General features: G+C 36.8%; 54 protein-coding genes (1 of these 54 only partly in view). 16 read left to right on the forward strand and 38 right to left on the reverse strand.

Annotated elements, in window-relative coordinates; all coding sequences use genetic code 11:
• The 3 genes from LUA91_RS14960 to LUA91_RS14970 form a co-directional block, all read left to right on the forward strand.
• Window positions 1-628, forward strand: partial view of a PQQ-dependent sugar dehydrogenase gene (locus LUA91_RS14960; RefSeq protein ID WP_231426884.1) — the 3' portion only. Its footprint begins 605 nt before the window's first position; the window shows 628 of its 1,233 coding nt (coding positions 606-1,233); its start codon lies beyond the left edge, outside the window; the stop codon is at window positions 626-628.
• Between the two features lie 234 nt (window positions 629-862).
• Window positions 863-1,036: a hypothetical protein gene (locus LUA91_RS14965; protein ID WP_231426885.1), complete on the forward strand. Its 174-nt coding sequence runs from the start codon at window positions 863-865 to the stop codon at window positions 1,034-1,036.
• Between the two features lie 270 nt (window positions 1,037-1,306).
• Complete coding sequence (locus LUA91_RS14970) at window positions 1,307-1,537, forward strand: hypothetical protein (protein WP_231426886.1); 231 nt, start codon at window positions 1,307-1,309, stop codon at window positions 1,535-1,537.
• 79 nt (window positions 1,538-1,616) lie between these two features.
• Here LUA91_RS14970 and LUA91_RS14975 read toward each other — a convergent pair whose 3' ends face one another.
• From LUA91_RS14975 to LUA91_RS15060, 18 genes are all read right to left on the reverse strand, one after another.
• Entirely contained in the window at window positions 1,617-2,735 is a 1,119-nt protein-coding gene (locus LUA91_RS14975) for a PQQ-binding-like beta-propeller repeat protein (protein ID WP_231426887.1), read from the reverse strand.
• Window positions 2,729-3,442: a hypothetical protein gene (locus LUA91_RS14980; protein ID WP_231426888.1), complete on the reverse strand. Its 714-nt coding sequence runs from the start codon at window positions 3,440-3,442 to the stop codon at window positions 2,729-2,731. The genes LUA91_RS14975 and LUA91_RS14980 overlap by 7 nt, the downstream gene beginning before the upstream one ends.
• Window positions 3,443-3,661: 219 nt before the next feature.
• Complete coding sequence (locus tag LUA91_RS14985; RefSeq protein WP_231426889.1) at window positions 3,662-4,204, reverse strand: hypothetical protein; 543 nt, start codon at window positions 4,202-4,204, stop codon at window positions 3,662-3,664.
• A 260-nt stretch (window positions 4,205-4,464) separates the two neighbouring features.
• Window positions 4,465-5,586, reverse strand: coding sequence for a VanW family protein (locus LUA91_RS14990; protein ID WP_231426890.1), 1,122 nt, complete (start codon window positions 5,584-5,586; stop codon window positions 4,465-4,467).
• Window positions 5,587-5,594: 8 nt separating this feature from the next.
• On the reverse strand, window positions 5,595-6,065 hold the full coding sequence (locus tag LUA91_RS14995; protein ID WP_231426892.1) for a hypothetical protein: 471 nt from the start codon (window positions 6,063-6,065) through the stop codon (window positions 5,595-5,597).
• A gap of 11 nt (window positions 6,066-6,076) precedes the next feature.
• Window positions 6,077-6,646, reverse strand: a complete 570-nt coding sequence (locus tag LUA91_RS15000) for a hypothetical protein (RefSeq protein ID WP_231426894.1) — start codon at window positions 6,644-6,646, stop codon at window positions 6,077-6,079.
• 164 nt (window positions 6,647-6,810) lie between these two features.
• Window positions 6,811-7,098 (reverse strand): hypothetical protein, encoded by a 288-nt coding sequence (locus LUA91_RS15005; protein WP_231426895.1) that lies wholly within the window; start codon window positions 7,096-7,098, stop codon window positions 6,811-6,813.
• Complete coding sequence (locus tag LUA91_RS15010) at window positions 7,085-7,693, reverse strand: hypothetical protein (protein ID WP_231426896.1); 609 nt, start codon at window positions 7,691-7,693, stop codon at window positions 7,085-7,087. The genes LUA91_RS15005 and LUA91_RS15010 overlap by 14 nt, the downstream gene beginning before the upstream one ends.
• A gap of 301 nt (window positions 7,694-7,994) precedes the next feature.
• Window positions 7,995-9,005, reverse strand: coding sequence for a hypothetical protein (locus tag LUA91_RS15015; RefSeq protein WP_231426897.1), 1,011 nt, complete (start codon window positions 9,003-9,005; stop codon window positions 7,995-7,997).
• A 180-nt stretch (window positions 9,006-9,185) separates the two neighbouring features.
• Window positions 9,186-10,181, reverse strand: a complete 996-nt coding sequence (locus LUA91_RS15020) for a hypothetical protein (protein WP_231426898.1) — start codon at window positions 10,179-10,181, stop codon at window positions 9,186-9,188.
• A gap of 268 nt (window positions 10,182-10,449) precedes the next feature.
• Window positions 10,450-11,127, reverse strand: coding sequence for a hypothetical protein (locus tag LUA91_RS15025; protein ID WP_231426899.1), 678 nt, complete (start codon window positions 11,125-11,127; stop codon window positions 10,450-10,452).
• Between the two features lie 275 nt (window positions 11,128-11,402).
• A complete protein-coding gene (locus LUA91_RS15030) occupies window positions 11,403-12,035 on the reverse strand; it encodes a hypothetical protein (protein WP_231426900.1) in 633 nt (210 codons plus the stop codon).
• Window positions 12,036-12,258: 223 nt separating this feature from the next.
• A complete protein-coding gene (locus LUA91_RS15035; RefSeq protein WP_231426901.1) occupies window positions 12,259-12,900 on the reverse strand; it encodes a hypothetical protein in 642 nt (213 codons plus the stop codon).
• A 6-nt stretch (window positions 12,901-12,906) separates the two neighbouring features.
• Window positions 12,907-13,485, reverse strand: coding sequence for a hypothetical protein (locus tag LUA91_RS15040; protein ID WP_231426903.1), 579 nt, complete (start codon window positions 13,483-13,485; stop codon window positions 12,907-12,909).
• Window positions 13,475-13,810: a hypothetical protein gene (locus LUA91_RS15045; protein WP_231426905.1), complete on the reverse strand. Its 336-nt coding sequence runs from the start codon at window positions 13,808-13,810 to the stop codon at window positions 13,475-13,477. Before LUA91_RS15045 ends, LUA91_RS15040 begins: the two co-directional genes overlap by 11 nt.
• A gap of 72 nt (window positions 13,811-13,882) precedes the next feature.
• On the reverse strand, window positions 13,883-14,641 hold the full coding sequence (locus tag LUA91_RS15050; protein WP_231426906.1) for an energy transducer TonB: 759 nt from the start codon (window positions 14,639-14,641) through the stop codon (window positions 13,883-13,885).
• A 44-nt stretch (window positions 14,642-14,685) separates the two neighbouring features.
• Entirely contained in the window at window positions 14,686-15,294 is a 609-nt protein-coding gene (locus LUA91_RS15055; RefSeq protein WP_231426907.1) for a hypothetical protein, read from the reverse strand.
• A 36-nt stretch (window positions 15,295-15,330) separates the two neighbouring features.
• Window positions 15,331-15,852, reverse strand: a complete 522-nt coding sequence (locus LUA91_RS15060; protein ID WP_231426908.1) for a hypothetical protein — start codon at window positions 15,850-15,852, stop codon at window positions 15,331-15,333.
• A gap of 459 nt (window positions 15,853-16,311) precedes the next feature.
• Here LUA91_RS15060 and LUA91_RS15065 point away from each other — a divergent pair, with 459 nt between their 5' ends.
• Both LUA91_RS15065 and LUA91_RS15070 read left to right on the forward strand, forming a co-directional pair.
• Window positions 16,312-17,121 (forward strand): SPOR domain-containing protein, encoded by an 810-nt coding sequence (locus tag LUA91_RS15065; protein ID WP_231426909.1) that lies wholly within the window; start codon window positions 16,312-16,314, stop codon window positions 17,119-17,121.
• A gap of 133 nt (window positions 17,122-17,254) precedes the next feature.
• Complete coding sequence (locus LUA91_RS15070; protein ID WP_231426910.1) at window positions 17,255-17,629, forward strand: hypothetical protein; 375 nt, start codon at window positions 17,255-17,257, stop codon at window positions 17,627-17,629.
• Between the two features lie 8 nt (window positions 17,630-17,637).
• Here the strand turns inward: LUA91_RS15070 and LUA91_RS15075 are convergent, their stop codons facing one another.
• Entirely contained in the window at window positions 17,638-19,272 is a 1,635-nt protein-coding gene (locus LUA91_RS15075; RefSeq protein WP_231426911.1) for an ABC-F family ATP-binding cassette domain-containing protein, read from the reverse strand.
• A gap of 188 nt (window positions 19,273-19,460) precedes the next feature.
• Between LUA91_RS15075 and LUA91_RS15080 the strand changes: the two genes are divergently transcribed.
• Window positions 19,461-19,736: a hypothetical protein gene (locus LUA91_RS15080; RefSeq protein WP_231426912.1), complete on the forward strand. Its 276-nt coding sequence runs from the start codon at window positions 19,461-19,463 to the stop codon at window positions 19,734-19,736.
• Between the two features lie 28 nt (window positions 19,737-19,764).
• On the forward strand, window positions 19,765-21,351 hold the full coding sequence (locus LUA91_RS15085; protein WP_231426913.1) for a glycosyltransferase family 39 protein: 1,587 nt from the start codon (window positions 19,765-19,767) through the stop codon (window positions 21,349-21,351).
• 127 nt (window positions 21,352-21,478) lie between these two features.
• Here the strand turns inward: LUA91_RS15085 and LUA91_RS15090 are convergent, their stop codons facing one another.
• From LUA91_RS15090 to LUA91_RS15130, 9 genes are all read right to left on the reverse strand, one after another.
• Window positions 21,479-22,336, reverse strand: a complete 858-nt coding sequence (locus tag LUA91_RS15090; protein WP_231426915.1) for an ROK family protein — start codon at window positions 22,334-22,336, stop codon at window positions 21,479-21,481.
• 7 nt (window positions 22,337-22,343) lie between these two features.
• Window positions 22,344-23,525 (reverse strand): glycoside hydrolase family 76 protein, encoded by a 1,182-nt coding sequence (locus LUA91_RS15095; protein WP_231426917.1) that lies wholly within the window; start codon window positions 23,523-23,525, stop codon window positions 22,344-22,346.
• 13 nt (window positions 23,526-23,538) lie between these two features.
• A complete protein-coding gene (locus LUA91_RS15100) occupies window positions 23,539-25,893 on the reverse strand; it encodes a GH92 family glycosyl hydrolase (RefSeq protein ID WP_231426919.1) in 2,355 nt (784 codons plus the stop codon).
• A gap of 22 nt (window positions 25,894-25,915) precedes the next feature.
• The gene (locus tag LUA91_RS15105) at window positions 25,916-27,121 is read right to left on the reverse strand and encodes a glycoside hydrolase family 76 protein (protein WP_231426921.1); all 1,206 of its coding nucleotides are present in this window, start codon (window positions 27,119-27,121) and stop codon (window positions 25,916-25,918) included.
• A 51-nt stretch (window positions 27,122-27,172) separates the two neighbouring features.
• Window positions 27,173-28,300 (reverse strand): SusE domain-containing protein, encoded by a 1,128-nt coding sequence (locus LUA91_RS15110; RefSeq protein WP_231426922.1) that lies wholly within the window; start codon window positions 28,298-28,300, stop codon window positions 27,173-27,175.
• 11 nt (window positions 28,301-28,311) lie between these two features.
• Window positions 28,312-29,934, reverse strand: a complete 1,623-nt coding sequence (locus LUA91_RS15115) for a RagB/SusD family nutrient uptake outer membrane protein (RefSeq protein WP_231426923.1) — start codon at window positions 29,932-29,934, stop codon at window positions 28,312-28,314.
• Between the two features lie 23 nt (window positions 29,935-29,957).
• Window positions 29,958-33,110: a TonB-dependent receptor gene (locus LUA91_RS15120; protein WP_231426924.1), complete on the reverse strand. Its 3,153-nt coding sequence runs from the start codon at window positions 33,108-33,110 to the stop codon at window positions 29,958-29,960.
• A 73-nt stretch (window positions 33,111-33,183) separates the two neighbouring features.
• Window positions 33,184-34,605 carry a sugar porter family MFS transporter gene (locus LUA91_RS15125; protein WP_231426925.1) on the reverse strand — a complete coding sequence of 474 codons (1,422 nt, stop codon included), beginning with the start codon at window positions 34,603-34,605 and terminating at the stop codon, window positions 33,184-33,186.
• A 5-nt stretch (window positions 34,606-34,610) separates the two neighbouring features.
• Window positions 34,611-36,386: a class I mannose-6-phosphate isomerase gene (locus LUA91_RS15130; protein ID WP_231426926.1), complete on the reverse strand. Its 1,776-nt coding sequence runs from the start codon at window positions 36,384-36,386 to the stop codon at window positions 34,611-34,613.
• Window positions 36,387-36,815: 429 nt separating this feature from the next.
• Between LUA91_RS15130 and LUA91_RS15135 the strand changes: the two genes are divergently transcribed.
• The 4 genes from LUA91_RS15135 (at window position 36,816) to LUA91_RS15150 (ending at window position 41,569) form a co-directional block, all read left to right on the forward strand.
• Window positions 36,816-37,550, forward strand: coding sequence for a GntR family transcriptional regulator (locus tag LUA91_RS15135; RefSeq protein ID WP_231426927.1), 735 nt, complete (start codon window positions 36,816-36,818; stop codon window positions 37,548-37,550).
• A gap of 236 nt (window positions 37,551-37,786) precedes the next feature.
• Window positions 37,787-38,302 (forward strand): (2Fe-2S)-binding protein, encoded by a 516-nt coding sequence (locus LUA91_RS15140; protein ID WP_370633647.1) that lies wholly within the window; start codon window positions 37,787-37,789, stop codon window positions 38,300-38,302.
• Window positions 38,295-39,314 carry a xanthine dehydrogenase family protein subunit M gene (locus tag LUA91_RS15145; protein ID WP_231426929.1) on the forward strand — a complete coding sequence of 340 codons (1,020 nt, stop codon included), beginning with the start codon at window positions 38,295-38,297 and terminating at the stop codon, window positions 39,312-39,314. Before LUA91_RS15140 ends, LUA91_RS15145 begins: the two co-directional genes overlap by 8 nt.
• Before the next feature lie 17 nt (window positions 39,315-39,331).
• Window positions 39,332-41,569 (forward strand): xanthine dehydrogenase family protein molybdopterin-binding subunit, encoded by a 2,238-nt coding sequence (locus LUA91_RS15150; RefSeq protein ID WP_231426931.1) that lies wholly within the window; start codon window positions 39,332-39,334, stop codon window positions 41,567-41,569.
• Between the two features lie 343 nt (window positions 41,570-41,912).
• Here LUA91_RS15150 and LUA91_RS15155 read toward each other — a convergent pair whose 3' ends face one another.
• Entirely contained in the window at window positions 41,913-42,203 is a 291-nt protein-coding gene (locus LUA91_RS15155) for a DUF3253 domain-containing protein (protein ID WP_231426933.1), read from the reverse strand.
• A gap of 236 nt (window positions 42,204-42,439) precedes the next feature.
• On the opposite strand from LUA91_RS15155, the gene LUA91_RS15160 reads away from it, so the two are divergent.
• A complete protein-coding gene (locus tag LUA91_RS15160) occupies window positions 42,440-42,793 on the forward strand; it encodes a response regulator (protein ID WP_231426935.1) in 354 nt (117 codons plus the stop codon).
• Between the two features lie 317 nt (window positions 42,794-43,110).
• On the opposite strand, the gene LUA91_RS20790 is transcribed toward LUA91_RS15160, so the two are convergent.
• The gene (locus LUA91_RS20790) at window positions 43,111-43,230 is read right to left on the reverse strand and encodes a lipoprotein (protein ID WP_370633646.1); all 120 of its coding nucleotides are present in this window, start codon (window positions 43,228-43,230) and stop codon (window positions 43,111-43,113) included.
• A 190-nt stretch (window positions 43,231-43,420) separates the two neighbouring features.
• On the opposite strand from LUA91_RS20790, the gene LUA91_RS15165 reads away from it, so the two are divergent.
• On the forward strand, window positions 43,421-43,690 hold the full coding sequence (locus tag LUA91_RS15165) for a hypothetical protein (RefSeq protein WP_231426936.1): 270 nt from the start codon (window positions 43,421-43,423) through the stop codon (window positions 43,688-43,690).
• Between the two features lie 12 nt (window positions 43,691-43,702).
• Here the strand turns inward: LUA91_RS15165 and LUA91_RS15170 are convergent, their stop codons facing one another.
• From LUA91_RS15170 to LUA91_RS15185, 4 genes are all read right to left on the reverse strand, one after another.
• Entirely contained in the window at window positions 43,703-45,658 is a 1,956-nt protein-coding gene (locus LUA91_RS15170) for a glycoside hydrolase family 97 protein (protein ID WP_231426937.1), read from the reverse strand.
• A gap of 243 nt (window positions 45,659-45,901) precedes the next feature.
• Window positions 45,902-46,633 carry a DUF92 domain-containing protein gene (locus tag LUA91_RS15175; protein WP_231426938.1) on the reverse strand — a complete coding sequence of 244 codons (732 nt, stop codon included), beginning with the start codon at window positions 46,631-46,633 and terminating at the stop codon, window positions 45,902-45,904.
• Between the two features lie 418 nt (window positions 46,634-47,051).
• The gene (locus LUA91_RS15180; RefSeq protein ID WP_231426939.1) at window positions 47,052-47,294 is read right to left on the reverse strand and encodes a cold shock domain-containing protein; all 243 of its coding nucleotides are present in this window, start codon (window positions 47,292-47,294) and stop codon (window positions 47,052-47,054) included.
• Window positions 47,295-47,471: 177 nt separating this feature from the next.
• On the reverse strand, window positions 47,472-48,161 hold the full coding sequence (locus LUA91_RS15185; RefSeq protein WP_231426940.1) for a DUF2490 domain-containing protein: 690 nt from the start codon (window positions 48,159-48,161) through the stop codon (window positions 47,472-47,474).
• A gap of 113 nt (window positions 48,162-48,274) precedes the next feature.
• Between LUA91_RS15185 and LUA91_RS15190 the strand changes: the two genes are divergently transcribed.
• On the forward strand, window positions 48,275-49,474 hold the full coding sequence (locus tag LUA91_RS15190; protein WP_231426941.1) for a sorbosone dehydrogenase family protein: 1,200 nt from the start codon (window positions 48,275-48,277) through the stop codon (window positions 49,472-49,474).
• Between the two features lie 2 nt (window positions 49,475-49,476).
• Window positions 49,477-50,451 carry a gluconolaconase gene (locus LUA91_RS15195; protein ID WP_231426942.1) on the forward strand — a complete coding sequence of 325 codons (975 nt, stop codon included), beginning with the start codon at window positions 49,477-49,479 and terminating at the stop codon, window positions 50,449-50,451.
• A 125-nt stretch (window positions 50,452-50,576) separates the two neighbouring features.
• On the opposite strand, the gene LUA91_RS15200 is transcribed toward LUA91_RS15195, so the two are convergent.
• From LUA91_RS15200 to mnmE, 4 genes are all read right to left on the reverse strand, one after another.
• Window positions 50,577-50,963 carry a hypothetical protein gene (locus LUA91_RS15200; RefSeq protein ID WP_231426944.1) on the reverse strand — a complete coding sequence of 129 codons (387 nt, stop codon included), beginning with the start codon at window positions 50,961-50,963 and terminating at the stop codon, window positions 50,577-50,579.
• 278 nt (window positions 50,964-51,241) lie between these two features.
• A complete protein-coding gene (locus tag LUA91_RS15205; RefSeq protein WP_231426946.1) occupies window positions 51,242-51,544 on the reverse strand; it encodes a hypothetical protein in 303 nt (100 codons plus the stop codon).
• A 77-nt stretch (window positions 51,545-51,621) separates the two neighbouring features.
• Window positions 51,622-51,873 carry a hypothetical protein gene (locus tag LUA91_RS15210; RefSeq protein WP_231426952.1) on the reverse strand — a complete coding sequence of 84 codons (252 nt, stop codon included), beginning with the start codon at window positions 51,871-51,873 and terminating at the stop codon, window positions 51,622-51,624.
• Between the two features lie 445 nt (window positions 51,874-52,318).
• Window positions 52,319-53,677 (reverse strand): tRNA uridine-5-carboxymethylaminomethyl(34) synthesis GTPase MnmE, encoded by a 1,359-nt coding sequence (mnmE, locus tag LUA91_RS15215; RefSeq protein WP_231426953.1) that lies wholly within the window; start codon window positions 53,675-53,677, stop codon window positions 52,319-52,321.
• A gap of 582 nt (window positions 53,678-54,259) precedes the next feature.
• Here mnmE and LUA91_RS15220 point away from each other — a divergent pair.
• On the forward strand, window positions 54,260-54,668 hold a 409-nt coding region (locus tag LUA91_RS15220), incomplete at its 3' end, for a transposase (RefSeq protein ID WP_231426954.1).

Here is a 54,668-nt window from a genome sequence, read left to right on the forward strand (position 1 = left end):
TAGTACTGGTGAGCGTTCTGATCTTGCAACAAGACCACTTGCGCAATCAGTAACATCTGGACTAGGGAAAATTATCCGCATTAATACAAATGGTCAACCTGCTGCCGGAAACCCAACATTTTCAGCAGCCGGAGCATTACCAGAACTTTATAGTATCGGACATCGCAATCCTCAAGGTTTAGCCCTGCACCCAACTAGTGGAGAAATTTGGCAAAGCGAACATGGTCCTCGTGGGGGCGATGAAATTAATCGTTTACAAGCAGGCCGAAATTATGGCTGGCCAACTATCACTTACGGAATAGAATATAGTGGATCAGCAATTGGCGCACCAATACAGCAACAAAATGGATTGGAACAACCTGCTTATTATTGGGATCCTGTAATATCTCCGAGTGGGATGGTTTTCTATACTGGTAATCGAATTGCTGAATGGCAAAACAATTTGTTTATTGCAACTTTAAGCGGTACACATATAGTTAGATTGGTTGTAGAAAACAATCGTGTAATTGGAGAAGAACGCTTATTAACAAGCGAAAACCAAAGATTTAGAGATATTACCCAAGGAACAGATAATATGCTCTATGCAATAACAGATGGTGGAAGGTTATATCGTATCGACCGATCGTAAATATCCACTTAATGATATGAATTTATTTGGCGCAATAACATTAAAATTATTGCGCCATTTCTTTTTATGATTACTCCAAACTATATTTAATCCTCTTACATATCAAAGAAAGCTAAACATATTGCTAAAAAACGCTAAATCATTGAATAATAATCAAATATGTAAACTTTTATTTTGCCAAATCAGCAAATTTCCCTATATTGAGATCATTAATAGCAACTAAATCAGATTATTATGAAAAATTTCCTGTTTTTCTTAGTTTCTTGTCTGATATCTGCTACTGCACTATTACTTTCTGGAAAAATTGCCGATATCGAATTAGGGATAAGCACCGTAATTTGTGTTTGGATTATTTTTGCTTGGAGCATCATTAATAAAGTTAGCCAAGGCAGCGATAGCCAAAGTTGAAATTAAAAATGATGATAAGAACGCTTAGCATGTTTCAATTTTGAAGTAAGTATTTACTTGCTTTCGGCTTTGCTATATTCGTGATCTTATATCAATCATCTACAGAAAATTTTCTGGATAGAAATAATTAGATATCAATTGATATTTTAGTTAAGAATCAGTTTTTCAATTCCTTAGATATTCAAATGTTTAAAACAACATTTATGTGGATAAAATCTCCCAAACAAATATGGATCGTCTTTTATTTATCTCTTATCTAAAACGAATTATATGCAAAAGACAATTACTCCAACTAACGATCTTCAACAATTTATAGACAAATTCCAGCCAAGTAAATTTAAATTATTAAACAGAGGTATTGAAATAAGAGGCAATAACGATGTTTATAGAAGTATTACTGCGGCGAAGGAATTGATTGAAAGAATGAAACTTAGACTAACAGTTCTGCATTCTGCCGAAATGGCCATGTATGGTGGTTTTGAAGTGGTGCATGCAGCATAAATTTTATATCCTCAAAACCTTTAAAAAAGTTTTGAGGATATATTAACAATAAAAGGAAAAGCATACTAAACTAAACTCACTACTCTGCAAACATATACGTATTATCAACCCGATGCTCTGGGTCAATATTTATGCCTTTATAAAAAACGGTTTCTGTTTTTAAGTCTGCATCAATGCTGTACATCACACCATTTTGGCAAACGTAATAATAGTTGTTATTTGCATGGTAAAGTATGCCATAAGCCTCACTAGCCAGCTTTTTACGAGCTATAACTTTACCCTCGTCATCTAATTTTAAAATCTCTTTGCGGGTGCTCACCATTACGCCATCATCACATTCGGCAACGCTAAGTAATGCATTATCTTCTTTGTACAGTTCGGTTTTCCAGAGTAGTTCCCCTTTTTCCTTATCAACTGCATATAAGGTAGAACCCCCAAAATAAACCGCATTATCCGTGATCAGCATGTTGTGCGTAGAACTTTGCGAAGTAATATCTGCCTTGAAATCCCACAGAGAATTATATTCAGGTGTGAAATATGATAATAGGTTATTCTGACTAAGTGTAAAAATATTGCCGCCATCGATCATCATTTCACCAGTAACCGGTTCATTTTCATCATAATTAACAGATGATACTTTTTTGCCGGTTTTAATATCAATTGCAATCATACTTCCATTTAAGCTTACCAGCACCAGGTTTTTCACCACTTTAGGACTAGAATATATGATGTTGGGATTGTGATACACCCAATTCACTTTTTTAGTTGCAATGTTGATCGATTTTATTTCACCATGGCTATTGGCAAAGATAATATTGCCGTTTACCACTAACGGATACTGGTAAAACAATCGAAAGGCTACATCCGTAAAATTGTAGTTGTACAAATCGGCATCTGATGAAACGGTATCTTTTATTTCCCAAACCTTGTTACCTGTTTTTTTATCGTATTGGATAATCGAGCCATCGATATATGCTTTGATTAAATGTTTGTCATCGACTGTAAAAAAATTCACCTCATCATTCTCGATTTGGTTAAACGAATCTGCATGCCACAACAATTTTTTGTCTTTGAGATTAAATGCGTACACATCATTTGCACTTGTGGTTAAATACAGTATGCTTTTATCGTTCTCTGACTTTTTCTTACAGGAAAGTAAGGTGGCGCACAACAACACAAGGGTTAATAATTTTACCATCTATCTTTATTTAAAACATAATCATAAGGAATACTTTGGCTAAAATCGGCAAGATGCCATGTGTTTGGGTCTGATTGATATTTTACGAAATCGTAAATTACATTTAGCGGCGCCTGGATATTGCCAAGATTTCCACGCTCTTTATTAAATGCTGAAACCATAGCCGTAACCCTTGCTATTTCCCTATCACCTTCCGATTGTTGCAATGGAGCAGTATAACAAACTCCAATTTTAATGGTTGCTTTATATTGCTTAAGCAAACTTGCCACCTCGTTTTGGTAATTTCTAACAATGGCTTCTTGCGCCTCTTGGTCTGTAGGTTTTTCTTCGGCAACTTGTAGTTTAGAAAAGTCTCTCTTCTTATAATTGATAATATCTTCCATTACACTTTCCGGAATGTAATCTTTATTTTTGATAGCGTTTTCCCACATTGTGGTATCTATCGGGCTTTGCGGCGCAGCTGTTGCATAATCTACATTAGTGGTATCTTTCGCACTTTCTGCAATTAAACGCTTGTTATTTTCGTAATTGGCCCAATCTTCCTTGCTGTAGGTAAGATATTGTTGCACCTTATATAGCGGAGTTTCCACATCGTTTCTGTAAATATATTCTGTAACACCCGCAACAACGATGAGCAGCAGAATAAATAGCCCAACAATTTTTAATACTTTTTTAGCTTTAGATTTTTTAACAGGAATTTTTTCCATTGATGCGTTTTTCTGATGGGTTTATGATAGTATAATTTGATGGCTAAAAGTTATGAACCGATACAATTTGATGGAGTTAAGATCATATTTTCGAGGTTTTGCATTCCTTTAATCTATACCGGATGATATTTTTTAAAACTTAATTTAAGAGGTAGGTTAAGAGGCTAACATATTTAAATGTTGTAGCTTTATAATAGCACCACCTATCTGAAGGTTAAATCAAAATCCCATTAGGGTTGGTTCACCCTCATAACGGTCAGTTGTAGTAAAAACCTTATTGGAGCTTAACTCTTTTATATTTATTAACTGATTTCCTTTTTTAGTAAGCATTAATCTTATGGTTTCGTTACCATCATCACTTACAATATTGATGTTATCACCTTCGATAGCTACCTTTTTATAATCTTTGTATTTGATAATTAAATTTTGAGCCAATTCTACTTCTCCATCTTTTGGCTTTTTATACTCAAAACCATTTTTCGGATAAACCGTACTAATTCTCACATTTTTACCTTGACTACTAAAAGTGTAGCTTTTTTCAAAAATATCTGTGGGGGTTATTGTAGTAAGTGTAGCTGGCTGAATTTTCCACTTAAAGGTGATGGTTTCGGGAAAAGAATTCTTAACCAATGATTCAGGATCTGCCTCACGTATTGACCTAACCGGAGGTGGAGGTAAATAACGCGTTTTTTTAACCGGCTTCTTCTGGGCATAGGCAGCAAAAGAAATTAAAGTTGCGAGGATAAAAAATTTGTATTTCATGGTAATTAACTTTAATAATTTCTTACCGAAATAACGTTTAATTCATAAAGATTTTTAGTGCCAATTATAATTCGCTGGGTTTGAGTTATAATTCGTACTGTTTATGTTTTTTTTTGATAATAAGCATTGACGAATTATATTAATTGAGGCTAATGCAGTTGATTGTTACTTCAATTCTATTCTCATTTTAAAAAATAGATATCAGATAATAGAAACAGAACTCACAAATTAAAAAATGCTTGAGATTCCATTTTAGATTTTTATGCTTCTATATAGTTTTCTGGCTCGTAAGTTACCCTTGCGAAGTTTTTCATCACCAGCTCGGTTGCTACAATTTTCCCACCTTCAAACTTTAATAATTTATCTCGCCAAATTTCATTTTTGCGGTAAAACTGTCCATCTATCTTTAAAAACTGATGTTCTTTTTCTACAACGTGGTAAGCATAATTCAATTCTGTATCAACGCGGAGTTCGCCCTCCAAACATTTATCGGTAAACCATAAATTAATTTGAAAATTGTGTTCGGTATTGTTTTTAAACTGATAATCTATATAGTTGTAAAAAACAGTGGCGCCACTGCCGAATGGCAAAACTCTCCCATCATCAGGGAAAGGATCGAATGAATGGTGCCGTCGCTCAGTAACTGTTAGCGGACTATGAATAACCAACCAATGAATAAGGTTAGAGATTTGACAAATTCCACCGCCGATGCCTGCTTTTGCTTCGCCGAATGATAATTCCATCCCCAATAAATAGCCTTTGTTTTTGGTAGGTAAGCCAACCAGCTTACAAAAAGAGAATGTTTCGCCTGGTTTGATTATAATTCCGTTTATTTGGGCCGCAGCAATTTTCAGGTTGGTAATTTTATTTAATTGCAACTGCTCGTTATTTTCGCCAAGCTTTTTCAGCAGAACTGATTGATGTTTTTTAATCCTGAAAGCTAATTTATCAGCAGTTTTGGATTTGGCATATTTCTTACCATCAAAAACCCATTCTAATCTGCGTTTTAACCGCCGAGCCCAAACTGCAAAAAAATACAAGTACGGGTGCCGCTGACTGATCAATTTTCGCCTCTTTTTATTAGATAAAGAGTGGGCACTTTTTCTTTTACTTTTTACTTTAAAATAGAAAAAACATCCAGCGATAAGCAATAAAAATCCAATAATTAAAACCAGCGTCGATGCTTCAAATACACCCTCACCAACGGCTTGATTTTCACCAGAACAATTCACCTTATCTCCAAATATGGTAATACCTTGTTCTCCTTCAACCATTGTTCTTTCGCATGCAAAATATTCTGGTGCAATTAGCCAACAAAATAAAGCTAGAAAAGATAGCAGGAAAACAGCAAAGGAAATAAGCAGGATTTTAAACGCTTTCATGATGGGTTTTATTTAATCAGCTCTGCAGCAAAATCCTTAAAAGTTTGTTTTGCGCCCCCCAACATATTGTTTAAGACATTTTCATTTTCACCATCTTGAATAATCTTTTCAATTTTATGCTCGGCATTGTAGATAAAATTGTAAGTCTCATCGAAAGTTTCTGTCTGTTTCTCATCGATATACATGTCTACCTTAAAAATCACTTTAATTGAGGTTTCATTAATTTGATTGATATCTTTCACATTGTATGTCATTGCGCAACCACTTCCACAACTGATAACTAAAGATTGATTTTTAATTTTGCTAAAATCTTTTTTCGAATTAACACTTTCTACGCTTATCTTTTTATCACCACTAGATTGCTTTTCTACAGTATCCTTAACTGTAACTTTTGCTATCTTTTTCTTACCCTCATTTTCATTGCATGCAATAACCAAAACAACACTGTAAGCCAGTAAATAATATTTTAAATTTTTCATCCTATTTTTCATTAATACATCAAATCTAAAGGCACAAAATTGTCTAGGTTTGGTAAGGGATTGATTTTTTCAATTGTGGTTTTCTCTACTAAAATTTTATCAGTCTCATAACTGATTATTTTGTAAATCTTATTTCCTGTAATCAGATTAAAATCGGTAAACTCAACGCCTCCTGCATCAGCATTATTAAAGGTGTAGCCAATAAGTTCGAAGTGATTATTTTGATACCTGAATTTATGCAACATGCTTACCTTCATCAGCTGATTTCTAAAAATTAAAACACCTTTTATAATGGTTAGCTCTTCCAATATGCAGGCATCCATTTGATTTGATTTTTTTGACTTTAACGCAGTTTCTAATTCTAAAACTGTTGTATATTTTCCGTCATTTTGATTAAACTTAATTTCAAGTATTAAAGGTTTATTAGCATGATGAAGTTGTTCCTTCATCGTAACCAAATCAGCCAAACCATCTTTATTCAAATCGCCTTTTACATTAAAAACCATTTTGGTATTATCTGTTTTTTGGGCATTTGAAACATCAAATATTAAAAGAAAAAAAGCCAGGAATGCGTATTTCATAGTTAATTCTATACATTAAGGTAAATGAAAATTTTGTTTAAACGCATATTAGAAATACCACATTGAATTTACTATTGAATTACTTTCGCATACCTCAAACTACTTCCCTGGCGAAACAATAGCCACCAATTATTAATCAGCATTACTATAAAAAATATTATAACTTACATACCGAAAAAGCCCATTGTAACTACAATCAAAATTATTAATAGGTAAATAATATTGAGCGATGAGATTATAATCCCTATGATGCAGAGTCTTTTAGCTATTTTTAAATTTTTATGCTCTTGCAAAGTATAATTTCCTTCGGTCTTCTTTAACTCCTTATTACTTAGCACCAAAACAATTACCGATAAAGCTAAACCTATTCCTAAAACACCAATAAAATAGGAAAGAACTGATAGTATAAGCGCAGCTATTGATAATAACAGGTAAAGCTTAGGGTTTTGCATTACTTCTTAGCTTTTTGGTTTTTGCTTTAGCCTGTTCGTATAATTTACTACACTTATCTGCGTAATCATAATAAGTGGCATCGCTAAAATCTTCCAAAAAAATGCTTTTATAAATCATCTTAGTTTTAATGGTTGGGATTATAACCAATTTTCCTTTTTCGTTATTGGCTAAGTGATCAAAATAATTCCAGTTGCCTATGTAATCTCCGGTGAGTAGGTTAACGCTACTTTCACCACTGCCATCGTTAGCCGCATTGCCAAATTCGTAACGGCTCATGCCTATTAATTGTATTCTTTTTAACGTTTTATTGTAGCGGAACTGATTGGAATATCCTGCCCGCATCCAATCGCTATGGTACTCGAAACCATTTTTAGTAGGCTTGAAACCTGCATTTTCTGTAGATGACTCACTTCCCTTACTTTTCATTTTTTTAAAATTTAAACCAGATAAGCGGCAAACAATTTCTGCAGTTTTGGCATCCACATAAACGGTGTCTTTAACGCCATCAAAATCAATGTCTTTAATCAATTTGTCTTGCGAGAAAGCAGCATTGTACGAAATGAAAATAATAATTATAACAAGGTATTTTTTCATGATAAATTTTTAATGCATCGCTAATAAATAAAAATACATTAATCGTTTCAATGCCGTTTGACCCGTTTACAATTCGCTGGTTTTGGATTATTATTCGTTGGGAAAAATAGCTTTTTAAGCTATATAAAGTGTTTCAATATTGGCAAGCGCCTGATATCCATCAAATGGCTATTAGAATGATGAAGCTTTGAAAGATGAGAAGCAGTTAAATCTTTTCAGTTTTATTTTACCATTTTTATTTTATCAGAAAATAGACATTAGAATATTTGCAATCGTCTAATTTTCATATCAGGTTAACAATTTAATAATTATCAAAAATCTCATTTAACTTTTTATAATTAAAGATCAGCGCCAAACTTACACACACAAAAATGCTCAACCAAACCTGATTAATAGTGTATTGATTGGTTTTAATCATATATAATAGACATATCAATGGAAAACTGAGTAATGAAACAAAAAAACAAATTCCACCCAAAGTGGAGAAAAAAACTTTACTAAAGCCTGATGACCTGCTTCCAAAAACTCCGAATAGTATACCTAAAATTGGCATTCCAAAAATGCTAAAAAGTGCAAATGCAGTACTATTCTCTACTTTTGGTTTTATTGGTGCTAAAAATAAAAAGTAATTCACCGCCAGATACATCAAAATCAAGTAAGGCATTAAGTATTTGAAAACCCTGAAAGCTTTAGTGGTTTTATCTTCAATATTGGGTGTAGCGATAACAAGTGGTTGATTGGCTTGTTCTGTAAGATCGTAGGCATAATTACTGTTTTTTACCGCATAACCCAAAACACTGATCATATCGCCGTTTTTAATTGTGCGTTCGGTGTAACGGATATCATCAACGGCATGTTTAATGCTGTGTTTAGTGTCTGATTTGACATTTAAAAAGGAAAGATTGAGTTGGTTCAAAACCACCTTAATTTTTCCAGTAGCATTACTTAAATAGAAATCTTGAAACTCTTCTTTCTTAATGATATTATTCACATATTCCGAACCACTTTCACTATCGTATGTTACGTTTCCCTCCTCATATGCATAGGCAATACACGCTTGCTTAAAGTATGGCGTTTCGAAAGTTTTTAGCGCACTCGCTGTTCCCTGGATTTTAACCCATCCTTCTTTAACCTGATAGATGGGTGTTGGTGAAGTTTTAATTAACTTGCGTTGGGTTTTGGTGATGAACCACATTATTATCCCAACAATTATTGGGAATACCGGTATTAAAACTCGACTGAAGGTTAAACCGATAAAAAGCGCTATACCTAGCACAATTAATATTAAGCATCCTCCTTTTAATCCTATCATTTTTGCTTGCATAAGTCTTTATGGCTTAAGACATTGTCAAAGATTTTGAGAATCTATGGCCCACAGAGGTATTTTGCCTATCTTGATTCTTATAGCATTAATTAATTCTTACTTTTCAATTTTTTTACTGGCTGTACCGGAACAGGTACGGCAAATCTTTTGTTGGAGCATTATCACTTCTTAATTTTTTATAGGTGATTTATTTTCGAAAAGTGCCTTAGTACCTACCTTTACCTTCCCAAAATCGGTTAAACTTTGTTCATTTAAATCGATATTATCATATTTCAAAATATAACTTTCATCATGGTAATCGCTCACTGAAGCTTTGCTGTAATCTGTCCCTTTTTTATAAATATTCTTATGGATAAATTTATTGGAAACCTCATCTAAAACATAATTATTGATATCAAAAATGGAAAAATCTTCTGATAAATGATTGAAACCTTTGGCTGTTTTCAGCTGGTCGTTAAAGTAAAACACCTTTACATCTTTTTCTTTTACGGCTTGTCTTCTGTAATTATTCAAAAATGTTTCGAATTCGGGGTCATGATTAGTTTCAAATTTTCTAAACTCTCCCCAGCGGGATTGTAGAGTAGTTTTACCCTTTTCGGTTTTATATGTTGCCGAAAAAGGTTTCTGTTCGCTAATGGTTCGATGATAAAAAAGCATGAAATCATTGTTATTTTCGCTCAAATTAAAGGTATTGGTATTATACCTGAACAAATGATTTACGGTATTTTGCGCTAGACTTATCGTTTTCGGATGGTAAGGCAGTTCGGTAATATAATCGGATGAACCACCATCATAATCTTCATCAAAAGTATTGATCAAAGGGCCATTGTCAAGCTTGATGTAAGTAGGACCATCATTTAAAAACGCGGCTGAGAAAGTTAGCTTCACTCCTATTTTGATATTCGGATTTTTTCTTCCTAAAATCGTAAATATTTGCTTCGGGATATCAGGTACGAAGTTGATTTGATTATCTTTTAACGTATATTTTCCCAATACCAATATGGCATAGCCGAATAAAGCGAAAGTGCCGTCATCATAAATATAAATGCCGCTTTGGCTACCTTGTCCGTACATTCCAGATGTAGATTTTTTCATCGTATTTGTTTGTTGTGCAATGATGTTGTTAGAAAATAGGAGCAAAAAAATGATGATTATATTTTTCATAAGATTTATTTTATTTTTCAATTCTGAAGAAGAGAGTCCCAGTTTTTTGGCTTTATTTCCACTTCCGCAAAATTTCCTAATAGCCAAGTGCAATTATCCATATCATAACGTATAATTTTTACCTCATTAGATGGTTTATCAACATAGAAAAAATACAGCTTATCAAAGTTTATAAAATCCAATACTTTTACCTGATGGCTTACTGGTTTTTGATACTCATTTAAAACTTCACTAATGTGCCTATCAGCATTTTTTAACAAGGTTGTATCTAGCTCATATTTTTTTTCATCACTAAATATATTTTTTTAGCCAGGTGATGGTTGTGCAGATAACTTTCATCTTTCGGTTTTTTTTGATGAAAATAGTAAGGCTTATGCACAAACTTTTTTAAGAATGCTATATCACTTAACATTGCTGCAGATGGTTTAAAGTCAGGTCTTTCTTTTTTTTCTGCTGCAGTTTTACCATTCCAATAGGCAACCGCTTCCTCATTTTGGGCTAACCAACCTTTTCCCCAATCATCCAAATGGAATGTAATTATTTCTTTGGTTTTGAGCTTGTATTTTTTTTCTATTTTCTTTTTATCGTTATTATAAAATTCATCGATAAAAATTAATCTGGTAATTGCATTTGTGTGAAGATTAAATTTAAAAAGCCCCTTTACTTTTCCGCCAAATTGTTGACCAGCATGTAGAGCAAAAAACAAATCATCTTTAATCCATTTCAGTGTTCCGGCACCAACTATATTTCCGCCATTGGCATTGCTTAGCGTAAAGAATTTACCTACAAACAAAGTATCAGTAAGCGGATTTTGATTTTGATTGATGAATGTTTTGCTCAGCTCTACCACCCCTGTTTTATAGATTAATTTATAGGTTATGCCAGCTTTACTGGTGCTGTCTATCACACCAGAAGCATTTGGTTTGCCCCATAATTTTTCATCCATAATTATTTTTTGTTTAGGATTGTTATTGTTTATGACTACTTGTTTTGGTAACGTATCGGTCGCTTTTATCTGTGCAAAACTGTTAACCGAGGCTGAACAACATAACAAGATTAAAACGATAAAAATCTTCATAGTCAATTTCGTAATTAATGAAAAGCGCTGCAGCATTCTCTAAAATACAATTCAATAGCTAAATCCATTTTAGCCAATTACAATTCGCCAGACTTGAGTTATTATCCGTTGATAATGATGCCATATGCCAAGGTTAGTACGCTTCAAAAATCCCAACTATTTCTGTTATTAATATCTATTTTAGAGTTTGCCGAATACGCTTCATCAACCAAACTTCTGGTCATCATTAAATCGTTAAACCTATAATTAAGCTTCTCAGATACGGTTTCGATGGCAATTATATAAGAAACTCCCTTGTAACTTACACGGGTTACTTTTATTCGGTTGATATCAAAAAAGGAAAATGTATGTGCTTTAAATAGTGTAAAAAAAGTGACTGTATTTTCTTTAAAAATACATGATGGACTAGACCTTTCGAGAACACCTAAATTCTTGGTTATTTTCCGTAACCGATCTATGTCTTTACCATTAAGTGAATTTAAAATGATGAGGTACCGATTAAAAAAACGATGTAGCAAATATGCGAATGGAGTTATCACAGCCAGTAAAGCAACAAACATAATTGCAGCATATAAATAACTATCTTTCATGCGTTCGTTATATCTTTCTTTGCCTAATAAATCTTTTCCAAATGCGTTGGTTTCCTTAACAGTATAAATAATGAATATTAGTGGAACAAGAATGCAAATCGCGAAGCAAACAATCAATCCCAGCTTTTTAACAAATTGGTTCTTGCTAATGTAATGTGTTAGAAAAGCATGTTGGTCATTATTCATTTTTATTAAAAGTGTTAATTATATAAGTTCGAGATTGGCTTCAAATTAGTTTATTCAAAATGATTGGTAATGCGATCCTATTTATTTCGCATTTATCATTTCAAAAAGTCTATTCTCCATTGGTGTTAAAAGCTTTTATCATAATTTCTCTAGGATCGCCATCAGCAAATAGTACTTTAGGCAGTTTGTATTTTTTTGTCGTTGTTTTGCTAGGCATATCTTCTTACATGGTATTGATATCGGTTTGTTCAAAAACCCCTTTAAACAAATCTAACTTCAAAGCTGTTTGCCCGCCAGCACCCATGGCAAAACTGTTTATGTTGATTAAAACCAATTCATTATTAATGTATTTAAAAGTGCTCTCTAAACTACCGTTTGGACCTGTAGATTGTTGGGTAAAAACAAGCTGCCCATTTTTGTCGATACTAACATCCTCGAAATCATAATTGAGGTAACCATCTTCTCTATATTTTGGCTCAATAACAGTGAATGATTTAGCATTAACACTGTAAGCATTGCCTATCTTAAAGATCACCAAAGTGGGCCGCAAAGCTGAAGTATCTCGGGTATTGATTAAGACAAGCACCTTATCTTCCAAGCCATCATGATTTAAATCGCCGCTGGCTTCTAAGTCAACTTCAAAATATTGCGGAATAAGGTCTTCAATTTTATTGCCACTTGTAGGAAAATCTGGCTGAGGATTTTCCAGCCTGGCTTTAGGTTCGGCCTTTACACCTGCGGTATCTACATGAGTTGAAACTGCTGGAATGGTAACAGTATTTTGCTGCTTTTCTTCGTTTCGGCAGGCGCTAAATAAACAAAAAATCAAGGCAAAAATGCTGGCAATCTTTATCGATGCTTTCATAATGTTTTAATAATTAAATCCTTTTTTCTCTTTAAAAACATGGATAGCATCTTGCGTTTCGTTCTCGAAAAAATATTTTACGGTTATGCTGGTATCGCTTTTGGCAATTAATCTGGCATTTTTAGCAGAACGCAACTCGAGTGATGTAGTATCGTTTTTTTTGATTTCATCAACATCTTCGAGCATAATTTTATCAAATAATAATCCATCCTTTACAATTTGCAACCGTGGTTTACCCATAACACCGTAACCAACAGATTGCACACGAAAATTATCTTTTAGGCTAAAATGATTTAAGCGTCCTCTTCCTGTAGTAGATAAAAAAATACCGAAGAAGGGTATGGCCATTGGCAGAATGCTTAAAAGTAATCCTGCAACAAGTAAATAAAAATAGATTTTGGCAATCAGTTTTTTCCAATAACTAAAAATAATGAAGGGCGTTGTGAAAAACCAAATCCAAAAGATAACCCTATCACTCCAATAACCCACAAAACTCATTTGCGAAAAAATGTATAAACCAACATCAAGAACAACCAATGCCGATATAAAGAAATAAAACCTGATAAGAACTGTTTTATTTATCATATTTAAATTGTTTGATTAATCCTGCAGTTAAGAAATATAGTAAGCCTAACACTAAAATCCCACAGATGCTGGTCTCCAAGAAATCATTATCGCTCCAATGTTTTTCGTTAATAAATTCATCATAAATGGCTTGATCTTCAAAGAGATCAGCTGGATAATTCGCAGGCATATCTTGCATGCCTAACGGGGATTTAAAATAATATTGAAACGTTGGTCGATATTTTAAAAACATGCTGTGTTCGTTAAATTCATCATCACATTTAATGCCTGTAAACAACCAAGTAAGCAGTAAAAAACAGATGCCGATTTTTAATTTATTGTTCATCGTTTATCAGAGCTTTACAAATTAAATATCAGCTTTCTAAAATCATCCAGGAGGCAACTGATAAGTCTATTATTATTGCAAAGAGAAGATTACGGGCAACCTATACAAATAATTAACTGCCTGTCCCTTTAATTTCCCTGGACTCCATTTTGGCATTCTTTTTAAAATTCTGATCACTTCCTGGTCGCAACCAAAACCTAGTTTTCTTTCGATTTCTATATTTGCTATGCTGCCATCTTTGGTGATTACAAACTTGGCGTAAACCGTTCCAGATACTTCGTTCTCTTGTGCTTCGTAAGGATAGTGAAGATTATTCGAGATAAATTTTCTCAATGCATTCATTCCACCTGGAAACTCAGGCATAATATCTACCGAAATTGGATGGCCTGAATGATCATAATCTGGTGCAGCTACCGGTAAGGGCATTGTTGGTGCTGATGGTTCTTTAACCTTTGGTATTAAGCTAGACTTATAGCTTAGAAGGCCAGTTTTTTGTAGTGTGTAAATTCGGTGGTAGAATTTATTTCCTTCAGATCGATAAAAAACAACAGAACTTTTATTGATTTTGTAAGTTGAGGCTGCCAAGGTATCCCCTTGCTTTTTTTCGATCACAGCTTTAATCTCTTTGGCAATAATTTTAGGTTTGCCTAAACGCTGCAACAAATAAAAAACCGTGTCTTGATCAGATTTTGATGTCTTAAAACTTTCATACAACTGATAACTTATAGCACCAAGCTTAAAACTTTTAACTAGCTTTTTCGATTGGGCAAAAGCAATATTGCAAACTAGAATGAAACTTACTATTAAAATTGGCTTTAGCTTGGTGTACATAATTTTTGAATTATTTGAAAATAAGCATTCGGTTTTCAATCGGTTTAATCCCTCAAAAATTCTTTCGCTTCAATGATTTTAAACTCTTTTTGATCTTCATCCCATAGGTAAGATTTGTAATAAACATTTTTGTCTTCAATGTTCTGCTTGCAAATTCCCGCAATAAAAAGCCGGCTGGTAGATTTGCAAACTACACGGTCTTCTGCAAATAGGCATGAATTTTCTTCGCCCAAAGGCAAATCATAAATTTTACCATTCCGAACATCTACCATAAAACCCATAATACAACTGGCACCACAACCAAAAGTTGCCAATATATAATGCCCTGCAAAATCAATTTCATCTCGCTTGTACGCTTCGATAATTCTTGTTTTAAAATCTTTAGCTTCAGGATAATCAGCCCAATCTAATGGTGCTTTTGTAGAATTTGTGGCTACTTCTACGCCGTATTTTTCAAAATCAATGGTCTTCCAATAATCATGAGCAGGTTTATCGGCAACCGCCTCTTCTATTTTATTGTTAACCGTATCTATCATTTGTTTTGGCGAATCAGTTACTACAGCAAATGGCGCAATAGTATCAGTTTTCACCTGTTCAGTACTTTCCGTTTTAGCTTTATCATTACAGCCAAATGCAATGAAAATTATTATCAAAAAAGTTATTAATCGAATCATGTTGCTAACTTGCTATTAGTGGGCTTTATATTTATTCACCGTAGCTTTATTATAAAAAGTGATGCCGAATTTCGTTTCTCCTTTGATAGGATCATCCTCTAGAATTTTCTCTTTCGTAAGCACAAAATTCTGACCATCCTTTTCCAATTCAACCCGATCTGCAGTTTCATCAATAACTTTTGCTCCCTGCTTATAAAAGCTAAAAATTTTATCCATTCTATCGGATGTAAAAGAGAAGATATCACCTTCCAATTCTTGGTTTCTATCGGTAGATACATTGATATAAGTTGCTTGACTTTTCGGGTACATTTGAAGCAGTTTAGCAACAGGTGCCGGGTAATTTTCAGCACCTGAATTTTCACGATAATAATAATTTACACCTCCTTTATCATTCGCAGTGCCTTTTTCTGCTTCATTATCTTCAAAAGAATTTACACCCCATGCCATTAATAGTAATATTGGCAAACCGATTGCAAAGCATTTTAATAAAAACTTTAAACGCTCTTTGTTGGCGAAAAAGAAACTTGCTTGTCCCATAATATTTTACTTAATTTTTAAAAATCAAACCCGACCTTATTTTTTCACTTTTTCAATATCTATCAACTTTCTGTCGTTAATCATCTGTTCCAATTCATTTTTGTAGACCCACAATTGCTACAATTTGCTTTGATACCACTACCCTTTAAAATTTTGGTTCTTGTTCCAAAAATGATCATAAATGGTTTTTTTTAAAGGTTTTTAAGCTTATAACATTAAACATATACTTTTGGATTTATTAACCGAAGGCCCATTTATAATTCGCTGGCTTTCATTTACAATTCGTAGCAGACTACCCATTTTCTGTAAATCAAATATTAGAGCACGCCAGGCAGATGGATAAAAAACCTTCAGTATAGCCACAAGCACAAACAAATTTTTCTAATCATATAGCCAATTTGATTTTATGCGTTTCATTGTATAAATTGAAAGCAAATATTAAAACCAATACCTATGTTTATGAAAAGGTTTATTTTGATCTTATTATTGGGAAGTACCATTACCTTACGGGCACAAACCAATTTGGCTAGCTATAAATATTTAATCATTCCAGAAAAGTTTAGCTTTTTAAAAAAACCTAACCAATACAACCTGAATACAATTACTAAAAGCCTTTTTGAAGATGCTGGATACAAGGTTTATTACGATAATACCGAACTTCCAACAGAAATTGCGGGCGACAGATGTAAAGCATTAGCCTTAGATCTGGAAGAGAAAAACACCATGTTTTCAACCAATATCAAGATTGTTTTGAAGGATTGTAAAGGCAATTTGGTTCTTAAAAGCAAAGAAGGAAAAAGCCGGGAAAAGGAATATGATATTGCCTATTCAGCTGCAATACGTGAAGCATTTGCCTCCTTGAACGAATTAAGTAAAACGCCAATTAATGCGGTAGATGCCATTCCTGCAAAAAGCACAATAAAGGATGCTGAAAAACCAAAACCAACCTCCGAAGCAAATGCATCCAAACCTGCACCAGTTGAAACAAAAGAAATGGAAAAACCCATTGTTGCTATGGTTTCAGCAGAAAACAAACCAACTCCAGCATCATTTCTAGCTCAACCTACAGCATCAGGTTATGTAATAACGAATCCCACATCAAAAACAACATTCACCTTGTTAAAAACTTCAGCACCTAATTATTACATCGCAAAAGGTGCAACCAACAATGGATTGATTTTTAAAAAAGGAGGAAAATGGCTTTATGAATATTACAAAGATGGAATCTTGGTTTCCGAACAGCTATCAATCAAGTTTGAAAATGAATAGCCAGGCATAATTAATCCGCAAAGATTTTGATGTGGTCAATCTAAAATAAATACCTAAACGTTAACAGGTTACAAATTATCAGCACATTTTGTAGCGAAAAAGCGAACCCATGCGTTTTAGCAAAAAGTATAACATGAAAAGATTAACTGCATCAATATTTGCGATAAGCTTGCTATTTTTTGCTTGCAAGAAAAAAAACGATGGTCCGGGAGAAATTTACGGCAAATGGAAACTTACAGAAACTTTACAAGATCCGGGAGATGGAAGTGGAAAATACATGAAAGTGAACGGTCCGGCAAAATATCTTGTTTTAGATCAGACAGGCCAGATTAGCGGTAAGGCTATGCCGGAACTTATCAGGTTTAAGGTAATCGACAGTGTTTCAATGGAAGTTTATGGAAAAACCTACCAAATGCCACTAACCTATCGCTATAAAGTAACTGCTAAAACCTTAACATTAAATCCACCTTGTATTGAAGGTTGTGGATTTAAATTTGTTAGAGATTAAGAAACCAATTAACGCTGCTCAATCTCCTTTAAACTACCCATTTTTTTATAGGCTAAAAATCCTTTAATATCTTCAAAATGTTCCCGCACTCTTTTGTTGCCAAACTCAAATACTTTGGTTGCCAGTCCATCTAAGAAATCACGATCGTGAGATACCAGTATTAAAGTGCCATCAAAATCCTTCAAGGCATCCTTAATAATGTCTTTTGTTTTCATATCCAAATGGTTGGTTGGCTCATCCAATATCAATACGTTAACAGGCTCGAGCAATAATTTAATCATCGCTAAACGGGTTTTTTCACCGCCAGAAAGCACTTTAACTTTTTTGGTGGTATCATCACCACTAAACATAAAGGCACCTAAAAGGTCTTTAATTTTGATGGTGCCATCTGTTAATGGAATTTGATCGATGGTTTCAAAAACAGTTAAACTTTCATCCAATAATGCTGCCTGATTTTGTGCGAAGTAACCAATTTTGGCATTATGCCCAACTTTCAAACCACCTTCAAATTCAATCTCGCCCATAATGGCTTTAATCATCGTCGATTTACCTTCACCATTTTTACCTACAAAGGCCACCTTTTGTCCACGTTCGATAACCATATTGGCTTTTTGAAAAACCACATGTTCGCCATAAGCCTTGGTAAGTTCCTCTACCATAACCGGATATTGACCAGAACGAGGCGATGGTGGGAATTTCAATCTCAAAGCCGATGTATCCACCTCATCAATTTCTATTACCTCTAATTTCTCGAGCATTTTTACCCGCGATTGTACCTGTAAGGTTTTAGAATATGTACCTCTAAACCGATCTATAAATTCTTGATTATCGGCAATAAAACGCTGCTGTTCTTCGTATGCCTTTAATTGATGGATCCTTCTATCAGCTCTTAATTGCAAATAATGACTATATTTTGCCTTATAATCATAAATCCTTCCCATGGTAACCTCAATGGTGCGATTGGCGATGTTATCTACAAATGCCCTATCGTGAGAAATAACCATAACCGCCTTGGCCGAGTTAATGAGAAAGTCTTCCAGCCATTGAATACTTTCAATATCCATATGGTTGGTAGGCTCATCCAGCAAAATCAAATCGGGCTTTTTCAATAATATTTTAGCCAATTCAATACGCATACGCCAGCCGCCAGAAAATTCGGAAGTTTGACGGTTAAAATCCGAACGCTCAAAGCCCAAACCTTTCAACACTTTCTCAACTTCTGCATCGTAATTAACCTCTTCAATGGAGTAAAATTTCTCACTCAATTCCGACACCCGCTCAATAAGCTTCATGTAATCGTCACTTTCGTAATCTGTTCGGATCGTTAATTGCTCATTCAACTCATCTAGTTCCTTTTGCATTGAATTTACTTCAGCAAAAGCTTTCATGGTTTCTTCAAAAACAGTAACCTGATCTTGCGTTAGCAAATGCTGTGGTAAATAAGCAATTACCGCATCTTTTGGCCCAGTTACATTTCCGGAAGTAGGCTTGGAAACATCAGCAATAATTTTTAAAATAGTCGATTTACCTGCCCCATTTTTACCCATAAGGGCAATTTTATCATTCTCGTTGATGGAAAATGTTACGTCGCTGAATAGAGTTGTTCCTCCGAAGGAAACGGAAATGTTATTTACATTGATCACAATTGAAAATATTTAATGAGGCTGCAAAGATATAGGATAGCAATTAAAACATAATCCATTTTTTAAAAATCCGCTTAAAAATATTTACTTTCTAACTTAAACATCCGGTCAATCATTATGTATCTGATAAGGTTGAAAAATAATCAATTTTCCCAAATCAATTCGATACAAAACAATGTTCACTGTATATGTACTCCATCAAAAAACGGCAAGAACAGGATATTGATCAGTTGGAAGAAACGCTGTTTATTATTGAAGACCTCATTTATATTTTTCGCAGAACTCCTGTTCAGATTGGATATCAAAATCCAGACGTGATTACATTTCAATTCAGAAAGATAATGCCCAACATGATAGAAGAAGAAATTATCCAGGCTATAGGATCATTAACCACCTCACATTTAAGAAAATTATCATTTCAGATTTATCAGCATGAAAACCTTTTGTTGCATTTTACCATTTAATTGATAATTTCAAGCTAACTTTCAGTTGATGAACCAAATTGCAACAGCACAAACCTATCAAATAAAATCTCCCGCATTAAATTTCATCATCTTTGCGTTTGGAATACTCAAACTACTCATACATTTTTTTACCATAAATAATTATGGTTTACACGCAGATGAACTTTATTACATCGAGTTAAGTGATTCTTTTAATTGGGGTTTTCTAGATATCTCACCCTTTGTAACCTGGATAGCCAAAGTTTCCGAATACACATTTGGCAATTCGGTTGCAGCATTCCGTATTCTACCATGTATTTTCTCGGCCGGAACTGTGATGCTAACAGGTTGGATTACACAATTACTTGGCGGAAACAGGCTGGCGGTAATCATCGCCTGCTCCGCCATCATCTGTTCTCCTTCATTTTTGGCAACATCATATTTGCTTCAACCTGCTGTATTCGATGAATTCTTTTGGACCTTACTTACCTTTTCGATAATAGCCTACAAGAAAACCAAAAATATAACATACATATATCTGTGTGCCATCGCATTCGGCTTTGGAATGCTGAATAAATACAGTATCATCATCCTACTTGCTGCATTCTTCATCTCAGAACTATTTGTAGATCGAAAATTTCTCACCCAGGCGTTCAAAAAATTAGCTGGTCCTGCCATTTTATTTTTTATGATTATACTCCCAAACCTTATATGGCAATGGGCATACGGTTTTCCCATTATTAATTATACGATGATGGTAGGAAAAGGCGCTTTCAAGTTGGATATTTTCGATTATTTGTTTCAGCTATTTTTCTTTCATGGAGCTAGTGTAGCCATCTGGACAGCAGGCCTGTTATTCCTCTTGTTCAATCATCAGCGACCTCCAAAACAAGAAGCATGGTCGATTTCATTTGTCATGATCATCATACTTTTAGCCTTACTGGATGGAAAATTATATTATGGTCTTGGAATATTCCCTGTGCTTTTTGCTGCCGGTGGGTGTTGCTGGGCATTGGTTTTAGAAAAATTTAAAAATTTCTCCAGCATATTTTTCGTGGGCATGTTATATGCATTTGGCCTGATGAGCTTGCCAATTGTAATTCCAATTTTATCAACAAGCAATTGCCGGCTATACGTTTCCAACATGATTAACTTAACCGGTTTCACCAGGCCACTACGCTATCAGGATGGCAAACAAGGAGAAATTCCCCAGTTTTTTTCAGATATGTTGGAGTGGGAAAAAATGACCAATAAGGTTAATCGGGCGGCAAACCTGACTACTATGAAAGATACAGGTGGCATTTGTATTTTAACAGATAATTATGCAATTGCGGGTGCGCTAAAGTACTACGGCGGCGTAAATATGCCTAAGGTTATAAGTGTACACAATAGTTTCTTGTTGCAATCGCCTCAAAATCTGCACATTCAAAACATCATTTATCTTTCTAAAGAACCACTTTCAAGAGTTCGCAATTTAGCCAAAGAGGTTTATTTACTGGAAACAATTAAAATGGAAAATTCTCACCTCAACGGAATTTCTATATATCGGTTAACCTTTCCGTCAGCAATCATGAAAAAGAAATACACAAATGATAGACGCAGTTTTTATGCAAATTTAAAACCTTTACGAAAATAGACTTACTGATATAAAGCGAGTTGCTTAACTACATACGCCTCGAAAAATATAAAGTTACAATCTATTAATTTCGATTACATGGGAATTCAAATCAATCTCGAAAAATTTGCAGCGAATTTTAACTAACTTACATAGAACATGCTGCGCCGATTAACGCCGCATTTTCTCCGGTTTCAGAAATGTATATGGGTAATACTATCGATCTCGCACTTAGATAATATCGCAATTGTGGTAAAAATAGTGCAGAGGCTTTAGCAATGTTTCCACCTAAAACCACGCAATCAATTGGCTTATTTTTGTATAACTTTGATAAAAAGATTCCTAAATTCATCCCGAATTCATCAAATACCTGCAGCAACGGGTTTGCCCGTTCTACATCATCAATTAGCTCTTTAACATTACGAACAGCTTTGCCCGAATAGCTATTGTATTTTGAAACCAACCACTTAGAAGAGAAAAAATCTTCGCAAATACCGCCCATAAAAGGATATTGCCAATACGCTGCATCTGTAGCAATGCCATCAGTTCCTGCTGCCGAGCCAAATCCTGTACCAAGCGTAAAACCCATCACATTTCGATATGCTGAAGCCGCACCGTGTACCAACTCTCCTTTTAAAAAGCATCCCGCATCATTAATAAACGAAATTTGTTGCACCGAACCTTCCAGCCCCTTCAAAATTAAGGCTCTTACATTCAGCTCATAAAGTGCATCAAACTTGCCCATGCCTTTCATATAAGATATTCCGTTCTGATAATCAAAAGGTCCTGGCATGGCTACTGCAACTTTTCCCGAATGAGTGGTAAAATGAAGACTTTTTTTCATTACCGAACTCCAGGCAGCAACAATTTCATCAGCACTTGCTTGCGAATCAACCTTGGATCTCTGCCATGATCCTTCCAAAATGGTACCATCCAGTACATTTACCAGTGCAGATGTAATGTGCGAACCACCAATATCCACACCCAAAATTATATTGTCTTTCACGTTAGGATTATTTATTATTGATATCTAACAAACTCATTCTAGCATATAGCTCGGCAATACAAGCCTCATCTAGCAACCATTTTGGTTTCCTTTTCGATGCTTCATCCCTTGCCCACTTTGCTGTTAAAAATCCATATTGATCAGACGATTTTTGCCATGCTTTATCCAAATCAGATGCTACTGCATTGATATAAACCGGATTGCCATTTATATGATAAAGAGATTCATAACCACGAAACAGAACAGTAACAAACCAGGGCAAGTCGATATTAAAATACTGATCCTTTTGTTTATTTTTATTTGAGAAGAAACGATATGAGCTTTCTGCCACAGTTTCGGCTTCCGTTAAATACTTTTTTTCTTTGGTAAACCGATATAATAAAACAGACGATTCGAGCATCGAACCTGTATTGTAGGTATAATAAACCTTATTTGGCTTGCCATCCATTTTAACATCATTATAGTAAATCCCATCAGGATTTCTAAGTGTGTGATACATCCAGGTATAAAATTTTATGCCCCAATTGAGGTAAAGCGTATCATTTGTACATTGATATAATTTTAATGCCGCAAGTGTCGACATACCATTACTACAGGCCGGCTTTTGATCTTTATGCCCTTCCAACCAATATACACCACCGTTTAACTGCTCATCCCATCCGCTTAAAATAAAATCGAAAACTTCTTTTGCCTTTACAATATACTTTTGATCTTTCGTATTTAAATAGGCCTCCAAATAATCAATGCAAACCAATGCATTATCATCATAATATCGATCTGATTTTTCTAACATGGATGGATAAGCCTGATAACCCACCGGACTTCTAGTCGTATCTCGATAGGCCCAAACACCAACAGCTAAAGTATCCAGGTATTTATCATATTTCTGCTTTAAATATGGATTTCGAACCAACACATTTGCTGCTGAATACATACCTGAAAAGGGCCAAAGAAAACTTACTTTCTTCTCATCAACATTTGCACCCTGAAAATAATCAAGCGATACATTTTTTCCAGAAGGATAATTTTCACTGAACAAACCTGGATATTGTTTTACCCTGTAATGCTTCCATATTTTTTCGAACATGGCATCGGCTCTATCTCTGTATAAAGTATTTCGTTTCAATTCCTGACTAAATCCTTCAAAACAGAATATCAAGCAAATACAAAAAAAGGGGTATTTTATCATGGGATTTTATAAATTATTGTACCGATGGCGGTGCCGTTTTTACACCCCAACTTGGATTAGGTTTATTACCCATTTTTAAAGTCAAAGTTCCACCTTTCATAATGTCATCACGGTAAAGCCAGGCGTTGCTAAGCATTTTCCCGTTCCACATGGCAGATTGCACATAAACGTTTTGCTTAGCATTATTAATCGTTTTAATCGATAGTTTTTTTCCATTGCCTAAACGTATTTCTGACTGATCAAACATCGGACTTCCGATTTGGAGCGTTGGGCGGGCGTCCGTCAATCCCTTTACATCAAACAAACCTAAAGATGCCATTACATACCAGGAACCTAATTGGCCTTGATCTTCGTCCTGGCCATATCCATAACCATGAATACTTTCTGTTCCATAAAATTCATCGCATATTGCTCTTGTCCATTTTTGAGTTAACCAGGGAGATGATGAATAATTAAAAAGCCAGCTGATGTGTAAATTTGGTTGATTCCCATGGTTATAAAGTGATTGAATACCTGCAAATGCATCAATGGTTTTTCCACCACCGAAAGCATTTTTTTGAGAATTTTCAAAGATATTATTCAATCGCTCATTAAACGCTTTCTTGCCTATCTGTTCAATTAAGGCTTTAGGATTTTGAGGAACATAAAACGTATACTGTGTGGCATTTCCCTCCTGAAAACCTCTCCATGCTTCTAAAGGATTAAACTTATCTATAAACTTTCCATCGCTCGTTTTCGGTCTGATAAGTTTTGATTCCTGATCAAATAGTAACCGCCATCCATTCGATAAACCCATTAGTTTTTTATAGTCGTTCGCTTTGCCCATACTTTTTGCCAGTTGTGCGGCAGCGAATGCGCTGTAACTGTATTCCATGGTGTGCGAGCCAGAAAAATGTGAGCCGGTTGAGTCTGTTTTATCCGCATCCAAATAGGGCACAAAACCACTTTGCACAAAACTTTTAGTATCTGTTTTACCCGACCCCACCAATCTATTTTTGTAATTGAGTTCATTACCCAAAACTGCTTTGTAGGCTAAATTTAAATCATAATCCCGTATTCCCGATTGGTAGGCCCCCGCTATAGCAAGTCCTACAAAATTGGTTCCTACTCCCGAAACAAAATTGCTATTGGCAATCCCATCACCAAACCAGCCACGTTCTTTATAAATTTCTAACTGCGTATGCACAAAATCGTTGTAATGCGATGGGTAAGACAAAGCCCATAATTGGGTAATGTTCCAAAAACCGCCCCAAATGGCGTCAGTATTCATAAAATTATAACTGAATTTACCTTTTTGATCTTTTGGCAACTGGCCAATTGTACCATCATGGCGTGGAAAATTTCCATTTACATCACTGGCAATACCGCGACCAAGCAAAGCGTGATACAAACCTGTATAAAACTTAACCAGATCAGCATTATTTTTGGTAGAAACTTTCATTTTACCCAGTTCATTTTGCCATTCCAGTTGTGCAGCTTTCTTTGCTCCATCGAAATTAAGGTCAGCAGCCTCTGCCAGTAAATTGCGTTTAGCATTTTCTGAAGAGGTGTACGATAATCCAACCTTTATTTCCACACTTTCATTCTGTTGAGTTTGATAACCTAGAAACAATCCAGCGCCAATACCCGATGCGGTTCTGGTATTTTCGTTGGTTTTATTCTGATTAAACCCTCCAATACTATTCGGTTTTTTATTCAGTATCCCATAAAAATACATGGCTACTCTCCCACCTTCATCATAAGTTTTAACATATTTCGGATAGGTAATTACGAAGCCTTCAAAATGGGTATCATCAATCATTTTTATTGATGCATCCGTAACCGGACCGCTTTCTCCCTGAACATTTCCAATGGATAGGATAATTCGGGAATCATCACTTTTTGGAAAGGTATAACGATGGAAACCTACTCTCTTAGTGGCTGTGAGCTCTGCTTTAATTTTGAATTCATCAAGCAAAACCGAATAGTAGCCAGGTTCTGCAATTTCATTTTTACGATCAAAAGCAGATCGATAACCACTGCCAGCTTCATCAAGCAAGCCAGGAACCGTTTTTAGCTTGCCCCCAGTTGGCATAAAACTTACGCCGCCTACCTGCCATTCGTGAAAGTGTACAAAGCCCTCAATAGAATTGTGGCGTGTATCATAACCAACAGCTTCCCAGCCTTGATTATTTCCATAACTTCCATTGGTTGAAGGAGCTAGTTTAGCCATTCCATAAGGTACAGCTGCAGGCGTATAAAAAAACCATCTGCTATGCGCTGTACCAATGTTTGGATTTACGAATTTCAAAAGATCCTGTGCATATGCACACGGCACAACGAAAAGCAGAAGCATTAAAACTAAGAACGATTTATTAGCCGATTTCATAAGAATTAAAGTTTATATTGAATTAATATTTAGATAACAACGCTTGAATGCGTTGCATCCAGGCTTGGTCTACTGTTTCTATTTCTGGCGAGCGGTTTTTCCCATCGAAGCCCGCAAAGAAATAATAGCCATAGGTTGATTGGTTCCGGTTTGCGATATTTAAACGATTGATGTTTTCCTTTGCATACACCAGCCAATTTTCGTCTTTATCAGCTTCATATAAACGAATCATGGCCTGTGATCCCCAAGCGCACCAAGCCGGATTAATTCTTGTTTCATTCGTATTAAAAATATATCCTTTCCAAACAGCATTCCACAAAGTGATATTCATAGCCTTACCAATATTTTGTGCTCTGGTGAGGTATGAAGGATCATTCATAATTTTACTGTATAAAATAAAGGCTTCAACCATAATGGCATTATCATAGGTAAACTTATCTGTATGTCTTTTGCCCTCGCCAGCTCCATCAATTTTCCAAATATATAAACCACTAATAGGATCGTACATTTTTGCATTTAACCAATCATTAACTTGTTTTGCCCAGTCACGATAAATTCTTTCACCGGTTAAACTGTAAAGTTTTAAAAACAATTGAAGCGTAAGACCATTGGTTTGGGTAGGTTTTTCAGGTTTAAGTGTATTCCAATAAAATCCGCCACCATACACATTATCCCACAGCCCGCTATTGATTAACCAATCTCCGCAGGCTTTAGCTTTGGCTAAATAAGGTGCTTTATCAGCTCCAGTGGTTACATCATAAGCTTCCAGATAAACCATTCCACTTAAAGCATTGTCATCTACATATTTATCTCCACCTGCGCCTGTTCCATCCAAATTTACAGAGGCAAAATAACCACCTCGGAGATCTTTTTTATCCCACATGTTTTCCATAAATTTGAACGTATTGTTCATATAAGCCAGGTGTTTAGTTTGGCCCACTCCTACCATGGCGGCATCGGCATAAATCTGGCTCACGTTATACCATTCATAGCAATTATTTGCATGGCTGGTGGTATTTGCCCGATAACCATAACTGGCTGTAAGCAGATTATTGGTTGTAAACGTATGGGTTTCCTGAGCCAGTTTAAGGTAATCTATTTTAACGCCTGGCCCTGTAGGCGGTACTACTGGTGGTGGCGTAACAGGATCAACCGTTGGATCCTTTTTACAAGCCGTGTAAAAAACGACAGACAATATCAGAAAGGAATTTACAAATAACTTTTTCATGGTTAGAATATTTTTTCTACACCGGGATAGACCGATGGAGATGTAAGTGAACTATTGTGTGGTAACCGTATGGGTATAAGGTCCGCTTGCATTTAAATTCGCTACAACCTTTACACTTTTATTATCTGCCGAGGGATTAAATTTATAGGTATTATTCCACTGATCGTTAGTTACTGCATTCAGATAAAAATAGGAAGCGCCTTGCCCAACAGGACTAACATTATTCACATTACTGCTTCCTAAATAACGAATGCCTGCAGAGGTATGCATTGCGAATTTATAACGTTCATCTCTACCCCAAGAAAACTGGTAAAATACTACAGGAATATTTCCCGATTGCCAGACACCGTTTGAAGTGTAAGATAACTGACCGATTTCATTTCCATAAGCAGACATGTACAAACCTAAACTTTGTACTTCAACTGCATCAACCACGGTTGCTACATTAAAATCATACTTCAGATAATAAACTTTTGCTGCACCTGTAACAGTAATGGAAGTGGTCCCTTCTTTTATCAATGAACCTTCTGTGTAGAATTTTCTGCCTGAAGTTGTAGCTTTATCAACCAATTGATAAGTACCCGGTTTAAGTGTGGTATACACTTCAAAAATACCTTCTTCCAGTTTTTTCATTTTGATGGCTTTGCTAATGTCATCACCGGTTTCAGTAGCAGATCCTGTAAGGTAAAGATCAGCAGGTACTTCGGCAAAACCTGCAGGGCGCTCCAACTGCAGAATTCTGCTTTCCTGTCCTGGCTTCCTGTTGCTTGCTTTTGATGCAATTACCGTCCATTTAACATTCCCGGTGCTAGAAGAATTGATCCCACATAATGCGGCAACCTTAGTTAAATCTTTGTGAGAAATGGTTACTTGAGCTTGTATACCTGCACCATCTGATACCACTTTATAAACTGGTTTCGAGAAATCGCCACCTTCCTTATCAAAAGCAACCTCGTATAAAATAAGTCCACCATCTTCAGCGCTAGCCGCAGTCCACTTAAACTGTTGCGTAGCCAATGCATTTGAAGGTGTAAGTTTAATACTTTGCTGATTTTGAGGAATGCTTAAACTTCCTATCGGATTGATATTTTCATTTAGGTCTTTTTCAACCTTTTTGCAGGATGTAATGGCGATAAATGATAGCGCCAGCAAAACGAATATTGATTTTATATTTTTCATATTGCTTTAATTTAGTAGCCAGGATTTTGTGTTAAATTTTTATTTAGGCCAATCTCACTTGATGGAACAGCCCATAGGTAATCTCTTTGTGCATTAAATTTGCGTTGTTGTGTACGGATGTACCCATTATCAATATTTTGATCGGCGGCAAATTTTGCTCCGTGTGCAAAGCCATTCATCGTTACTTCAGCCAATTTCCATCTTCTTAAATCATCCACACGTAAGCCTTCCATAGCCATTTCTGCCCTACGTTCTCTACGGATGATGTTGGTTAAATCTGCACTCGGAAAATTCAATGCTGCAGCATCGGTAAAGCCCGCTCTGGTGCGAAGTGCCCCGATGGTTTTTGCCCAGATAGTAGCGTCCATTTGTCCTAAACTGTTTTTGGCTTCAGCATAAGTTAATAGCACTTCTGCATATCTAAATAAATGCAGATTATTACCTGAAACAAAACTGGATAAGGCACTTGGATCAAAATATTTCCGCCAATAATAACCTGTTGCCGACGCACTTTGCGAACCCGGCGAATACTCATCCAGGCCAGGCTGAACAGGATCGGTACCTGGTTTAATGTAAATGGTTTTGGTACTGTTATTAGGATTTACCCAATTATACCGATCGTAAACAACAGTGGCAGTAAGCCTTGGATCACGGTTAATGTAAGGATTGCTTTCTACATAGCCTGATCCTGTTTCTTTAATTCCTTTTCCGTTAAGCATTACATAATCATCCACCAACTCTTGCGTAGGTGCCATGTTACTTACCCTTCCGCCAACTGTTCTGGGGGCGAAATCCCAAAAGTTTTGCCAGGTTCTGATAGTTGGCACATATTGCAGAGATAAAATACTCTCGTTATTGGTTTTATTGGTTGCAGGGTCACTAAACAACGCACTATAACTATTCACCAGCGAATAAGTTCCATAAGTTGCATGATTATTAATGAGTTTCTCACATACTGCAATCACCTCCGCAGTTTTATTTCCTTCATATAATAAGGTTCTCATTTGGAGTGCCAGTGCAGCACCTTTTGTAATTCTACCGTTTTCGCTTGCCGGAAGCTGATCTTTACTTGGGAGATTAGGGATTGCGCTTTCCAGCTGACTCACAATAAAAGCATTTACCGCAGCTTTTGAGCTACGTGGAATTACCTGTGCCTCTTCAGGTGTTAAATCATGATCAGGCAGCGGAACATCGCCATACCATTTCGTCAAATTAAAAAGTGCGAAAGCCCTCATAAATTGATTTTCAGCTTTCATCCTGGCAATTGTAGCTGCCGGCAGCGTTTTGTTTTGATCGATATTTTCCAGGAAAATATTAACAGATTTAATTGTGCGATAATAACTAGCCCAATCGCCCTGAAATTTTCCGGTTAGCGAAGTCGCGTTTCCGCTTGCAATTAAATTCAGATCACCAGAAGGAGAATACGCATTATCAGAAAGCGCTTCAGGCTCAAAATAGAGTGAACTATTGTAAAGCAGACTATAATTATTGTTTAACGCATTGTTCACATTTACATCAACTGTCCAGAAAGTTAAATCTGAAAACCGATCGGTAGGTGCAATATCCAGTTTTTTACAACCTGCAAAGATAACGACTGCAATAGCCGTTAGTAAGATTTTATTTAGATAATTCATTTTATTAATTCTAACCGTTATCATTAAAAAGTTATGTCTAATCCAGCACCGTAAAATACAGGAAGCGGATATGCACGGGCACTATTCGACCCCGAACCTAAGCTTACATTGTTTCCGAATTCTGAAGTTTCCGGATCGATAAATTTAAGTTTCGAAAGCGTGAACAGATTTTGCCCAATCAGCGATACCCTGAAACGTTCGATGCCGAATTTCTTGGTAACCGCTTCTGGCAATGTATAACCAATGTTTACATTTTTTAATCGGGCATAGGCAGCATCGTATTTATAAAGATCTGATCCGGTACGCCAGTTATTGGTATTGGAAGGTGAGCCGATGTTTGCAAAGATTGGGTAACGGGCATCGGGATTATTTGGTGTCCAGTAATTGGTCATGTGTTCATATATCGTTGCCCCGTATCCGTAATGAAAAGGCTCAACCAACTCGCCCCTCAAGAAGGTTTCACGTTTACCAACCCCTTGTATAAACAGCTGTAAATCAAATCCTTTTACAGCAAGCCTGTAGGTAAAACCAAAAGTATATCTGGGAAATGGATTACCTAACACAGTTTTGTCTTTGGCATCAATAATTCCATCATTGTTTAAATCTTTAAACTTCACATCTCCCGGAACTACCGGATTGCCTGCAATTTTTGGAGAGTTATTTATATCCGCTTGATTTTGAAAAAAACCATTGGTTTCATAGCCATAATATTGTGTAATCGGCTCTCCAATTCTTCTCAACAATTGAAAAACATCCTGATTAATGATTTGCTCTGTTGCGCCTCCTGATAACTGAAGCAATTTATTTTGATTATCAGCAACGTTTACACTAAAACTCTGGGTTACATTTTCTCCTCGTAAATTATAAGTTAATGAGGCTTCCCAACCTTTACTTCTCACTTTTGCCACATTAAAATCTGGTGTAGCAGCACCAAAAATGGCTGGAATATCTTGTCTTGGTTGTAAAATATCTCTCGTTACTTTATTGAAATAATCGAATGAAGCAGTTAGGCGGTTATCAAAGAAGCCTGCATCAATCCCGATATTTAATGTTGATGCTTTTTCCCAGGTTAAATCTCTGTTCGATAAAAGTGTACCCGCACCACCAACAGGAACATTATTAAAACCGTAAGCACTGGCATAATTAAAGTAGGTAGTTTGATACTGAAAATTCCCAACGTTCTGGTTGCCCAGTACTCCGTAAGATGCACGAAGCTTTAAATTACTCACAGTGTTTTTAATGGATTGCATGAATGATTCCTGCGTAATAATCCAACCTGCACTTACCGAAGGAAAAAAGCTTCCACGATTGCCATTGGCAAATTTTGATGAGGCATCGTATCGTGCAGTAGCTTCCAACAAATATTTATCCTGGTAAGCATAATTTAATCTTCCAAATAAAGATATTAAGCTGTTCGAATTAATTGCCAAACTATTGCTCGAGTTAATTGGATCGACCAATGTTCCGGTGGTTGGTGTGCCCAACAATTGATCGGTTAGTGTTTTTTGAAGTTGAAATCCACGTTGTGAATAATTTTCACTTGATGCCCCAACCTGAATCTTAAAATCGTGTACAGAAATCTTTTTACCGTACTCTACATATAGTTTAGTATTAAAAAGTTGCGATTTACTATTTCCATCTAAAACGGAACGGTCATCGCCATAAACGCCAGATGGTAAGTAATTAACTTGCGTACGGCGAAAGAATGTTCCATTGTTTTGCAAGGTTCCGCCAAATTCTCCAGTAATTTTTAAATCATTGGTAATATTAAACTGCCCGTTAAAAGCACCAAAAATTTCATCATTATCTGCCTGGTTAAAGCCTCCCTGTTCCAATACGCCATATTCATTGTATTGAGAAGCAACAGGATTGGTTAAATAATTTCCGTTTTCATCCTGCCAGTTGTAATTTAAGGGTACCCGATTGGCATCTGCAAAAATATTATTGTCGCCAACGCTATTGGTTTTATTCCGCGTTTTAGTGTAAAGGAGAATAAAATTGGTTTTAAATTTTCCGATAACATTGCTTTGATTTAATCGCAAATTGTATTTCTGATAGCCAAAATCTGCTCCACTGCCACCGTTCCCAATAAAATTACTGCCCTGATCCTGATAACCGGCTGAAACATAAAAGGAGCTTTTTTCACCTCCACCAACAATGCTAAAGTTATGCGATTGCTGTGGTGCTGTACGTAAAAGGTGTTCTATATCCCAGGTACCATTGCCCTGATCTTTAAGTTGCTGTATCTGGTCTGGTGTATAAGCAGGACTAAGTCCGGAATTCACCAAAGATTCATTTTTATAATAAGCATTTTCCCATGCCGGAACTTTTTTTACAAGTACATTGGCATCTTGAATGCCATAGCTTCCATTATAAGAAACTGCCGTTTTTTGATTTAATTTACCGCCTTTAGTGGTAACTAAAATTACACCATTGGCAGCCCTCGAACCATAAATAGCAGCTGAGCCGGCATCCTTCAATACGGTTACACTTGCAATGTCATTCGGATTGAGGGTATTTAAATTCCCTCCTACAATTCCATCAACAACAACAAGTGGCGTATTATCTCCCAAGGTACCAACCCCACGAATATTCACGGTAACGTTACTACCAGGGTTTAGCGAACTTTGCTGAATAATTAAGTTTGGCGACTCGCCCTGTAGCGCCTGGTAAACATTTAAAACAGGCTTATTTTCGATACTTTTGGCATCGATAGTATTAATTGCACCAGTTACCGAAACCCTTTTTTGTACCCCATAACCCACTACAACTACATCTTCCAGCGAATTATTCGCGTCGGTTTTCATTTGGATGTTGATTGTAGTACGCCCGCCAATTGCAACATCCTGACTTACATAACCCAAATAAGAGTAAGTTAAATTACCTGTAGCTAAATTATCGGGAGCAGAAATAGTGTAAAGGCCATTGCCATCTGTTACTGCGCCAATTGCAGTACCTTTAATTTGAACACTAACCCCCGGAAGTCCGATTCCTTTTTCATCAACAACCTTTCCCTTAATAATGAGGTTAATCTTTTCGATTTTATTAACGAAGGCACTCGTTGTTAAAGCCAATGAATGATTCGAAAAGAAAGGAATCAAAAAGATGGCCAGCAAAGCAAACTGCCAATGGGGCAATCGCTTAAGTTTGTCATTTGGGTAAAGTTTAAGTCTCATAACATTTAGATTGATTAAGATGCGTTTGTGCGCAACATGGATATTAGGTTAGAATATTAGCGTTGATAATAGATTATTTAATTTCACTCTTATAAGTGGCTTGCCAGTGCGCATCAATTTCCTCAAGAGATCGGCCTTTAGTTTCAGGAATAAGTTTCCAGGTGAGGTATAATGCCGGTGAACAACAAATGGCAAAAATCCAGAATGTCCATGCAGAACCTAGTCCTTCTAACATTAATGGCGTAAGCTGGCCTACAAAGAAATTGCCGATCCATAAGGTAAGTGTAGCCAGCGACATGGCCTTACCACGAATACCATTTGGAAAAATTTCGCCAATCACTACCCAACAAACAGGGCCAAAAGAAAAGGCGAAACAGGCAATAAAAGCCAATATGAAAATCAAAATCCAAGGACCGGAAATTACGCCCAATTGAAAAAGAATGCCGATAATGATCAATGATATCACCGCACCACCAATGCCGATGTATAACAAAGGTTTTCTGCCCCATTTATCTACCGTAAAAATGGCTACGAAAGTAAATATCACATTAATTAATCCAATGGTAACCTGTCCCCCCAAGGCATTATTTAGGGTAAAACCCGCTTGCTCCAGTATTCTTGGTCCATAGTAAATTACCGCGTTAATTCCGCAAACCTGCGAAAGAAAAGGCAATAACAGCCCTATCCAAAGCGCCTTTCTGTATACTGGTTTAAAAAGTGTTTTGAGTGATTCATCTGCATCATTTTCATTTTGTGATAAGAAGGCATTTACCTCTCTTCTTGCAGCTGGCTCTCCATCAATTTTGATCAGAATTTTTTCAGCCAAATCAGTCTTACCTTTAATCAATAACCATCTTGGAGATTCCGGAACCAAAAAAAGAGATATCAAAAAAATCAATGCTGGTACCCCACCCAAGCCTAGCATGGCTCTCCATACTTCTTCAGAAAATATACGTGCCGACTGACTTCCATCAAAATGATCGCCAGCATGGTCAGCTAAATAAGCATTACTGAAATAAGCAGCCACAATGCCGATAGTTAATGCCAGCTGATAAAGCGAAACCATGGTACCACGCAGTCTAGACGGCGCAAATTCAGAAATATAAAGTGGAGAAACCATAGAGGCAACGCCAATTCCTATACCACCAACCAATCTAAAAATAATCAAACCGGAAAATGATGTGGCATACATACAGCCAATTGCAGAAATCAGGAAGAGAAATGCAGATAAAATCATGACTATCTTACGCCCATAACGATCGCTCAATTTACCTGATACACTTACCCCCACAATACATCCCAACAAGGCACAGCTCACGAACCAACCTTCACTAACTGCATCAAGACCAAAGTCACCTTTAACCAAACTAATGGTTCCCGAAATTACAGCCGTATCAAAGCCAAATAAAAAGCCTCCAAGCGCAGCAACCAGGCAAACCAGGTATAAATAAGTTTTGCTGTTCTTAACAGCTGTATTTTTTTCAGTGCTAGTCATACTGTTTATTTTAAAAATGCTTTAATCACTTTAGCCCTTTGAGTACCTTTATTAGTCATTTTATAACTTCCTGCAGCAGCTGGAATTACAAATGTTTCTGCAAAAGGAAACGTCATGCGGTGGCCATCAGCAGATTCAACAGTAATAGCCGGTCCTTCTACAAGCATAAGCACATGGCATACGTTTTCAGTTTGAACCTCCACTACATGATCGAACTCCAATCGATGAACATCATAAAAATGATCTGGATGAGTGGGTAAATGGTAACAGGTAAAATCATCATGCTCAAAAAGAACAGATGGCTTGGAGATTAATTCCTGCTTAACCCGATCACCCTTTCTGCTAAAATCAAGATTTTTAAAAGCATGATCGATATTAATTGGCCGAGGTTTTCCGTTTAAATCCAACCTCACCCAATCGTACATTTTAAAGGTGAAGATGTATGGCGTGGCACTAATTTCAAGCACCAGGTTTTCTGCCCCGGCACTATGCACTGTGCCATTTGGAATTAAAAATAGATCATGTTTCTTAGCCTGATGAACCTGAACGTAGTTTTCAATATCAATTTCTTTATTATTGAGATTGCTGTTTTCTAAAGTTTCTCTAAATTCAGCAGCATTAATATCTTCCTGAAATCCAAGGTAAACAGTAGCATCCGCTTTGCAATCCAAAATGTAATAGGTTTCATCTTGGGTAATGTTCTCTCCAAATTCATCCTGGATATATTTTAAGCTTGGATGGCATTGAATAGAAAGATTGCCGCCATCAAATGTGTCTAGAAAATCAAATCGAATAGGAAATTCATCACCAAACTGCGCTGCGTGACGGCCTAAAACATTTTTATTTTGTGTAAACATGAGCGCATCAAAAGATAGCTCTAAAAGCAAACCATCGCTTTCAAAAACAATCCCGTTTTCAGGAACGATAAGCTCAAACGACCAGGCATAATTCACTTCATTTCGATCCAATTGAGGCATGTGCTCCTTCATCCATTGTCCGCCCCAGGCACCAGGCGCAAACCATGGGCGGGCCCGAAAAACAGATGATGACATTTTAGTTAAACCATTGCGGATATCCTTTCCATAAGCCCAATTTATGCCTTCCTCAAATTGTGCATCCACAAAAACGTCAATCTCATTAATAAGTGTTTTTTTATGCGCATTCAGCACAACCCAATCAACGAAGTAAAAACGTTTGTACATTTCTGTTGATTCATGGGGTTGATTCATACCCAAATTACAGATAGACCCCGCACTCATACGGTGCTGCAATTCATTCTTCGGCAGATCCACATAAATTAATGCTGCCCTCCAATTCGCCAAAGAAGCGCCACAACCAATCATGATATTGATATCAGCTGACGAATCTTTTTCCACATCGCTTAGTGCAGATAAATCGAAATAATCTGACAGCTGCAGAGTTGTCTTTGTACCCCAAACAGAATCTTCCGTACCGAGAAAAGGCGAAATCATATTTTCTAAATCATATTCGGATTTTAAGTAAACACTACTTTCAACCAGATTTACGCTAAAACCAGCAGCAATCAGTTTATCAGTTATAGCCCCGATTAACCTGGCCCAGTAAACCCCCACAAATCCATCAATCACAACGGTTTTTTGTTCTATAATGTAATCGCAAAGCGATGAGTAACCATTAAATACTTGATGGTCACCGAGCGAAAAGTATGGGTAAATATCATAACCCTGCGGTTGATTTATTTTACTAGTCAGACCGGGCATAACCTCCTGCTCGGTTTTTCTCATGGGCTCTTCTATCGACATAAATGATAAAAATATAATAGGGTTATTAAATTAATTTCGAATTTGACATATTGTACATACATATAGTAAAAAACGAAAACAGTAAACATTTATATACTTGTTTTTTACCAATTAAATTTTAATTATATGTGTAGCCAAAAGATTAATATAAATGCATAATATGTAGTTCATTATATTATTTAACGGCATTAAATTGCATTTGAATTGACATCTCATAATAATTGATATCGGAATATTTGGCTAAATCATACATTCAATAGTATGTACATACAAATGTATTATTTATAAATTAATTCGCAAGCGATTAACAACTTTTTTTGAAATAAAATATTTTAAATCAAAAATCATCTCCAATCAGCACCCATTCATACAAGTATTATGGACCGACATGCGTGAATGACCTATATTTTTTATATAATTGTGATGATTATGAAACTTAAAATCGATCATAAAAGCCAAATCCCGTTATACCTTCAGGCAGAAGAATTGCTTAGAAGATTAATTGAATCGCCAGAATATGTCGATGGAAAATTATTGCCAAATGAAATCGAGCTCTCCAAAATATTGAGCATTTCCCGCACAACACTTCGTCAGTCTATTAATAAATTAGTTTACGATGGTTTGCTGACGCGAAAAAAAGGCGTAGGCACAAGAGTGGTTGAATCAAAATCATTAAGTTCAAAATCGAAGAACTGGATGAGTTTCTCACAAGAAATGAGCGCAAGAGGAATTCCAATTAAAAATTTTGAACTACACGTAAGTTGGATACTTCCTGAAAAGAAAATTGCCAGTTTTTTGGGCATAAAAGAAGACAAAAAGATTTTAAAGCTAGTACGGTTAAGAGGCCGTCCGGAAGGTCCTTTTGTTTATTTCGAATCTTATTTCCACCCCACTGTTGGCCTTACGGGAGAAGAGGATTATAAAACCCCCCTATATGAAATGCTCGAAAAGGAACATGGCATTATTGCAATGGTATCAAAAGAAGAAATTAGTGCGCTGGTAGCAGATGAATTTATCGCCAATAAGTTGGAAACCAATATTGGAGCAGCAATATTATTCCGCAAAAGATTTGTATACGATATTAATGAGAAACCGATTGAATACAATCTAGGTTATTATAAAGCCGATAGTTTTGTTTATACAGTAGAAAGCCGCCGCGAATAATATTACAACAAGCTATGTTTGTTATCTAACATCACGAAGTAGATCGAGTTTTCCATCCACATATAAATAGGATGTGTTAATAAAATTGCTCAACAATGAAGCGTAACTTTATTTTACTCACCCTCCCAAATACGATAGCATAAAATAAAATGCAGGTATTGTACATCTCAAAATAACTCAAACTTATCCTTGTTTTTGAATGTTAGCTAGATAATCTCTACGACTAACAATTCATGATGAAGCGAACCGAAACGCAAACCCCCAGCCATTTACAGCAGGGCACTTGTGCTGTTAACATAAAAGTAAATGGCGAGGAAAAAACACTCTATGTTCAGCCATGGGTAAGCCTGTTAGATGGCTTACGCGATCACCTCAATTTAACCGGAACAAAAAAAGGTTGTGATCATGGTCAATGCGGCGCATGTACAATTATCTGTGATGATAAGCGGATTTTAAGTTGCCTCACCCTTGCCGTAATGAAAAACGGTTCTGAAATTACAACAGTTGAAGGTATTGCTCATGGCGAAGAATTACACCCAATTCAACAGGCTTTTATAGATCATGATGCATTTCAATGCGGATATTGTACACCAGGACAACTCTGCAGCGCTATTGGGTTAATAAAAGAAGGTAAAGCCAATTCCAGAGAAGAAGTAAAAGAGCTCATGAGCGGAAATCTTTGTCGCTGTGGTGCCAATATAGGAATCATCGATGCAATTATGCAGGTTAAAGACGGAGGCAACAATGAATAACTTCGAATACAGGCGAGCATCAGATACCAAAGATGCCATCAATCTTATTCACCAACAGGAAAAAAGCAAATTTTTAGCAGGTGGAACGAATTTAATCGACCTTTGGAAATACAACATCACAAACCCAACCAGCCTGGTCGATATCAATCACATTGCCGAACTTTCAGAAATTAAGGCATTGCCAGATGGAGGTGTCAGATTAGGTGCCGGCTTCAAAAATGCAGATACGGCATACCATCCCATCATAGAGCAACAATATCCCTTGCTTTCCAAAGCGATTTTAGCGGGTGCATCTGCACAAATCAGAAACATGGCCAGCAATGGCGGGAATTTGTTGCAACGTACCCGTTGTTATTATTTTTACGATCCAGAGGTGCCTTGTAATAAAAGAGTTCCAGGTTCTGGCTGTCCAGCCAAATTAGGATACAACAGAATACATGCCATTTTAGGAACCAGCGAACAATGTATCGCGGTTTTCCCATCAGATATGTGTATAGCACTCGCTGCACTTGATGCATTGGTTAATGTTGAAGGACCCGAAGGCAAAAGAACCATCAATTTTGCCGACTTTCATCGCCTTCCAGATGACCGTCCTGATTTAGACAATACCCTCAAACCAGGCGAATTAATTATTTCCATCGATCTACCCGAGAAAGGTTTCACCACAAATTATTCTTATCTAAAGCTTCGCGATCGTCATTCTTATGCGTTTGCACTGGTTTCTGTTGCTACGGCAATGGAGTTGGATGGAGATACGATTAAAGATATCAGAATTGCACTTGGTGGTGTAGCGCATAAACCCTGGCGTTCGAAAGAAGCCGAAGATTTTCTAATAGGAAAAAACGCTAGTGCAGAGAATTTTTCAACAGCAGCTGATCTTATTTTGAAAGATGCAAAGGGATTTGGCCATAACGATTTTAAAATAAAACTGGCTAAAAAAGCAATCATCCGTAACGGCTTAATGGCCTTAAATCCTGATACACAGCTTCCCGGCGCAAAACCTTCTGCTTAAACCACAAATGAATTACAATGGACGTTAACAAAACTGTAGGCCAACCAATTAGCCGATTGGAAGGTAAGTTAAAAGTAACTGGCGCAGCAAAATATGCTGCTGAATACCAGGTAGAAAACCTACTTCATGGTTACGTGGTGAACAGCCCCATCACTAAAGGAAAAATTATCAATATCGATATCGCTAAAGCCTTGGCCATTCCAGGTGTTATAGATGTGCTATCGCATAAAAACCGCACGAAACTAGCTTGGTTTGATGTACAGTATACGGATATGGATGCCCCTCCCGGAACGGTTTTTAAACCGCTACACAATGAAAACATTCTATACAATGGCCAGCCCATTGCCCTGGTGGTGGCAGAAGATTTCGAGACTGCAAGATATGCATCTACACAGATTACTTTTGAATTTGAGCAAGAAGCATTCGAAACCAATCTTCAAAATAATACCGAAAAAGGCCGACCAGCAAAAAAAGGTTTTGCTACAGCATTGAAACCACCTCCGCCCCCACCAACTGGCGATTTTGATAAAGCTTATGGGCAGGCTGCAGTTAAGGTGGAAGCAGAATTTAAACATGGCACCGAACACCACAATCCCATCGAACTTTTTGCCACCACAACGGTGTATAAAGGCAAGGGGAAACTTACCATTTATGATAAAACGCAAGGCACAATCAATAATCAGCTTTATGTAGCCAATATATTTGGATTACATTATAAAGATGTAAGGGTACTAGCGCCTTTTGTAGGTGGTGGATTTGGCGCTGGTCTTCGTCCTCAATACCAATTATTTCTCTGTGTAATGGCTGCGCTACACCTTAAACGAAATGTTCGCGTGGTATTGGATAGAAAACAAATGTTTTCATTTAGCCATCGCCCGCCAGCGATACAAAAAATGCGCTTTGCCAGCGACATCAATGGCAGAATGACAGCACTTGGTCACAGCGTTTATGCAGAAACTTCAAATTTTGAAGATTATACTGAGCCTACCGCCAACTGGAGTCACAAACTCTACCCTTCCCCTAATACGCTTTTCGAGCATAACATTGTTCCATTAGATGTATACACACCAATGGATATGCGGGCGCCGGGAGGCAGCACCGCCTTACATGCCATCGAATGTACCATGGATGAGCTTGCTCACAAACTTAAGATTGATCCGCTGGAATTGCGTCTCATTAATTATTCAGAGATGGATCCTTCTAGCAAGAAGCCTTACACTAGTAAGGCACTTCGCGAATGTTATCTCCAGGCCGCCGAGAAATTCGGATGGAGTAACCGAAATCCCGAACCCCGTGCCACAATGCGTGGAAATAAGCTGGTCGGTTATGGCATGGCAACCGGGATATGGGATGCTTTTCAATTTCCAGCAAGGGTTGAAGCCATGATTACCAAAGATGGAAAATTGGTACTGAACAACGCAACAACCGATATCGGAACCGGAACACTCACCGTGATGACGCAAATCGCCGCTGATGAGCTTGGCCTCTCGCTCGAAGAAGTAGATTTCCAGTATGGCGATAGCAAAAAGCCATTCTCCATGTTTCAGGGTGGCTCGGCCATTACCTCATCTACCGGTGTTGCCATTGTAGTAGCAGCAAAAGCACTTCGAAAAAAACTGTTGAAGAAAGCGGCTCAAATGGAAAATTCCCCTTTTAAAAATGCATCCGATGAAGAGGTGATTTTCAATGGTGGAAACCTGCATCTTAAGAACGAACCCGGCACTTACGTCTCCTTAAAAAATATCATTGCATTTAATAAAGGCAAAGCGATTAAAACCACCAACATGGGTAAACCGCACATGCTGAAGCTAAGAAAATACAGTTTGGCTACACATAGTGCATCTTTTGTGGAGGTAGAAGTAGATCAAGATCTGGGTACCGTTACGGTAACAAGAGCAGTAACCGCAGTAGCTGCAGGAAAAATCATTAATCCGAAAACTGCTAAAAGTCAGATTTCTGGTTCCATGATCTGGGGCATCAGCAAAGCATTACATGAGGAAACCATTATGGATGATCATTTCGGCAAATATATTAATACCAATCTTGGCGAATACCATATTCCTGTTCATGCCGATATTGGCCAATTGGATGTAATCTTCGCCGAAGAAAGAGATGAACTGATCAATGAAATAGGTACAAAAGGTGTTGGCGAAATCGGACTTGTGGGCATGCCCGCAGCAATCTCAAATGCAATTTTTAATGCAACAGGCAAACGCATCTATAAATTACCCATACATTTCGACGAACTGATATAGAAACACATAGTACAAAAATTTAAAATATATACAGCTTTAAATAACATCAGACTCCCATAGGGATAAATACCTGCAAGGCTTCTTCAATCACAATGAGGGCACTGAAAAACTACCAGTTGAAAAAGGGCTTATGAATTTTTTATTCCATAAGCCCTTTTCTTTGTGATATTCGCAGTCGCTTGAGTTTTATTTTGCAATTAGACGATTCTAAGAGTCCTTATCTGCCGTTTTTTCTCGATATTTAATAAGACATTTTAGACAAGGACTTTTTCAGTGCCCTCATCACAATGAGGAAGCCTTTTATCATATCAAACAATGAATACTGATGCTTCAAGAAAATCCATTACAAGTTAATCTTGATCCGAACCGGCCCCTTAATGTGATCAACATCTACCGGTATTCCTTTTTGTGTGATCACCACTTTTCCTTCACGGTGTAGCGCTATTGCAATATCCCGAACCTCTTCCATATGCTTACGCCAATCATCAGGAAAAAGCATACGGGCAATTTCTGAAGGGCAGGTACTCTTATCAACTCCACGCTCATTTGCAGTGGCTAAAATGGTTTCCGATATTTCTGTGCGAACGGGCATAAGGCTATAACAATTAATTGGTGCCATTGCTTTAAATTTCATATTTTATTTTACAGATCATGAAATATTTATGAAGCATAAATATTGATAAAGATTTAAAAAATTCCATCCTCTTGTAGAAAAAACCCGATGCTGTATGGCAAATTATAATCAGCAAAAATAAAGGCAAACCTGCTCCATATTAAAAAAGCTACGTACAAAACATAAAGGAGTTTGAATCCCATTTTTATCTAGAAAAAAAATAAATATATTGGCTCAAACAAAATCTTTCTCTGTTAATGACCAGAATATTAATTTTAGAAGATGACGTCGATATTTTAAACGTCATGAACACGATTCTTAAAGAATTTTATGAAATACTACCCATATCTGATCCGCAGGATTGGAAACAACATGTGGTAAAATTTAAGCCCGACATCGCCATTGTTGATGTTGATTTGGGCAAAATAGATGGAATAAATATTTGCCGATCGCTAAAATCTGATTCACAAACCTCACACATCAAACTTGTGGTCACCAGCGCTTTTGTAATTCAGCCCGAGCGCCTGAAAGAATATTGTGATGCCTTTTTAGAAAAACCCTTTGAAATCGACAATTTCTTGGAAATAATTGAAGATGTTCAAACAAAATAAGGATTAGATGGTTATAACAACATCATCCACCTATGATGATCACATACTTTGGTTAGTTTGGTTAAAAAGCCCTCATTATTTGATGGCTTTTTTTGTTAGCACCTTTTTATAAACATTTAATAGCATTGAATACTTATAAGGAATAATTCAACTTATTGCCTTAATCAAATTTATTTTAATTGTATCCTAGCCTGCAATAAAGTTAGATTCGGGAATGGGCCTCATCCAATCATAACTTATGCTTGTTGTTATTTTACTAATTTTTAGTTGATAGCCAAAAATCTTTAGCAACCTAAATTTGTTCCGCTAATTTGTGATTAATAACCTGTTCTCGAACCACCTCGAATCTTGTGTTTGAAAGAATATGCAGGACAGAATTTCTGTGAGCATGACGATAGAAAGGATATTAATACGATTGCCAGTAGAATTTTTTTCATGATTTAAACGGGTGTAATTTTAAACTGCAACAAAGTTGTCAATTTGAGCCATGAATAAAAATAGCCTTTTGGTACTATGGATTTTATGCATAGGCACTCCACAATTTACATCACATCAAAACTTCTAAGCAATAAATGATCAAAACTTTTAAGCCGATTAGGAAGTTTTAATCTATAAAAAATCAATCACATGGCTGTAGATAAAAATTTAAAGGAAAAATTTGATCAGGGTGTTCTGGAATCGATATGGAGCGAAAATGGAGAATTAAGCTACTTACTCAAAGATGGCCTAGATGTCGAAGAATATGCAATAATCATCAAACAAGTTTTGGAATCCGAAAAAGAGATCGCACACGATTTCTCGGGTACAGTAAGCAACGAAAGCAGAACACACACGGCTAAATTCGATTACAAATCTGGCTGGTTTCTCGAAGGTCTTGCCGATGGAGAAATCCAATAAATGCTACCCGAATTAATTAGACACTTCGATAACTGCTGCAAATCCACCATTCCTGCTGAGCTTAATGGGAATGGTCGAATTGGAATTTACTTTTAGTTTGCTCTTTCTATAATCCATGCCCTGACGGTTAGCATTAATCCCATCTGCAAATGAAGTCATTTCATAAGATTTATCCTTTAAAAGGAAATCCATATCAAGGTTAAACGATCTCGATTGGCTGTTGGTGATGCCACCAATAAACCATTTGTTACCTTTTCGTTTGGCTACAACAGCCACTTCTCCGGCCACGGCTATCAATGCTTTAGTCTCATCCCAGGTAACCGGCACCTGGGTAATGAAATCTGTACACTCCTGATTTTTATAATATAATGTCGGGTTATCGCAAAGCATTTGCACACCACTTTCAAACAATACAAATAACGCAAGCTGATAAGCACGTGTACCTACACTTGCAGCATTTGGCCTTTTACCACCAAATACTTCTGGTTGCATATTAATCATGGCGCCAGGGGTAAAATCCATTGGTCCGGCTACATTCCTCATAAAAGGCAGGTAAATGGAATTGTCTGGTACGCAGCCTTCCATTTGCTCCATACCCCTCACCCCTTCGTACGAAATCACATTTGGATACTTTTGCTCCAATCCTTTCGGACTAAAAGAACCATGGAAATCAACCAGGATCTGATACTTTGCGGCTTCCCTGGCCACCCGTTCATAATAGTTCACCATCCACTGATCGTTTCTATCCATGAAATCAATCTTAACGCCTTTTATGCCCCATTCCGAAAATCGTTTAAATAGATCCATGTTTTGCTCTACCGTAAGCCAGGTGAGCCATAAAATAATATCAACTTTTTTTTCCTTGCCATACCGAATCAGTTCGGGCAAGTCTACTTTTTTATTTGGGGTGTAGGGATCATGAACGCTCTCTGCCCAGCCTTCATCCATAATGATATAAGGTATCGCGTTTTTAGATGCAAAATCAATGTAATACTTGTACGTTTCTAAGTTATACCCTGAAACAAAATTTACATCTTCGCCGTATGGCGATGCTGCATTCCACCACTCCCAGCTTACTTTCCCTGGTTTAATCCAACCTGTATTTTTGATTTCCGATGCCGGTGCAAGCTTAATAGGCAGTGTGCTTTCTAATAATTCTTTATCATCTTTCGAAACGATAAAGTATCTCCATGGATAAGTTCTTTTCGCATCAGTAAGGGCAATATAATCAGCCTCTTTGGTTATTCTCATAAATCGGTCGCCTTCTTGCTTATCCTCAAGCGCTACTTTGGAAAATGAAAAGTTTACTTCCGAGCCATTTCCCTTTAAAAATAAACAAGGATAATCCCGAACATCTGTTTCGCCAAAAAGTACTTTATATCCTTTTTTCGTATCAATCAACGCCGGCAGTGTAGCCAGCTGATTTGATGCTCTCCATTTTTGAGTATCCAAATGGATATAATTGGTTTCGTAATTCGAGGTAAAATCTTTGGCGGGCTGTACATGCAAGAGGTAGTTATCGGCTAGGTTTAGGTTAGCCGCCTCGTTAACAACCTTCACTTTTTCATTTTTCCTGCTCTTGAAATGGGTAACAATACGATAGGCGGCGCCTTCATTGTATGCTCTAAATTCTATGCTGTAACCATTATCAAGTTGAATTAACAACATGTTGCACTGGTCTTTTATAGTAGAAAACTTCATAGGTACAACAGGATTGAATGTTCGCGAGAGCTGCGAAATCTTACTGCTGCTTATCTTCATCTGCCTGGCTGAAAGCTTTCCCTCTACTTCAAACCTTAAACTAGCTTTTTCAATCATCGGAACATTGTCGCGGTAAATACTGTAATAAATCCGGTCAGAAACAGTTACACTTACTTTAACCGAACCATCGGGCGAGGTCAATTCTGCAGCATGCAGGCCAAGATTTCCAAGGGCAACAAAAAACAAAAACAGTAAAAAGTTTCTCATATGTATTTTAATATCATAACCAATAGATTCATAATCCCTTAGCAAATTCAGTATGTTCTTGAATACACCGTCCGAAATATAATATCAATGATAAGATTCGCCAGGCATTAAAGCAACCGCAAATCCGCAAGATTCAGGCTTCCAACATAAAAGTTACGCCTAACCAGTGCATCAAAAACAAATCTGTGTTGCAAAAAAAAGAAGCGCTATTATAAATCTACCTCTTCCCCATTTAAAGGAATGCTAAAATATCCAGTTGAGTAAAACCATGGCAATAGCAGCGCTAAGGGTACTTAAAAAGTTCACCGCATCGTTTCCCAATAAACCCTTGCGCTCCAATAAGGCGCCAAGTACCGAATCCATCAGATTTCCAATGGTCCCTGCTACAACTATCCAGAAAAAAGAAACATCAAATCCAAATCCCAAACCATAGATTAAAGCAATGAAACAACTGCCGCACATTCCAATTAATGTACCTTCCAAACTAATTACACCATCCATTCCACAACGATCGGCCTTCAGGGTTAAAATATTAAAGAAACGTTTGCCATATATCATGCCCAGTTCCGACGCCAGGGTATCTGCAGTTGCTGATGAAAACCCAGTGGCCATAACCAGCAACATCAAACCAGTCCATTCGGGATAAAATAGGATCACCAGGGCCGAAAAGCCCGAAATACCTGCATTGGCCAATACCTGGCCAGCCCTCCGCCCCCCTTTGCCTTCAGCCATTGAAACGAATATTTTTTTATATCCCCTTTTCCAGGAGGTGGCAACGGATCCCAATACAAAAAAACCAGTCATCATCATCAAGCCCGTAAACCCGGCAGCCGAAGCAATAAGCGATGCGAGCAATCCACCCGTACAGGCGGCTAATACGGTCAATTTTTTCGCCAAAATACTGTACGCCATTCCGGTTACAATGATGATGACCAACCAAATATCAAATTCCCGAATGGCTATAGTATCGAACACGATTCAAATTTAAACTTTCCATGCTAACATCAGTTATTTTTTGTCCTTCTATTTGCTGAATCATTCTCGAAAAAAATGATTTGCAAGGCGATTATAAAAACACTCCTATTTAGTTTAAGTATTGTTTTTTTGACGGATGTGTAATAGATTAGAGAAAACTAACCAACAAAACAATGGAAAAAATTAATTTAATCTCGGGTTGCCTGATGCTGTTATCCAGCTTTGGCCTTCTTGTATTCCTTTGTCGCCCAAACAGCAAGGAAACCGATTAGAATTTGGGCCGGTTAAGTTTACGTAATCGGCCCAAACAACAACCTTTAGGTAACAACTATTCTTGCTGATCCTATTCAAATCCAGAACAGAGAACCTCAATTTAATGGAAGGTATTTTCGACTAAAGCGATAAAATCATGGCTTGTTCAAACAGAGTCGATAAAAGTTTCAGGTATGGAAAGGGGTTGCCTGCTTTTATCCAAAACATGCATCACATTTACGGCCTGTAAACTGTTTCCTACAAAGCTTATCTCAAATTGAACCATTTCAAACCGTTTAAATATGGCCAATGGATCTTCGTTGTGAAAACTAATTTTTTGCTTGTTGGTATCCTTAATGAAACCAAACCCTGCTGTTTTGTTGTATGATATGACTACGCCCCTTCTCATGAGATTATATAATTAAGTTGTTTACGGGGCGATTAATATTAAAACCGTATTTATACCTAAAAAGTTTTACAGCAGGCATGAAAAATAACACATTAAGTAAATCCTGGTTGATGAAAGGACAAGAAACAATTCGGATAATATCTGAAGCTCACTTTAATCAAAACACCACTTGATGAATTAAAATTGTGTGTTGAGCGAAATCCTGAAAACCGATATTAAAGTTCTTTTCTGGTACGCCTGGTCAGCTATTAGCCCATAATCAAAAGTTGTTTCAACCTTTTTACTAAAGCGGTAACCAAGAGAAACATAAGGTCTGTTTTGATCAAAAAGATGACCATTAACCTCTTTTTGGTTTAAAATATTTAAGAATAGTTCATTTTGTAGTCCGGCATATAAACCTGAAGTAAATTCCTGATCAGCAATTAACGGAAAAACTGCAGAAACGAAACCTCTCGTCCTCATACTAAACGCATTACCTGATTCCTGTAAAAAGCGCTCTTCCAGGCGCCCCCTCAATTGAAATTCTATGCGCTTAATTTTAAACTCGTATTGGTATTGTTGATAAATCCGATGTTCATAAGTGTATGCCTCATCTTCCATCGATTCGCCCTTGTAGGCATAACCAATGGCCAGGCTATGAAATTTATCAAAGTTGTAAGCTAAAGCGCTCCTCAATAGCAATGTTTGAAATTGCCCAAGTTTCTCCTCCGAGCGGCCTTGCGCATCAAACAAAAGATCAAATTTTTCATTAAGCTGCTGCCCGTGCGACCAGAAGAACCAATATTGCTTTGTTTTGTCTTGTGCGAATGCCAAGGTCTGCAACGCAAAAACGGCTATAATGAGTAAGACTACTTTTTTTATTTTCATTGATAAGCCAACATCCGTTTTTTAATAAGGTTTGAAGTTTATGCAGATCTACGTATTCTAAATTTAAGCAAAACTGCTATTCAATTTTTCTTGTTGATAGGGAAAATCCCACTATGAAAAACAGAAATTTATACCGAACAACCTTATTCATTAGCATGATGACGGCCACAGTTGCGCAGGCCCAAAGGGGTATTCCACCAAAAGAGGTAACCAGATCCGTATCAGTTACCAAATACGCCCAGATAATGGAATTTAAGCCCGAGATGCTAAAACTATTAAAAACGCCTCCGGGTTGGCAGGTTACCCTCGCAGCTTCCGGCCTGGGAAAACCTCGCATGCTTTACACCAGTCCTACCGGAAAAGTATATGTAACACGTAGAGATGGTGGCGATGTACTGATGTTAGATGATGCAAATAAAGATTATAAGTTTGAAAATTTAATCACTGTTCTATCCAATTTCAAGGGCGTTCATGGCATCACCATGAAAGATAACTGGATGTACCTCTGCAACAGCAACGAAGTTCGTCGTTATCCGGTAAAGCCTGATGGCACACTAAATGTTTATGCAGCAGAAACTATAGTTAAAGATTTACCTGATGGAGGCCAGCATCCAAACCGTACTATGGACTTCGGTCCGGATGGAATGTTATACATCAGTGTTGGCTCGCTTTGTAACGATTGTAAGGAAAGCGATAAGGAAACGGCTACAATGCTTCAGGTCGATCCAAAAACATGGGGCAGGAAAATTTATGCCAGCGGATTACGCAATACCATTGGCTTCGATTGGCATCCGCAAACCAAAGAACTTTGGGGCATAGATAATGGCGGCGATACGAAAGGAAGTAACTGGCCACCCGAAGAAGTCAATCACATTATCCAGGGTGCTGATTATGGTTTTCCTTATGCTTACGGAAAACAGGAAGTGGATAAAAGCCGGGAAGATCCTGCAGGAAATACCAAGGAAGCCGTTGTTAAAAATACCCAGCCCTCAACACTGGAACTTACTGCCCACATGGCACCGATTGGTTTTACATTTTTTCGGGGTGCATCAAATATCCCGGCCGAATGGGCTGGTGATGGTTTAGTAGCCTGGCATGGTTCATGGAATGCCGAAAAACCTGTCGGATTTAAAGTGCAGCGCATCCATTTCGAAAATGGCATAGCCGTAAAAGCGGAAGATTTTTTAACTGGATTTCTGCAGGGCGAATCGCGTTTCGGTCGTCCCGCTGGAATTACCGTTACCCAAGAAGGTGTTATTTACATTTCTGATGATGCAGCTGGAAATATTTATGCCATTAAAAAAACCAATTAATTATGAAAACATTAACATATATCACCTTATCGATTGTCTGTATAGCAACTATAGCTGCAGCAGTACCAGAACCTTCTCCAAGAATCGAATTTGATGCACTCGAAAGCTACCCCGAAGGAATAGCATTTGATCCGGCAGCAAATGTATATTATGTATCGTCTGCCCGTTTGGGTAACATTGGCAAAGTAAGTGCTCAGGGGAATTATAGCATATTACATGGCGATACCACCTTAAAATCGACTTATGGTTTAAAAATCCACCCGGATGGCAAAATACTTTATGCTTGTGTAAGTGATGCCAATTACAGTAAATATACAAATCCGGCTACCAGAATGAAGATGGCAAGGTTAATTGCCATTGATATTTCATCTGGAAAAAAAATAAGTGATGTAGATTTATCGGGTCTTCTGCCAGGCAAGCATTTTGCCAATGATATTGCTTTCGATAGCCAAAAGAATAGTTATGTTACAGATAGCTATGCAGGGGCAATTTATAAAATAACACCGGGCGGTATTGCATCAGTTTTTGCGAAAGATGAAAATTTCAAAACCGAAGGTGTTGGCTTGAATGGAATAGTTTATCATCCTGATGGTTATCTAATTGTAGATAATAGTGCTAAAGGTCAATTATTTAAAGTAATGCTGAATAACCCAAAAATGGTGAATAAAATCGCTATTGATCAATATTTTTTAGGAGCAGATGGATTGTTGCTGAACGACAAAAACAACCTCACAATGGTTGTAAATGGTGGTAGCGATAAGATATATAAGCTAACAAGTGGCGATAATTGGGCAACTGCTAAAGTAAGTGCATCTACTACTTCCACAGATCGTTTTACCTATCCATCAACGGCTACCATGAATGGCAAAGACATCTGGATTATGAATGCTCAGTTCAATCAATTGTTAGACAGCAATTCAGTACCCGTTAAAAAGTTTGCTATCCAAAAAGCAATTTTTAAACCGGTAATGCCTTAAATCAAAAATGTCAAATCCAGATGTGATGGATTTTGACATTTTCTTATTCATTATAAAAGGCTTTAAAGTCTTTTTAGTTTTTGGTATGTTGGCAATATAAAAAAAGATATTTTATACGGCCGTTTTTATTTCTGCCTTTCTTTGTGCAGGTTATATGTCTCATGGATCTGTTCATCAATTCTAAGTAACCGAAGAATAACATTAGCTGGCACAGGTTCATCTATGTTCCATTTCCAGAATAAAGTATCAGGTACATGTTCAAAATTAATCACTTGATTTCCCGACCGTAATTTCCAATAAAACACGGTACTACTGATTACCTGTTTCTCTTCAATATAAAATGTTTTCTTTTCAATATCTGCAATGGTAACCTTGTCAGTATCAATTGGCGAAAGTTTCATGGTTCGTTCATGACGATTAGCTTTCAATCCTTTAGGAACATAAAGCGCCGCAATTAGCGAGATGGGCAAAATTATAATCGCTAATAAAATTACAAGATGTTTGGTTTTCATTTTAAGAGATCAACGTTTTAATAATATCCCCAAAATTCCGCAGAACCTAAACCTTTATCAATAGCTCAAAAAGACTATTTTACTTAGTCTCAACCTTAAATTTGCTTTGAATGAGTTGATTTTCTTGAGTTAGTGCTACGTTAAATTCCAGAATTTAATTCAAACGTAATGATTTACCTGCCCATGCTTTTGGATCAACTTTATCAGATGTATTTTGAATAATGTACCTGTTCTCATTTTCTTTAAGGCATGTTAACTCCAATTATTGATGGAAGAAGCTAGGGTTTTTGGGTATGCAGTATCTTATCAATTTGTTTGAGCAACATCCTGATCTCTCGTTTGGTGAGGTCCATTAATTTAGCTTCATTACTATATAAGTTTTGGAGAAACTGCCTGAAAATGGTAAGGTATTGCGCAGAATGCTTATCCATTGCAATTAAAGTTGCTTTGATGATTTCGCTACCCACTTCCAGGCCCTCTTCAATCTGGTTTGATGCAAAATTTAATTCACTAAACAACGTTTGCTCAGCATTGGCTATCTTCAAATTATACATATGCTTTTTTAGATATAAACTTCCCATAATCATGCCAGTTGAATAGTCTGGGCAGCATAATGAGATAATTATGACTATAAAGCAAATTAATATTTATCTGTAAATTACTGTTCTGAAAGAAACGCTGCATAGTGCTGATAACCAACAAATTGCGAAAGGCAATCGCACACAAACAAGGAGTAACCATTCATTGGTTTTAAACCGAATACACCTCTAATAGTGTGTTCAGAAAGATAATTTTTATCCTGAATAAATATGCTGTGAGAAATTTCCTTGCAATCTTGAACGGTTATTTCATTAATTCCGCATTTTAAAAGAACCAACTTTTTCAGATCATCATGAATATTAGCTACCATAATAAATTTGCTCAGTTAATACTAAAATATGTTAATTAAGATGTGATGCTTGCTTTCAAAAAATAGCTATGAATGAAATAAAACTAATTAGTTTCAGCTATTAAAAATCTTTGAATAAAAGCACCAATAATAATTAATGGAAGCACGCCATTAAAATTTCTCCGGCATAAATAGTCTCTTCCATCAATACCCTAACTACAAACATTTTTAAGTGGATAATGGTTTGCTGTCATTTGTTAAAACAATTGAGCAGGTACTCCGTTATTAGATCATGGCATTTAAAGCAGCAATAACAGTAGGCATAACAATTGGCCTGATATCATTTTTTGGCATTCGAAAAATTATAAATGATCGTAGGTCTACTTATTAGAGAATTACATGTAGTTTATCGGTTATAACTAAATTTTGAATGCGATAGCATTATCAATTTAGGCGTTTGAATTGATTACTTTCCGATACAAAACTTCGTAAAAATATTCTTCAACAAATCATCGGTGGTTACGGTACCGGTAATTTCACCTAAATAATGTAGCGCCTGTTTAATATCCATGGCTAAAAAATCTGAAGTCACTGGATTATCTACATTATCCAAAACCCGCTGTAGAGCATTTTCAGTTTGTTTCAACGCTTCTACATGACGGATATTGGTAACCAATGTTTCACTGGTGTTGATATGATGCAGGTTAACCTGCTCCAATAAAGTTGTTTTAAGTTCGTCAATACCTTGTTTTTCCTTGGCCGAGATAAACACCACATTCATATTACCGAAAGCTTTCCGCTGTTCAGTATCAATCAAATCAGCCTTGTTAACCAAAACCAGATAAGGTATTTCCAGTTGTACCAAACCCCTCACCTGCTCTTCTATTTCAGCAACGCTTTGAGAGGCATCTGCCATGTAAATAATCAGCTTGGCCTGCTTCATCTTTTCCAAAGTGCGCTCCACACCCAAGGCCTCAATAATATCAGCAGTATCGCGAATACCAGCAGTATCAATAAACCGAAAAACAATACCACCAATGGTCAGTTCATCTTCAATCGTATCTCGTGTAGTACCGGCAATATCCGAAACAATGGCACGTTCCTCGTTTAACAATGCATTAAGCAAGGTAGATTTACCCACATTCGGCTTACCAGCAATTACAATCGGCACACCATTTTTGATCACATTACCCATCTCAAATGAAGATATCAAACGGCGTAAAACGTGATTAATTTTATGAACCAAATGGGTCAACTGCTCACGGTTGGCAAACTCAACATCTTCTTCAGCAAAATCAAGTTCAAGCTCAATCATCGACGCAAAATGGATCAACTGCTCCCGCAAAGCCTTAAGTTCTGTTGCAAAACCTCCACGCATTTGCTGCATCGCTACATCATGCGATGCTTTAGAATTTGACGCAATTAAATCGGCCACGGCTTCTGCCTGACTTAAATCAAATGCACCATTTAGAAATGCCCTCAAGGTAAATTCACCAGGCTTTGCTGCCCTTGCACCCTTGCTGATTAAAAGATTAATGATCTGCTGAATGATATAGTTAGATCCGTGACAGGAAATCTCTACCACATTTTCTTTGGTGTACGATTTTGGCGCAACAAATAATCCAGCCACTACCTCATCAACAATATGCTCACCATCTTTAACCAATCCAAAATGAAGGGTATGCGAAGCCTGTTGCTCCAGATCTTTCCCCGCGAATATCGCATTGGCGAGTGAGATAGCATCAGGGCCCGACAGGCGGATCACGCCAATAGCACCTGAACCAGACGGTGTAGATAATGCAACTATGGTATCTTGATTATTCATGTATATGTTTCGTGCCGCAAAAATAAAGCAATTTGAATGTTATATCGTGAGGATTAGGTAATTTTTTTACCATGGTGAAAATCAAATCCACTCAAAAAATATTGCGCTTACTTATCTGCTGAATATCTGCTACATGTACATGATCATTGATGACTAATTAAACAAATTCATTCCCAAAGCAAAAAGCACCTACTCATTACAGCAGATGCTTTTTATTATGATAATCATCCGATGAATAGCTGCAACATGCACATATTCATCGGATGACTAAATCAACATTTCTCACGCTCATTCACAACTTTTCTTCACGTAGGCTGTACTAAAAACACACAAACTCAAATGTCATTATATTCCTCCTATGTTTACAAAGTAATAAATTTGTAGATATAATTGAGAAAGAATGAGAGCACATATATTCCAAATAGCTTATTAGCATATTGTATTTAAGAAATTGCCTCATTCTTTTCTATCTTTTCGAGTTTGAACAGAATGTAAGGAATTGTGCACTGCGCTATATCCAGAATATCCAAAAGGAGAAAAAACGAAGGGAGATTCATCAATTATAAAGCTAAACTTTAACTGATGAAAAAAGTATTAAAACAGGTACTGGGTGTAGATGTAGCTCAAAAAGAGCTTGTTGTTACCCTTGGCAGAACAATGGATGATTTTTCTATCGAACTTTATGCACACAAGGTTTTTAGAAATAGCGAAACAGGCATAAAGGCACTGCTTGATTGGGCTGTTAAATTAACCGACAGCAGCATTAAAGTCCGGTATGTAATGGAGGCAACGGGTGTCTACCATCAGAAATTCGCCTATCACCTGGATGAAAATGGCTATGATGTAAGTATCATACTTCCAAATAAGATTAGTAATTATATGCGCACATTGGACAACAAGACCATTACCGACAAAACATGCTCTATGGCTATTGCCCAGTTCGGACTGGAAAGAAAGCTTGATAATTGGCACAGGCCAAAAAACATATATA

It is taken from the genome of Pedobacter sp. Leaf250, from assembly GCF_920984735.1.
GTDB lineage: Bacteria > Bacteroidota > Bacteroidia > Sphingobacteriales > Sphingobacteriaceae > Pedobacter.

What these genes read in the sequence shown, in the direction of transcription:
- LUA91_RS14980 (WP_231426888.1), bottom strand. Translation starts at nt 3,442, where the DNA reads ATGGAAAAAATTCCTGTTAAAAAATCTAAAGCTAAAAAAGTATTAAAA.
- LUA91_RS15065 (WP_231426909.1), top strand. Translation starts at nt 16,312, where the DNA reads ATGAAAAGGTTTATTTTGATCTTATTATTGGGAAGTACCATTACCTTA.
- LUA91_RS15015 (WP_231426897.1), bottom strand. Translation starts at nt 9,005, where the DNA reads ATGATAGGATTAAAAGGAGGATGCTTAATATTAATTGTGCTAGGTATA.
- LUA91_RS15100 (WP_231426919.1), bottom strand. Translation starts at nt 25,893, where the DNA reads ATGAAATCGGCTAATAAATCGTTCTTAGTTTTAATGCTTCTGCTTTTC.
- LUA91_RS15050 (WP_231426906.1), bottom strand. Translation starts at nt 14,641, where the DNA reads ATGTACACCAAGCTAAAGCCAATTTTAATAGTAAGTTTCATTCTAGTT.
- LUA91_RS14970 (WP_231426886.1), top strand. Translation starts at nt 1,307, where the DNA reads ATGCAAAAGACAATTACTCCAACTAACGATCTTCAACAATTTATAGAC.
- LUA91_RS15120 (WP_231426924.1), bottom strand. Translation starts at nt 33,110, where the DNA reads ATGAGACTTAAACTTTACCCAAATGACAAACTTAAGCGATTGCCCCAT.
- LUA91_RS15060 (WP_231426908.1), bottom strand. Translation starts at nt 15,852, where the DNA reads ATGGGACAAGCAAGTTTCTTTTTCGCCAACAAAGAGCGTTTAAAGTTT.
- LUA91_RS15150 (WP_231426931.1), top strand. Translation starts at nt 39,332, where the DNA reads ATGGACGTTAACAAAACTGTAGGCCAACCAATTAGCCGATTGGAAGGT.
- LUA91_RS15180 (WP_231426939.1), bottom strand. Translation starts at nt 47,294, where the DNA reads ATGAGAAGGGGCGTAGTCATATCATACAACAAAACAGCAGGGTTTGGT.
- LUA91_RS15000 (WP_231426894.1), bottom strand. Translation starts at nt 6,646, where the DNA reads ATGAAATACGCATTCCTGGCTTTTTTTCTTTTAATATTTGATGTTTCA.
- LUA91_RS14975 (WP_231426887.1), bottom strand. Translation starts at nt 2,735, where the DNA reads ATGGTAAAATTATTAACCCTTGTGTTGTTGTGCGCCACCTTACTTTCC.
- LUA91_RS15155 (WP_231426933.1), bottom strand. Translation starts at nt 42,203, where the DNA reads ATGAAATTTAAAGCAATGGCACCAATTAATTGTTATAGCCTTATGCCC.
- LUA91_RS15195 (WP_231426942.1), top strand. Translation starts at nt 49,477, where the DNA reads ATGAAAACATTAACATATATCACCTTATCGATTGTCTGTATAGCAACT.
- LUA91_RS15200 (WP_231426944.1), bottom strand. Translation starts at nt 50,963, where the DNA reads ATGAAAACCAAACATCTTGTAATTTTATTAGCGATTATAATTTTGCCC.
- LUA91_RS15185 (WP_231426940.1), bottom strand. Translation starts at nt 48,161, where the DNA reads ATGAAAATAAAAAAAGTAGTCTTACTCATTATAGCCGTTTTTGCGTTG.
- LUA91_RS15130 (WP_231426926.1), bottom strand. Translation starts at nt 36,386, where the DNA reads ATGTCGATAGAAGAGCCCATGAGAAAAACCGAGCAGGAGGTTATGCCC.
- LUA91_RS15165 (WP_231426936.1), top strand. Translation starts at nt 43,421, where the DNA reads ATGGCTGTAGATAAAAATTTAAAGGAAAAATTTGATCAGGGTGTTCTG.
- LUA91_RS15115 (WP_231426923.1), bottom strand. Translation starts at nt 29,934, where the DNA reads ATGAATTATCTAAATAAAATCTTACTAACGGCTATTGCAGTCGTTATC.
- LUA91_RS15035 (WP_231426901.1), bottom strand. Translation starts at nt 12,900, where the DNA reads ATGAAAGCATCGATAAAGATTGCCAGCATTTTTGCCTTGATTTTTTGT.
- LUA91_RS15025 (WP_231426899.1), bottom strand. Translation starts at nt 11,127, where the DNA reads ATGGATGAAAAATTATGGGGCAAACCAAATGCTTCTGGTGTGATAGAC.
- LUA91_RS15145 (WP_231426929.1), top strand. Translation starts at nt 38,295, where the DNA reads ATGAATAACTTCGAATACAGGCGAGCATCAGATACCAAAGATGCCATC.
- LUA91_RS15085 (WP_231426913.1), top strand. Translation starts at nt 19,765, where the DNA reads ATGAACCAAATTGCAACAGCACAAACCTATCAAATAAAATCTCCCGCA.
- LUA91_RS15080 (WP_231426912.1), top strand. Translation starts at nt 19,461, where the DNA reads ATGTACTCCATCAAAAAACGGCAAGAACAGGATATTGATCAGTTGGAA.
- LUA91_RS15110 (WP_231426922.1), bottom strand. Translation starts at nt 28,300, where the DNA reads ATGAAAAATATAAAATCAATATTCGTTTTGCTGGCGCTATCATTTATC.
- LUA91_RS15030 (WP_231426900.1), bottom strand. Translation starts at nt 12,035, where the DNA reads ATGAATAATGACCAACATGCTTTTCTAACACATTACATTAGCAAGAAC.
- LUA91_RS15040 (WP_231426903.1), bottom strand. Translation starts at nt 13,485, where the DNA reads ATGATAAATAAAACAGTTCTTATCAGGTTTTATTTCTTTATATCGGCA.
- LUA91_RS15135 (WP_231426927.1), top strand. Translation starts at nt 36,816, where the DNA reads ATGAAACTTAAAATCGATCATAAAAGCCAAATCCCGTTATACCTTCAG.
- LUA91_RS15140 (WP_370633647.1), top strand. Translation starts at nt 37,787, where the DNA reads ATGAAGCGAACCGAAACGCAAACCCCCAGCCATTTACAGCAGGGCACT.
- LUA91_RS15045 (WP_231426905.1), bottom strand. Translation starts at nt 13,810, where the DNA reads ATGAACAATAAATTAAAAATCGGCATCTGTTTTTTACTGCTTACTTGG.
- LUA91_RS15105 (WP_231426921.1), bottom strand. Translation starts at nt 27,121, where the DNA reads ATGAAAAAGTTATTTGTAAATTCCTTTCTGATATTGTCTGTCGTTTTT.
- LUA91_RS15210 (WP_231426952.1), bottom strand. Translation starts at nt 51,873, where the DNA reads ATGGTAGCTAATATTCATGATGATCTGAAAAAGTTGGTTCTTTTAAAA.
- LUA91_RS15005 (WP_231426895.1), bottom strand. Translation starts at nt 7,098, where the DNA reads ATGCAAAACCCTAAGCTTTACCTGTTATTATCAATAGCTGCGCTTATA.
- LUA91_RS15170 (WP_231426937.1), bottom strand. Translation starts at nt 45,658, where the DNA reads ATGAGAAACTTTTTACTGTTTTTGTTTTTTGTTGCCCTTGGAAATCTT.
- LUA91_RS20790 (WP_370633646.1), bottom strand. Translation starts at nt 43,230, where the DNA reads ATGAAAAAAATTCTACTGGCAATCGTATTAATATCCTTTCTATCGTCA.
- LUA91_RS15095 (WP_231426917.1), bottom strand. Translation starts at nt 23,525, where the DNA reads ATGATAAAATACCCCTTTTTTTGTATTTGCTTGATATTCTGTTTTGAA.
- LUA91_RS15125 (WP_231426925.1), bottom strand. Translation starts at nt 34,605, where the DNA reads ATGACTAGCACTGAAAAAAATACAGCTGTTAAGAACAGCAAAACTTAT.
- LUA91_RS15070 (WP_231426910.1), top strand. Translation starts at nt 17,255, where the DNA reads ATGAAAAGATTAACTGCATCAATATTTGCGATAAGCTTGCTATTTTTT.
- LUA91_RS14990 (WP_231426890.1), bottom strand. Translation starts at nt 5,586, where the DNA reads ATGAAAGCGTTTAAAATCCTGCTTATTTCCTTTGCTGTTTTCCTGCTA.
- LUA91_RS14965 (WP_231426885.1), top strand. Translation starts at nt 863, where the DNA reads ATGAAAAATTTCCTGTTTTTCTTAGTTTCTTGTCTGATATCTGCTACT.
- LUA91_RS15160 (WP_231426935.1), top strand. Translation starts at nt 42,440, where the DNA reads ATGACCAGAATATTAATTTTAGAAGATGACGTCGATATTTTAAACGTC.
- LUA91_RS15010 (WP_231426896.1), bottom strand. Translation starts at nt 7,693, where the DNA reads ATGAAAAAATACCTTGTTATAATTATTATTTTCATTTCGTACAATGCT.
- LUA91_RS15020 (WP_231426898.1), bottom strand. Translation starts at nt 10,181, where the DNA reads ATGAAAAATATAATCATCATTTTTTTGCTCCTATTTTCTAACAACATC.
- LUA91_RS15205 (WP_231426946.1), bottom strand. Translation starts at nt 51,544, where the DNA reads ATGGGAAGTTTATATCTAAAAAAGCATATGTATAATTTGAAGATAGCC.
- LUA91_RS15190 (WP_231426941.1), top strand. Translation starts at nt 48,275, where the DNA reads ATGAAAAACAGAAATTTATACCGAACAACCTTATTCATTAGCATGATG.
- mnmE (WP_231426953.1), bottom strand. Translation starts at nt 53,677, where the DNA reads ATGAATAATCAAGATACCATAGTTGCATTATCTACACCGTCTGGTTCA.
- LUA91_RS14995 (WP_231426892.1), bottom strand. Translation starts at nt 6,065, where the DNA reads ATGAAAAATTTAAAATATTATTTACTGGCTTACAGTGTTGTTTTGGTT.
- LUA91_RS14985 (WP_231426889.1), bottom strand. Translation starts at nt 4,204, where the DNA reads ATGAAATACAAATTTTTTATCCTCGCAACTTTAATTTCTTTTGCTGCC.